Source organism: Mesorhizobium sp. M0058, assembly GCF_040323095.1.
GTDB lineage: Bacteria > Pseudomonadota > Alphaproteobacteria > Rhizobiales > Rhizobiaceae > Mesorhizobium.
This window is the reverse complement of the sequence record NZ_JAMYUQ010000018.1, coordinates 1-55,716: the sequence shown is the minus strand read 5'-3', so window position 1 is coordinate 55,716 and position 55,716 is coordinate 1. Positions and strand designations below refer to the sequence as shown.

The window sequence follows — 55,716 nt, the reverse complement described above, 5'->3', positions numbered from 1 at the left end:
GACCAGAGTTAACGAAATGGTGCAGATTTGATCGAAAGCCAAGGGATCGGCCGCTGCACGATCGGCGATCCCACGGAAATCAGGGAGAGAACAATGAACATTGCCCCGGGCAAGAGCGCCGTCAGCAATATCCCGTTCGACCAGGCGAGGGTCGACCGGCTGATGGAAGAGGCCGGCATCGATGTTCTGCTCGCGACGTCCAAGCACAACACGCAGTATCTGCTCGGCGGCTACAAGTTCATCTTCTTTGCCGCCATGGATGCGATCGGCCATAGCCGTTACCTGCCTGTCGTCGTCTATGAAAAGGGTGGGCCCGATCATGCCGCCTATATCGGCAACCGCATGGAAGGCGCCGAGCACCAGAACAACCCGTTCTGGACGCCGACGCTGCATGCCGCCTGCTGGGGCACGCTCGATGCTGCCAATCTTGCGGTCGAGCACGTGACGAAAATCGGCAAGGTAGGCGCCCGCATCGGCATCGAGCCGGCCTTCCTGCCGTCCGATGCTTATGCGCTGATCCGCAAGGCGCTGCCGGACGCGAAGCTGATCGACGCGACCGATATGCTGGAGCGCATGCGCGCCATCAAGACGGACGCCGAGCTGGAAAAGCTGCGCATCGCCTCCGAGCTGATCACCGATTCCATGTTGGCGACCATCCAGTGGGCGCACGAAGGCAAGACCAAGGCCGAGATGATCGAGCAGCTCAGGCGCGAGGAGACCAATCGCGGCGCGCATTTCGAATATTGCCTGCTGACGCTGGGCTCCAGCCACAACCGTGCGGCGTCACCGCAGGCTTGGGAAAAGGGCGAGGTGCTGTCGATCGATTCCGGCGGCAATTATCACGGCTATATCGGCGATCTCTGCCGCATGGGCATTCTGGGCGAACCGGATGCCGAGCTGGAAGATCTGTTGGCCGAGGTCGAGACGGTGCAGCAGGCGGCGTTCTCGAAGGTGAGGGCAGGCACCATCGGCGGCGATATGATTTCGCACGCGGAGGGCGTGCTGAAGGCGTCGAAGGTCGCGCCCTATACGGATTTCTTCGCCCATGGCATGGGCCTGATCACCCATGAAGCGCCGTTCCTGATGACCAACCACCCGGTCACCTATGAAGGCACCTATTCGGCCAAGCCGCTGGAGACGAACATGGTGCTGTCGGTGGAGACGACCATGCTTCACCCGACGCGGGGGTTCATCAAGCTGGAGGATACGCTGGCGGTGACGGATGCGGGGTATGTGATGTTTGGGGATCGGGCACGGGGGTGGAATAGAGGTGGGATAGCCTAGCTCGGCGCTACCCCCTCACCCGGATTGCCATCCGAATTTCGAAGGGCAATTCGGGGCTATCCGACCTCTCCCCGAGGGGAGAGGAGTTTGCGCCGGCGCTGGCTTCTGCCTCTTCTCCCCCTCGGGGAGAAGGTGGCCGCGAAGCGGCCGGATGAAGGGGGCCTTTCGCGATTACTTCCCCGCCGGAATCAACCTGAAATCCGGCAACTCCCGCAGCACCAGTTCGGGTCCGGCCGGCGAATAGACGACGAAGAGCTGCATCGGCCCATCGCCCGTGTTCAGTGTCGAATGGAAACGGCTTTCCGGCACATAGATGGTGCAGCCGGGGCCGACCTTGGCGACGACCGGATTGCCCTCCTCGTCCTCCACCATCTGCTCGCCATTGCCTGAGATGACGAAGATGATCTCTTCCGCGCCGGGATGGTTGTGGCGCGTGTGGCCCTTGCCTGACGGCAGGTCGACGACGCCGCCGGAAAAGCGCGTCGCGCCATTTACTTCCGGCGCGACTGTCAGCGACAGCTTGCCCCAGTCAAAGCCGAAGGCGCTCACGTCCTTCGGGTATACGAACACCTTGCTCTTGTCGGTCATGATCTCATCCCTTCTTTTTCTTCTGGTCGTGCAGCGTGACGGCCTTGAAATCCGCCGTCTGCCTGGCGATCGCGGCTTCAGCCGGCAGCCGTTCCATCGAACTCGCGCCATAAAAGCCATGCAGGCCCTTGCAGCGGTCGAGGATGTATCTCGCGTCGTCCGGCATGGAGATCGGTCCGCCATGGCAAAGCAGGATGACATCCTTGCGCACCGATCGCGCCGCGTTGGCGATGGCGTCGATCTCGACCACGCAGTCGTCGAGCGACTTGGCCGACGTGGCTCCGATCGAGCCGCCGGTCGTCACCCCCATATGGGCAACGACGATGTCGGCGCCGGCTTTTGTCATGGCGCGCGCCTCGTCGGGGTTGAAGACATAGGGCGTGGTCAGAAGATCGAGCTTGTGCGCCTCGGCGATCATGTCGACCTCCAGCCCGAAGTCCATGCCGGTTTCCTCAAAACTCTGGCGCATGCTGCCATCGAACAGGCCGATGGTCGGGAAATTCTGCACGCCGGAAAAGCCCATCGTCTTCAGCTCGGCAAGCAGCAGCGGCATGATGACGAACGGATCGGTGCCGTTGACACCGGCCAGCACCGGCGTCTTTTTGACCACCGGCAGCACCTCGTAGGCCATTTCCTTGACGATCTCGTTGGCGTTGCCATAGGCGAGCAGGCCGGCAGCCGAGCCGCGCCCGGCCATGCGGTAGCGGCCGGAATTGTAGATGATGATGAGGTCGATGCCGCCGGCTTCCTCGGCCTTCGCCGACAAGCCGGTGCCGGCGCCGCCGCCGACGATGGGCACGCCGTCGGTGATCATCGCCTTGAACTTCTTCAATATGTCCTTGCGCGGTATTGCGGGCATTTGTTGACTCTCACTATCTGGCGATGTCGAGGAAGGCCGCGGTTGCGGCTTTGGCAAATTCCGGATCGTTGATGTGCAACGGCAGGCGTGTGACGCGGCGCGTGGCGCTCGGCCTGATGGTGCGCTCGATGGCATCGAACAGCACGGCGTCGGCTTCGAGGTCGAAGAAGGCGCCGCCCTCGATATCTAGTGCCGAGACGCCTTTTTCGGGGATCAGGAAATGCACAGGGCCCTCGCAGCGAGCGAGCCTGGTGCCGATCCACTCGCCTATGCCGCGGCATTCATTCGCCGTGGTGCGCATAAGCGTGACGTTGGGATTGTGCTCGTAAAACAGCCGGCCCCTAAACTTCTCGGGAATGGTCGGCGGCGCCCAGAAATTGACCATGTCCAGCGCGCCGACCGAGCCTACATAGGGCAGCTTGGTGCGGGCGATGGCGCCGAAGCGGTCCTCCGTCGCCGGCAGCACGCCGCCGAACAGCAGGTCGCAGACTTCCGTCGTGGTGATGTCGATGACGCCGGCGAGCAGGCCCGAGTCCGCGAGCTTCTCCATCGAGCGGCCGCCGGTGCCGGTGGCGTGGAAAACCATGCAGTCATAGTTGGCGCGCAACTGATCCGCGATGGCGGTCACGCAAGGCGTGGTGACGCCGAACATGGTGAGCCCGAGTGCCGGCTTGCCGGTGGCAGTCGGCGCCGGCCTGGCGGCCATGCCGGCGATTGCCTGCGCCGCATTGTGCAGCACGACGCGTGACAGCCGGTTCAGTCCCGCCATATCGGTGACCGATGGCATCATGATGATGTCGGAGACGTCGACATAGGGCGCGGTGTCGCCGGAGGCGAGCGTCGAGACCATGATCTTGGGCAGCCCAAGCGGCAGCGCGCGCATGCCGGCAGTGATGATCGACGTGCCGCCGCCGCCGCCAATGCCGATCACGCCTGATATGTCGTCGCGCGACTGAATGAAATTTGTGAAGGCGGCGCTCATGCCGGCCACTGCCGTGCCGCGATCATCGATGCCGAGCACGCCACTGGCTCCACCCGGATGATGCGCCGCGACCTCGCTGGCCGGGATATCGACCGGCACCGTGGCACCGCGCGTTCCGATGTCGACGCGGGCAACCGAACTGCCGGTGGCGGCAATAGCATCGGCCAGGAAGGCAAGTTCCTCGCCCTTGGTGTCGGCTGTGCCCACCACGTAGATGCGCTTCATCGCGTTTCTCCCGTCACCGGCCGACCGGCGCCGGGCCGCCTGTCGCCCTTTGCCGGCCTTTCGGTGGGCAAAGGTCATTGCAATTTTTTGAGACGCGCGTATCGTATTGACATGGAAGTCTCACGTCAACAAGCCGCTGGGAACGACGACGCCAACGAGGCTGCAGAACGCGGCCCACGGGCCCGCACAAAACGGCTGATGCTGAAGACGGCGACGCGGCTGATGCAGGCGGGCGTCACCCCGTCGGTCAGCGAAGTCGCGGAGGCGGCGCAAGTGTCGCGCGCCACCGCCTATCGCTATTTCCCCAGCCAGGCAGCCCTGGTGCAGGCGGTGGTTGACGAGGGGCTTGGGCCGATCCTGACCTGGCAATCGACGTCCACCGATGCCGGGCGGCGCGTTGCCGAATTGTTCGATACCGCCATGCCGCGCATCGAAGCTTTCGAGGCAACTTTCAAGGCAGCGCTGAAACTGTCGCTCGACCAATGGGCGCAGCGGCAGGCGGGCACGCTGGGCGGCGAGCCGCAATTCACGCGCGGACATCGCGTCCAGCTGCTGAAGGATGCCATCGCACCGCTCAAGGGCCGGCTGCCGCCGCGCGAGTTCAAGCGCCTGGCGCAGGCGCTGTCGATGATGTTCGGCGTCGAAGTGCTGATCGTGCTGAAGGATATATGGGGGCTCGATAGCCGCGGCATGCGGTCGGTCGCGCAATGGGCGGCGGGCGCCCTTGTGCGCGCCGCGGTGGCGGAATCAACGGCTGAAATCGATGCGGCCCCGACGGCGGCATTGGCGAAATAGCGCCAATCTGGTTCGACCAGATTTGGATGCCCACTATTGATGTTAACCGGGATGGCAGTGCCGAAACAAGGCTCTCCTATATCAACGAGTAGGAAAATTCAGGGAAAACAGTCGGATACATGAAAAATCCGGTTATACAAGGTCCGGTGGTGATCCAAGAAAGAGCTTGACGGCTATCCAAAATTGGTAATACCAGATCAGGAAAGAAAAGGCGGATCGAGAATGACAGCCGCAGTCCATTTCGGCAGGACGAGGAGAATCATACGGATGGCGCGTGTTCCGTCCGCACGAGGTGGCGCATCGTGACGCAGACGTCGCCTCGCGCCAGTGACGGCAAGGGGATTGCGCTGCGCCTCGATGGGCTCAGCAAGGCCTATGGATCCGTGCGCGCCATCAACGACCTGAGCTTCGCCGTCGACGAAGGCCGCTTCTTCGTACTCTTCGGGCCGAGCTCCGTTGGCAAGACGACGACGCTGCGCACTATCGCCGGCCTCGTCAAGGCCGACTCCGGCACGCTTGAGATCGGCGGCCGCGACATGGCCCATGCGCCGATCGCCGGCCGAGGCATCTCGATGGTCTTCCAGTCTTTCGCGCTTTACCCCCACCTCACGGTCTATGACAATCTCGCCTACCCGCTGCGCGAGGAGAAAGCCGCGCGCGCCGAGATTGACAAGCGGGTGAAAGAGACCGCCGAGATCCTGAAGCTGACACACCGCCTGAAGGCCAAGCCGGCAACCCTGTCCGGCGGAGAGCAGCAGCGCGTCGCGCTCGGCCGCTCCCTGATCCGCCGGCCAAAGATTCTTCTGCTCGATGAGCCGCTCACCAATCTCGACGCCAAGCTCCGGCACGAGACGCGCGCCGAGCTGAAGCGGCTGCACCGCCAGTTCGGCATGACCGTGATCTATGCCACGCCCGACGAGATCGAGGCTCTCTCGATGGGCGAGACGATCGCCGTCATGCGCGATGGGGGCATCGTCCAGATCGGCACGCCAGACGAGCTTTACGAGCAGCCGATCGATACCTATGTCGCCAGCAAGATCGGCTCGCCGCACATGAATCTGTTCACGGCCTCGGTGCGCGCCGACACCAGATCTTTCGACACGCCGCTCGGGACTCTGGTTCCGGCGACGGCGCCAAAGACTGCCGATGCCAACGAGGCCGCGCTGATCGGCATTCGCCCGAGCGACATTCGGCTCGCCGCCAAGGGCGAAGCCGGGGTTGCCTCGAAGGTGCATCTGGTCGAACCGCTCGGCGACATAACGATCGTCTCGGTCGAGGCCGGCGGCGAGATGTTGCGCATGGTGCTGCCGGAAGCGATCGCCGCCAGCATCAGGACCGGCGATTCGGCATCGATCGCCATCGATAACAGGAAAATCCACGTCTTCCGCGCCGCGAGCGGCCAGGCAATGACCTGACTCGAAAGGCGAGAAGCAATCCGGTTAACCAAGGGAGGAAACGCGAATGACGGCGATGACCAAACTGAAAGGGCTAGCGACAGCCGCAAGCTTCGCTGCCACACTACTGGTGGGAGGCGTGACCTATGCCTCTGCCGAAGAAGTGACGTTGACGATGGCGGTGCCGGATTGGCCCCCGACCCGCATTATGAAGAAGTTCTTCGACGAGCAGTACAAGCCGAAGTCTGGCAATACTGTGAAGCTCGATGTGGACTTCATTCCGTGGCCGGATTTCTACACCCGCGTCAACGCCTCGTTGACCTCGGGCGAAAAGAAGTACAACTTCATCGTGTCGGACTCGCAGTGGCTGGGCGCCTTCGTCGAAGGCGGCTACTTCCGCAAGATCAACGATCTCATCGATGCCGACCCGGAACTCAAGGCGACGATGGAGTCGATGCATCCCGCCGTGCTCAACGCCTACTCGACCTATCCCAACAGCACGCCGAACTACTACGGCTTCCCGCAGTTCCCGGACGTGCTGGTCACCTACGGCCGCAAGGACGTGCTCTGCAACAACGACGAGCAGGCCGCCTACAAGGCGAAGTACAATGAGAAGCTGCCCTGCACCGGCGAAGAAATCGACGCCATGGACTGGAACACGTTCGAGCATGTTGGCGAATTCTTCCAGCGCAAGAAGGGCGACAAGCTCGCCGGCCAGGTGCTGGATGACGATTTCTATGGCATCGCCTATCAGGCAGGCAAAGGCTACGACTTCTCGACGAGCTCGGTCCACACGTTCGTCTGGGAGCATGGCGGCGGCATCTGGGATGAAACCAAGGCCCCGACCGGACATGCCGAAGGCGTCGTAAACTCCCCGAAGTCCATCGAGGGCATGGAGCATTTCCTCAAATTGCTGAAGTTCATGCCGCCGGTGGTCAAGACCGGCACCATGGACATCTTCGTCTCGGACCAGTTGTTCCGTGAAGGCAAGGTGGCCATGAACATCGACTGGATCGGTCTCGCCGAAGCCTCGCTCGATCCCAAGACGTCGAAGGTTGCCGACAAGCTGGTGTTCGGATTGGCGCCAGGCCTGCGCGGTGCCGACGGCAAGGTGAATCGTACGTCACAGATCGGCGGACAGCCTTTCGTTCTCACCACCTGGACGACGCCTGAGCAAATCAAGGAAGCGGTTGGCTTCGTGAAGTGGTGGCTCTCGCCTGATATCCAGCACCAGTTCGCCGCCGGCGGCGGCCAGTCCGCGATCAAGTCGGTCTACAGCGATCCGAAGTATGTGACCTATCGTCCGTGGGACCGCGCCTGGGCGAACTCGCTCGACTGGCAGAAGGACATGTGGCACGTGCCGCAGTTCTTCGAACTGCTCACCCAGCAGCAGGACCAGTACGACCTAGCCATCACTGGCAAGCAGGACGCCAAGACCACCTTGGATAACATCGCCAAGTTCCAGGAGGACCTCCTGAAGAACGATGGTCTTATCCAGTAACCTTCCGACATAGCTGCGGGGAGCGGGCAAAAGCCGCTCCCCGTCATTGCCACTTCAGGCGCTCCATATTTCGGACTCCCATGACCGCTGTTTCAAGCACGCTGCTGACACCACGCCTTACCGCGGTTGTTGCCCACAACTGGAAACTCGCCATCGCTGTCGCTGTCGTCGTGTCGGCCATATCAATGGCGGGCTTGCCTGCGGCTGTCTCCTTCTGGGTGGTGGGCGCCGCGGTGGCGTTGGTCGCGGCCGCATTTACCGTCAACGCGTATCGCCGCCACTACTTCGGCGCCTTGCTGGTCGCTCCGGCAATCGCCGTTCTGTTTGTGATGAATATCTTCCCCCTGCTGTGGTCGCTGGGCCTTTCGTTCTTCGCCTACCAGGCAAACCAGCAGACGATCCGCTTCGTCGGACTTGGGAACTACATCCGGATCCTTACCAACGATCTCGCTGCTCACGCGACTTGGGGCGCGCTGATCAACACCGCCATGTTCGTCGTGTTCACCGTCTCCGCGCAGATGATCGTCGGCTTTCTGCTGGCCATCCTGTTCGCCAAGCAATTTCCGCTGCGCAAGTATTTGTTGATCCTGGTGCTGACACCGATGATGCTTTCGGTTGTCGCCTCTGGCGTGTTCTTCACCTACTACTATGACCCGACATTCGGGATTCTCAGCTACGTCATCAATTCCATCTCCGGCAACCAGTTCATCCTGATGAGCAACAAAGTCGGTGCCGTGGCGGGAATCGTTTTCGCCGACGCATGGATGTGGTCGCCCTTCGTCATGCTCCTTGTGCTGGCGGGCCTCGTCTCGGTGCCGAAATACCTTTACGAGGCCGCTGCCATCGACCGTATTTCCAGCTGGCGGCAATTCTGGATGATCACCTTCCCCTACATCCGCGGCCTTCTGATGTTGGCCCTTCTCTTCCGCACCATCGAGGCATTCAAGCTGGCGGATCTCGTCATCCTCCTCACCAAGGGCGGCAACGACACGCTGACGATCTCCTATCACTTGATCCGCATCGCCAACGAGCAGAACAAGACGAGTGAGGGCGCGTCGATCTCCTATCTGATGCTGTTCATGGTGATCGTTCTCACCAACCTCTACCTGTACCTCGCAAACCGCCGTACGCAGGGAGCCTAACCCGTGACCGAATCGATATTGGGAAAGCTCGGCTTCCGCAGGGCCAGCGGAGTAGACGAGGCCGGCTGGGGGCGGACGCTCGCCGTGGCCGTCGTCGCCTTTATCTATTTTCTGCCGGTGCTGTTCATCATATTCACCGCCTTCAAACCGCAGGGCGACGCGCTTCTGGTGCCTCCGACGCTGTCGCCCACGTCGCTGTTCGGCTTGATTCCGGATCATTTTGTGTTCAAGCCCACGCTCGAAAATTTTGGGTCCGTCTTTTCTCGCTCGATGACGTCGGGCGGTGCCCCGGAAGCGACAGGATTCGACCGTTATTTCTTCAACTCGATCTTCATCGCCTCGGCTTCGGTGCTGCTGGCGCTGGTCATCGGCACCCTGGCGGCCTTCGGCTTCTCGCGCTATCCGCTGAAAGGCAATGACACCTACCTGTTCATCATCCTGACCACGCGCATGCTGCCGGCGATTGTGGTGATCATTCCGGTGATCCTGATGTTCCGCGTAGTGGGCCTGTCGGGCTCGTATCTCGGCATCATCATGCTCTACACCGCCTTCAACTTGGCCTTCACCATCTGGATGATGAAGAGCTTCTTCGATGAATTGTCGCCAGACGTCGAGGATGCCGCCCGCCTCGACGGATCGTCCGGAATGCGGGTGTTCTTCAAGATTTGCCTGCCCCAGGTCATTGCCGGGCTCGCCGCCACGTTCGTGTTCGGCCTGATCCTCACCTGGAACGAGTTCCTCTTCGCCCTCTTGCTCTCGGGGCCTGACACGAGGACGGTCCCGGTCGCCATGAACCAGGCCGTGTCGTCGGGTGGACGCGGCACCGACTGGACTTTGCTTGCCGCCATCGAAACCCTGTTCCTCGTCCCAGTCTTCCTGGTCACCTTCTTCTTGCAAAACCATCTGTTGCGCGGTGTTACCTTCGGCACGGTGAAGCGCTGAGATGTCAACCATCGAACTCCGCAAAGTCACCAAGCGCTTCGGCTCCTTCACCGCGGTCAAGGACGTTGACCTGTCGGTGGCCGCCGGTGAGGTCGTCTGCCTTCTCGGCCCGTCCGGCTGTGGCAAGACGACGACCTTACGCGTCATCGCCGGGCTGGAAAGCGTCACTGACGGCGAGGTCGTCGTCGCCGGCAAGGTGATGAACAAACTGCCGCCCGAAAAGCGCGACATCGCCATGGTGTTCCAGTTCTACGCGCTCTACCCGTCGGCATCGATCGCCGAGAACATCGCCTTCCCGCTCTATCATGACGGCATTTCCGGGGCTGAGCGGACTGCCCGCGTCAACCGCGTCGCCGCGATCCTTCACTTGGAGCACGTTCTCGACCGGCTGCCGAACCAGATATCCGAGGGCGAAAAGCAGCGCGCCGCCATGGCCCGCGCCATCGTCCGCGACCCCAATTGCTTCCTCTTCGACGAGCCCTTGTCGCGTCTCGATGTCGAACTGCGCCAAACCATGCGTGGCCAGATCAAGGAAGTGCTGCAGGGCCTCTCCAAAGCGACCGTGATCGTGACCCATGACCAGCTCGAAGCGCTCACCATGGCCAACCGCATCGCCATCATGAAGGACGGCCTGATCGAGCAAGTCGGCTCACCGCACGAGGTATTTGCCAAGCCCGCCAATGCTTTCGTGGCGAGCTTCATCGGCACGCCGCAGATGAATCTTCTCGAGGCCGACCTCAAGGCCTTCGCCGATGGCACGGCGGACATGACCGTTGCCGGCATTAGTCTGGCGATCCGCACGGACGCGGCGGTCGCGCGCCTGCAGCCCGGCAAGGTGACGATCGGTGTCCGCCCCCGTGCTTTCACCGTGACCGATACGGGGGACCGTGGCACCATCTCCGCCAGAGCCGAGCTCATCGAGCCCATGGGCGCCGAAACCCTTATTCATGCCCGCACGGCGGCAGGCGCCGACATCCGCGTCGTGGTGACGAGAAGCCAGTGGGTCAAGGTCGGCGAGGCGCTGAATCTACGCCCCGATCCCAGGCAAACCCATGTCTTCGATGGCGCCGGAAAGGCGGTGCGGTCATGAGCGACAGTTCTTCCGGCATGAGCCGCGCCGGCGCGTTCCGCCTCGAGCTCTTCATCATTGGCCTCGGCGTCTTGGCGCTGGTGCTGATCTTTCAACCCTTTTCCATCGGCCTGTACGCGGTCGGCAGCGGTCTCGTGGTGCTTGCCGGGCTCATCAACAACCTGCTGCCGTTGGCCCAGCCGGGCGTCAAGGTGCGCAGTGTGGTGACCGTAGCGCTGGTCGTGGCGCTGGTCTTCTGCATTGCGCTGCTGGTATCGATCACGGCGGCGCATCTCTACGGCGTCTTCTTCCTCAATCCACCGGACCCCAACACTCTCGCCGGCAAGGCGCAGCTCGCCACGCCGCCTTTCTACAAGCAGGCTTTCGTGTGGGAAATCGCCGCCGCGGCGGTGATTCTCGCGCTGATCGTCACCGCTCTCAACAAGACAGCGCGATGATCAGCAGCTGACGCTATCCGGCAGGTCGCGCTCGCGCCCGTCCGCGACGGTCGGTGTGCGTCGCCCTCTCAACTCTCACGCTGTCATCCTCCGGCTTGACCGGAGGACCCGACGCCGAGATCAAGGATCGTGTCGACCGCGCCGCCAAAACACTCAGGATCGAACATCTGCTCGACCGCAAGACCGATCGTCTGTCCGGCGGCGAGATGCAGCGCGTTTCGATCGGCCGCGCCATCGTGCGCAAGCCGCGCGTGTTCCTGATGGACGAACCGCTGTCGGCGCTCGACGCCAAACTGCGCGAGGCGCTGCGCACGGAACTGAAGAACCTGCAGATCCAGCTTGGCGCCACCTTCCTGTTCGTCACCCACGACCAGATCAAGGCGATGTCGATGGGCGACAAGGTGGGCGTGCTCAACCATGGCCGCATCATCCAGACCGGCACGCCGCACGAGATCTATAACAATCCGCGCGATACCTATGTGGCCAGCTTCGTCGGCTCGCCGCCGATGAACCTGATCGATGGCAAGCTGGTCAACGGCCGCGCGGTGATGGCGCCGCTAAATTTCGAACTGCCTTTCTCTGGGGGTGCCAAGGCGGGCGGTGCGACCGACGGTCGCCCGCTCGTCTTCGGTATTCGACCTGAGGATGTGTATCTTGAAAGCGGTGCGCCGGTCGAGGCACGCGTCCACGATGTCGAGAACCATGGCGTGGAAAAGATCCTGACTCTGCGGGTCGGCGACACGACGCTGCGCGCCACGGTGCCGGCCAGAACCGATGTCCAGATCGAGCAGCCGGTGCGCTTTGCCTGGAATCATGACAAGGTGGTGCTGTTCGACAAGGGCAGCGGCGTGAGCTTGCTGCACGCCAGCTAGTTGCGGTCGAACGACGGCGCCGCCTGACTATTTCTGGAAGTAGGTCTCGTAAGGCGTATCGTTGATCAGCAGGATCACGCACTCCGTCTCTGAGAGGCAGGCGTCGTCGTGCATCTCGTTGGCCTTCTGGGTCCAGTAGGATCCCGGCGGCAATTCGACCTTCGTCGCTTCGCCGCCGTCCATTTGCCAATGCGCCCACAGTCCCTTGATGACCACCGCGCGATAGTCGGCGGTGTGCGCATGAACCGGCGCGCGCCAGTTGCCGGGAACTTTCAGCAAGGTGCCCGCCGGGCCTTTGGCCCGGTCACCCCACAACGGGCCAAGGCGATGCGGCTGGTCTGGCACTTCGGCGACATAGGGGATCTTGTCGGCCGGGAGATAGCTGTCCTCGAGGGCAAAGGCGCGAGCGGGAAAGACGCAAGAAACGGCGAGCGCCAGAAACGCGCTGTCTTCGGCGGCCTGGTGGTCGACAATGCCGGTGTGGCCAGCGCCTTCGCCTATTGTGGCGCTGCGACCTTGCTGGCGGCGATCGTTGTGTTCGCGCGCGGCCCTAAGCGCGTCGAATAGCCGATAGCCATCCTTGGCTGAAGCAGCGGGCCCGAGAACTATCAAGGTTTTCGGGGCGTTGCTTTTGTGGTGAGAGGCCACCGTAGGGTCAGACCGCGCGGCCGTCGAAGTCGAAGACCGGCAGGCCGGTGGGATCGAAATCGGCGACGCAGTTGAGGTTGATGTAGGCGCTGCGTTCGCTGCCCTGACTGACATCCTCGGCAAAGGGATGGATGCCGCAGGTGCGGCAGAAGCGATGCGCCATTGCATGATTGCCGAATGTGTAGGTGCCGAGATCGTCGCCCCACGCCAGCACCGTCAGGCTGTCATGCGGGATGGCGGCCAACAGCGCGCCCTTGCGCGAGCAGATCGAACAATTGCACCGCACGGCGCCGGTCAGCTGCGCCTTGAATTCGAACGCAACCTTGCCGCAGTGGCAGCTGCCTTTGTACAGCATCAGTCCCTTCCTATCGCTGGCAGGTGCAAAGGCACGCTGTCCGGGCTATTCCTTCCGCTGACCTAGCGGCCCATATGCCTTAAAGACGCTCCACCTTGACGGAATCCGACATCGACATGCAATCAATCCGCGATCGTCTCGAGATCATCCTGTCACGTCTTGCCAGTTGCGCGGCAGGCGAGAAGGTGTTCACCAAACTCTATGCCGAGGCGGCGCGCGCAGCGGCCGAGGCCACCGATGCGCGCAAGAAGGCCGGCGTATCGCTCGGGCCGCTCGACGGCACCATCGTGTCGATCAAGGATCTGTTCGATGTCGCCGGCGAGCCGACCACGGCCGGGTCGCTGATGCTGAGGGACACCGCGCCCCGTCGGCACGACGCTGCGGTCGTCAGCCGTCTGCGCCAGGCCGGCGCCGTCATCATCGGCAAGACCAACATGACCGAATTCGCCTTCACCGCTATCGGCGACAACATGCACTACGGCACACCGGGCAATGCCGCCGACACCAGCCGCATTCCAGGCGGTTCGTCGTCGGGCGCCGCCGTGTCCGTTGGCGAGGGGACGAGCGACATTTCCATCGGCTCCGACACCGGCGGTTCGGTGCGCATCCCGGCATCGCTGAACGGCGTCGTCGGTTTCAAGCCGACGGCGCGGCGCGTGCCGCTGACTGGTGCCTATCCCCTTTCCGCGACGCTGGATTCGATCGGGCCGCTGGCGCTGAGTGTTGCTGCGTGTGCCCTGGCTGACGCCGCGATGACGGGCGAGCAGATGCCGCAACTGCACCTGCCGTTAGCGCTTGCCGGGCTTCGTGTCGGCATTCCGCGCGGCCTGCTTTTCGAAGACACGGAAACGGAGATTGCCGCCGCGTTCGATCGCAGCCTTGCCGGGATCGAGCAGGCAGGCGCGTGGCTCACGGACATTTCGATCGACGACCTCATTGCCGATCTGCGCCTGGCCACCAAACGCGGCTCGATCGCGGCCATGGAAGGTTCTGAAATCCATGCCGACTGGCTGGCGACGGGCGCATCGGTGCCGGTCGATCCCCATGTCAGCGGGCCGCTGTCGCGGGCGGCGGCCATACCGACGCCGGTTTATATCAGGGCAATGCGTCGTCGCGCTGCACTGTGCATAGCCATGGACGAGCGGTTGGGTTCGGTCGATGTGCTAGCTCTGCCGACCACGCCGGTGACAGCGCCGACTATCGTTTCGATGGCCGAGGATACGGCTCTGCGTGAACGCACCGAAGGTCTGCTGCTGCGCAATACCCAGGTCGCCAACCAGTTCGACCTCTGCGCGATCTCGCTGCCGATGCCCGGCATGACGCTGCCGGCCGGACTGATGCTGGTGGCGCGCAATGGCCACGACCACCATCTGCTGCGCATCGCGGCTGAAGTCGAGCGGCTGCTCCGATAGGCAGCGAGCCGTAGGTCGGCAGTCAACGTGCCGCGCAGCGCTTGCGCTCGCTTTTCTTGGAGGAGCGTTCGATTTTGGTAACGACCAGCATCGGCGGATCGTTCGGCTGGCCGCGATGCTGGATCGATCCTCGGACGACGAGTTTTCCAGCATAAAGCTTGTCGGAGAGGTCAGGTGCCGATCTGTCCAGCGGCGGCAATTCCGTAGTGTTGAGCTCCACGCCTTTAACGACATTGCCGGTGGTCAGATCCAGCGCATTGCCTGACGGGCAGGGCGCCATCATGCAGACGATCCCATTGCTGCAATAGACATAATCGCTGCTTTGTGCCGCCGCGAGCGAAGGTAAGGCCACGATCGACGACACTGCGAGAACCAGAGATGCGAAGCGAAAACCGGACATGGTTCACGCGTCCGCCGGGAACCGTCTGCGGTAATGCTCGACCACATCGGGATTGCGCAGATTGACAGGCAGCCGGTTGGCCAGCACCAGCAAGGTCTCGCCGGCCGCGCCCACGCCCATGCGCATCATCGATTGCTCGGTAATCCCCGCCATATGCGGGGTGACGATAACATTGTCGAAACCGAAATAGGGATGGTTTGCCGGCAGCGGCTGCGTGGCAAAGACGTCGAGTGCGGCGCCGCCGATCCGGTCTTGGCGCAAGGCCTCGATCAGCGCCTCGTCGTCGATCACCGGTCCGCGCGAAATGTTGATCAAAAGCGCGTCCGGCTTCATGCGGGCAATGCGTTCGCGGCTGATCAGGCCGCGCGTTTCCGGCGTCAGCGGGCAGCAGAGCACGATGATGTCGCTCTGTTCGATCAGCGCATCGATCGACAGGAAGCCGATCCTGTCGGGTGCCGGCTGCATGCTGCGGGTCGTCGCCACGACGTCGAGGCCGAAGCCGTGCGCGGCGATATGGGCGACCGCCTGACCGATGGCGCCGAAGCCGATGATGCCGATGGTCTTGCCGGCAAGCTCGCTGGCATGGCTGGCGTGGTCGCGGCCGGCATTCCAGCCCTTGGCGCGCAAGTCGCGGTCTACCGAACGGAAGCGCCGAAGCAGGGCAAGGGCCGCGAACATCACATATTCGGCGACCGAACGCGCATTGACCGCCGGCACGTTGGCGACCAGCACGCCGGCCGCGGCCGCGGCCTCCATCGGCACCATGTCGAGCCCGGCACCGTGGCGGACCGCTGCTCTGAGTTTCGTGGCGTTTTCGAACAGCGACGGCGGCAGCGGTGCGCGAACGATGATGACGTCGGCATGCTTCGCCTCGGCCGTCAGCGTTGCCGCATCGAGCGCTGAGGCGACGACGAGTTCGCCGGCGCCCGCCAGCATGGCGGAGGCACGCGGGTGCAGCGTGTGCGTCGACAGGATTCTGGGCATGGGGCTCTCGCTAGTCGCAATTCTCAAAGGAAAGCGCCGCGCGCTTTTCCCAGAAAAACCGTTTCACACCTTTCCTGGAATTGCACTAGACCTTCTCAAGTGCCAGGCTTTGCGCTTGCGCCTCCCGGCCCTCGATGATCCCCTTCCAGTAGCTTTCCGCGCCTTGCAGGTGGGCGCTCATCAGCGCCTGGGCGAGATTGCCGTCGCGACGCAGCAGCGCCTCGTAGATCTGGATATGCTCGGCATGCGAGCGCACTGAGCGCTCGGGATCGTTGAAGTAGATCGGCAGCCGCTGCTCGCCCATCAGGTAATAGACACTGCAGATATTGTGGAAGACGCCGTTCTTGGTCGCCCGCACGATTTCGAGGTGGAATTCGCGGTCTTCCTTGGCGAGGCCTTCGCCGGCGGCGATGCACTCCTCCGAGGCTTTCAGGATCTCCCGCAGGCGTTCGAAATTCTCTTCGGTGGCACGCGAACAGGCAAGTTCGGCGGCCTTGATCTCGTGGATCTTGCGCAGTTCGACGGTCTCGTAGATCTGCACCGGATCGAGCGGCAGGCCCGCGCGGGCAAAAAGAGCCAAGGCTTCTACACTGGCCTGCCTGGTGTCGACATAAATGCCGGATTTGGCGCGGCGCTCGACGATGCGCATGGCCTCCAGAATGGCCAGCGCCTCGCGGATCTGGCCGCGGCTGACGACGAAATGCTCCGCCAGTTCGCGCTCCGAAGGCGTGCGGCCGGTCTCCTTGTCCGAATGGGCGAAGAGATAGGCGGCGAGCTCGGCGAGAAGGTTCTTTTCTTTCATCGTCAACCGCGTTGCGCGTGCGCCTCCAGGAACCGCTCCGAAATGGTGAATCCCAGACCCGGCTTTTCAGGGATCGCTATCATACCGTCCCTTGCTTCGACAGTCTCTTCGATAAGATCGTGGATCATCGGGTTGGCGCCGAGCGAATATTCGACGGTAAAACTGGCAGGCGAGGCCGCACAAACATGCAGGCCGGCGAAGAAGCATGGGGCGCCGGCCCACAGATGCGGGGCAAAGCGCAGATTGAAGGCACTGGCGATGGTGCCGATCTTCATCGCCTCGCTGATACCGCCGCAAAAGGCCGGATCCGGCTGGAAGATATCGGCGGATTTCAGCACCGCGAGATCGCGGAAGGCGTAGCGCGTCGCTTCGCTTTCGCCGGTGGCGATCGGGATCGAACCCGAGGCGCGCACCTCGGCCATACCAGCCTTGTCGTCGGCGATAACAGGCTCCTCGAACCAGGCGAGGTCGAGATCGCTGGCCAGGCTGATGAAGCGCTTGGCCTCGGCCACCGTATAGGTGCCGTGCGCGTCGACCATCAACTCGACGTCAGGACCGAGCGCCTGCCGTGCGGCGCGGACGCGGGCGGCGGAAATGTGCGGGGCGCCGTCCATGGCGCCGACGCGCATCTTCAGCGCCTTGAAGCCGCCTTTGGCGATGTAGGATTTGAGCTGCTCGCCGATAGCGTCGGCGGCAGCCCAGCCGCCGGAGGCGTAGGCCGGCATGCGGTCGAGCTTGCGGCCGCCGATGAGCCGCCACACCGGCTGTCCCAACGACTTGCCCAGAATATCCCAGAGCGCGATATCGACGGCGCTGATTGCCGCAATGCTCATGCCGCGCCGCGCCAGCTGCGGCATGGCATGGCCAGCGCGCGCGGCACTGTCATGGCGCACGCCGTTGTAGAGCATCTCCCAGATCATGCCGATGTCGGCGGGGTCGCGGCCGATCAGCTGCGGCCCGACCTCGTGATTCAGCATGTAGACCAGCGCACCATAGCTGCCGGCGCTGCCGGCGGCGTTCTTGCCCTCGCCCCAGCCGATCAGCCCGTCGTCAGTCTCAATGCGCAGGATGGCGGCGTCGAACGTCGTCACCTGGCCAAAGTCGCTGCGATGCTGCTTCGCGGCCTCAATCGGCACGCGGACCCACCACGCCTGGACCGTTTTGATGCGCATCCCGATCGGCTACTTGATCAGCGGCAGCAGCGTTTCGGCCGTGATGCGCATCTGGTCGGTGTAGAATTTCTCCGTCAGCACGCTGGAGCCGTGATCCTGGATGAACTTCAGCTGTTCGGGAGAAATGTCGACCGGATTGCGCTCGACCATGTCGGGATAGGGCGCGGCGGGTGTGCGGTCGACTGGCGCGACAAATTCGTTCGTCAGCGCGCCGTCATAGCCGACTTCCTTCAGCGTCTGCACGATCCGTGGCCAATCAATCTGGCCAAGGCCGGCGGCAAAGCGGTTGTTGTCGGCGACGTGGAAGTCGAACAGCCGTTTGCCGACCTGACGGATCGCGTCATGGACGTTAAATTCTTCCATATGGATGTGATAGGCGTCGAGGCAGACGCCGCATTCGGGGCTGACCGCATCGGCCAGGGCCAACGCCTGCGCGCCGCGGTTGAACAGATAGGTCTCGAAGCGGTTGAGCGGCTCGACCGCGATCTTGACGCCGACCTTCTTGGCATGGGTGAAGCATTCGCGGGTGGCGTCGACCACCCACTTCCATTCCTCTTCCTCGGTGCCGTCCGGTACCACTTTGCCGACGGTCGCGGGCACCAGCGTTATGATCTCGCCATCAAGTTCGCTGACCATGGTCAGCACGTCCTTGACGTACTGCACCGAGCGTTCGCGCTGGCCCTGGTCCCTGGCGGCAAGGTTGCGTTCGCCCAGCATCAGCGTCACCGACCCCCAGCAGCGGATGCCGTATTCTTTCAGCAGCGCGCGGGTCTCCTTGGTCTTGTATTGCTCGGGCTCGCCGGAAATCTCGATCGACTCGTAGCCGAATTTCTTGATGCGCTTCAGCGTCACCTCCAACGGTTCCGCGCGCATCCAGTTGTGCGTCGAAAGATGCATGGTCTATCCTTCCCAGAATTCGTCTGTGCCAGTTCGCCTGCGATGCGCCCCACAAGGCGCGTCGCGTGTTTCCTCCCCAAGGCGCTCCAGCGTTTTTGCGCAACTGGTTCGACCAATTGGGCCCTAATGGAGGTCTACAGCAATTTTTGTCGCGCGGCAAGAACCGCCGCCATGCGATATCGGCATCTGTGTACCGTATTGATTATGCTGGTATATATCGCCAAAAATGGAATGCCCTGGCAGCTTTGCGCGTGAGTCAAATGGCTTGACCGATTTTCGGTATTTGGTAATACCAGAATGCCGATACGAGAATGCACATCGCAAGAGACCAAAGAGGCTGGCCCTGCTTTCATCAGGCGCTATGCTTGGTCCTTGGAAAAATGAATTGGGAGGATGCCGATGCCGTCGACAATGAAGGGTCCGGGGCTGTTTCTGGCGCAGTTCGCGGGGGATACCGCGCCGTTCAATTCGCTGGCCTCGATCACCAAATGGGCGGCCGGTCTCGGTTACAAGGGCGTGCAGATCCCGACCTGGGATGCACGCCTGTTCGACCTCAAGAAGGCGGCATCTTCCAAGACCTATTGCGACGAGGTGAAAGGCATCTGCGCGGATGCCGGCGTCGAGATCACCGAACTGTCGACGCATCTTCAAGGGCAGCTGGTGGCGGTGCACCCGGCCTATGATGCCCAGTTCGACGGCTTTGCACCGCCTGCGGTGCACAACAACCCCAAGGCCAGGCAGAAATGGGCGGTCGAACAGATGGAGTTCGGCGCCAAGGCCTCGAAGAATCTTGGCCTGAAAGCCTCGGTGACGTTTTCCGGCGCTCTGGCCTTCCCGTATCTCTATCCCTGGCCACAGCGGCCGGCCGGGCTGATCGAGGAGGCCTTTGCCGAACTCGGCAAGCGCTGGAAGCCGATCCTCGACGTCTATGACGAGAACGGCGTCGATGTCGGCTATGAGATCCATCCTGGCGAGGACATCTTCGACGGCGCCACGTTCGAAATGTTCCTCGATGCGGTTGGCGGCCACAAGCGCTGCAACATCAACTACGACCCATCGCATTTCCTTTTGCAGCAGCTCGACTATCTCGAATTCATCGACATCTATCACGAGCGGATCAAGGCCTTCCATGCCAAGGATGCCGAGTTCAATCCGACGGGGCGGCAAGGCGTCTATTCCGGCTATCAGAGCTGGACCAATCGCGCCGGCCGCTTCCGCTCGCTTGGCGACGGGCAGGTCGATTTCGGCGGCATCTTCTCCAAGCTTACCCAGTATGGCTACGATTCCTGGGCGGTGCTGGAGTGGGAGTGTTGCCTCAAGCATCCGGAGGACGGCGCGGCCGAAGGCGCGCCCTTCATCCAGCACCACATTATCCGGGTGACGGAAAAGGCCTTTGATGATTTCGCCGGCGGCACCACCGACAAGAAGATGCTGCGCGCCATGATGGGTATTTGAGACAAGCAGGAGAAAGACATGGTCGGCGCATCGAATTCGGAAGCGGGGGGCGGCCCGATCCGCTATGGTATGGTCGGCGGCGGCCAAGGCGCCTTCATCGGCGCGGTGCATCGGATCGCGGCGCGCATGGACAATGACTTCGTGCTGGTGGCCGGCGCCCTGTCGGCCAATCCCGAGCGCGCCAAGGCTTCCGCCGCCGAACTCGGTCTCGACCCGGCGCGCAGCTACGCCTCCTATGCCGAGATGGCCAAGGCCGAGGCCAAGCGCCCGGACGGCATCGAGGCGGTGGCGATCGTCACCCCCAACAATGTGCACGTGCCGGCGGCCAAGGTCTTCCTCGAGGCGGGCATCCACGTCATCTGCGACAAGCCGCTGGCGACGACTTTGGCCGAGGCCAAGAAGCTCGCGGCCGTGGTTGAAAAGACCGGCAAGGTGTTCGTGCTGACGCACAATTACACTGCCTATCCGATGATCCGGCAGGCGCGCGAGATGGTGGCCAAGGGGCAGCTTGGCGACATCCGCATCGTTCAGTCCGAGTACCCGCAGGACTGGCTGACCGAAGATCTTGCCGCCACCGGCCAGAAGCAGGCGGCGTGGCGCTCCGACCCCAAGCAGGCGGGCGCGGGCGGCGCGCTCGGCGACATCGGCACGCACGCCTACAATCTGGCGCGCTTCGTCTCGGGTCTGGAGCTCGATTCCCTGTCGGCCGATCTCGACGCTTTCGTGCCGGGGCGGCTGCTCGACGACAATGTCAATGTCATGCTGCGCTTCAAGCCGGTCGGCAAGGTGCATCCGGCCAAGGGCATGATCTGGGCGAGCCAGGTGGCGCCGGGCCACGAGAACGGGCTGAAGCTGCGCATCTATGGCTCTAAAGGCGGGCTGGAATGGGTGCAGGCCGATCCGAACTATCTCTGGTACACGCCGTTCGGCCAGCCCAAGCAGTTGCTCACCCGCAACGGCGCCGGCGCGCTGCCAGTTGCGGGACGCGTCAGCCGCGTTCCGTCTGGCCATCCGGAAGGCTATCTCGAAGGCTTCGCCAACATCTACCAGGAGGCGGCGCGGGCGATCCGCGCGGCACGCAAGAAGGGCGGCAAGCCGGGCAAGGACGTGGTGTTCCCGACCATCCAGGACGGCGTCGAAGGTATGGCGTTCATCGAGGCCTGCGTTAAGTCATCGAAGAAGAACGGGGCGTGGACGAAACTTTAGGGAGCGCCGGCGCCAAGTCTCTTCTCCCTTCGGGGAGAAGGTGGCCGCGAAGCGGCCGAATGAGGGCGCATGGTGCGAGATGCGAAAGAAACCAGCGCGCGCCGTCAAACGGGGAGGGGCTGTCGATGAAAATCGGCATGTGCATGTTTTTGTGGACGACTTCCGTGTCTAAGAAACACGAGCCGTTGCTGCGCGACATCAAGGCGACCGGCTTCGACGGCGTCGAGATACCGATCTTCTCAGGCACGCCAGAGGACTACAAGAACCTTGGCGATCTGCTCGACCGCATCGGGTTGGAGCGCACGGCTGTTACGGCGATGGGCGACCCGGCGATGAATCTGATTTCGCCGGATGCCGCGACCCGCAAGGCCGGCATCGGCTACATGAAATGGGCGATCGATTGCGCCCAGGCGCTCGGCGCGAGTACGCTGAGCGGGCCGCTGCATTCGACGCTCGGCGCCTTCTCCGGCAGCGGGCCGACCGCTGCCGAGAAGAAGCGCTCGATCGCCTCGCAGCGCGCCATTGGCGATCATGCCGGCAAGCGGAACGTTACCATCGGGTTGGAGGCGCTCAACCGTTTCGAGTGCTATCTGCTGAACACGATGGCCGATCTGTCCGAGCACGTCGATGCCATCGACCGGCCGCACATCAAGGCGATGTACGACACCTTCCACGCCAATATCGAGGAAGCCGACCCGATCGGCGCCTACATGAAGCACCGGCGGAATGTCGTGCACATCCACATTTCGGAGAACGATCGCGGCGTGCCGGGGCGCGGGAACATTCCGTGGAAAGAGACTTTCGCGGCCATCCGCAAGAGCGGCTATGACGACTGGCTGACGATCGAGGCGTTTGGCAGATCGCTGAAGGATCTGGCGGCGGCGACCAAGGTGTGGCGGGATTTTTCCGAGACGCCGGAAGCGGTTTATCGCGAGGGATACAGGCATATCAGGGATGGGTGGAAGCGGGCGGCTTAGCCGCGCCGCCCAAGGAGTGCTGCGTTCCTTCACACCCCCCACTGTCCGGCAGGACAGAGGGGGGTGCTGTCCCTCGCACGTCACCCCTCCTCGGCCTGCATCCTGTTGTAATCATGGATGGTCCGGCTGAGCCGGCGCCTCAGGAAATTCGAGATGTTGTCGAACACAAACACGACGAGCAGGATCAGCAGCACCATGTAGAAGACGTTGGCCCAGTTGGAATTGGTGCGCATGGCTTCCCAGAGTTTCAGGCCGATGCCGCCAGCGCCGACGGCGCCGATGATGGTGGCGCCTCTTGTGTTGGATTCCCACTGGTAGAGCGTCTGGCTGATGAAGACCGGGATCACTTCCGGCATGACCCCATAGCGCTGCACCAGCAGGCCGTTGGCGCCGGTCGACTTGATGCCCTCGCGCGGTTTGTCGTCGATGTTTTCCAGGCTTTCCGAATAGATTTTGCCGAGCGTGCCTATTTCGGTGAAGAAGATCGCGGCGCTGCCGGCGAGCGGTCCCGGGCCGAAGGCGCGGGTGAAGAACAGCGCCCAGATCAGCATGTCGACCGATCGCATGAAATCGAAGAAGCGCTTGAGCACCTGGCCGAACAATCCGCTCGGCGTGATGTTGCGGGCGGCGAAGAAGGCGAGCGGGAAGGCGACGAGGCCGCCGAGCAACGTGCCGAGAAAGGCCATGACGATGGTCTGCAGCAGTTTCGTCCAGACGTCGCCATGCTGCCACTGCGCATTGTTCCAGATGTTGTCGCCGGCGAGCGCGAGGTTCGAGGTGCCAGGCTTAAGTTCCGGTCCGGACCAGATCAGCGAGATCACTTCACTGGCCGATTTGCCGAAGAAGGGCGAGCGCGTGTCGAAGACGAAATTTGCCCAGCCGAGGAAGCGCTTGCGGACCTTGACGCGATCGACGGTGACGCGCACTTCGCCGACAAAGCCCATCCTGGCGACGATCTCGTCGTCATGCGCGGTGATCCAGCCAGGCACCGGACCTGTAATTACCGGCTTACCGCTGGTCAGCGCCACCGGCACCATCTCGCCATTGGCGACGATCGTCGCTTTGGTCTTGTCGAAGGTGACGGACCTGGCCGCGCCATCGATCAGGACGGTGAAGGTGCCATCCGCGTTCTTGACAACCCAGTCGGGATCTGGGTTCTCGCCGAGTGCTGAAAACCGCGGGTATTTCGGCGTGATTTCAGGCTGGTCGAGGCGGAATTCAGGCTGCAGATCGTAGCTGATCCATTGCGTCAGGAAGAGCGGCAGGCGCTCCCAATGCGAGTCGCGCATCACCTGCGGCAGGTTGAAAAACCACAAGGCGTAAACGAGGTAGAGCAGGATGCCGCCGAACAGGAACAGCGGCGCGAATCGCTTGTAGGCCGGCCGCCGAAAGATTTGCGGATAGCGTTCCTCGATCGACTGGACCTGATCAGTGGTCAAAGCGGTCATTTAAGCGCTCATCAGAAAAGCTTGCTCGCCGACCAGCTTGCGGCGCAGCCAGGCGGAGAACTGGTCGACGATGAAGATCGTCGTGAACAACAGCAGCACCAACGCCACCGTCTTGGCGCCGAAACCGCGCGATATCGAGAGCTTCAGTTCCTCGCCGATACCGCCGCCGCCGACGGCGCCGATAATGGTCGAGGCCCGCACGTTGATCTCGACGCGCAGCAATGTGTAGGACATGAAATTGGGCAGCACCTGCGGCAGGTCGGCGAAGCGCACGCGCTCGAACCAGTTGCCGCCGACCGCTTTCAGGCCCTCTTCGGCGCGCATGTCGATGTTCTCGTTGATTTCATAGAACAGCTTGCCGAGCGCGCCGATCGAATGCAGGCCGATGGCGATGATGGCTGCGATCGGCCCGGTCGAGACAATGGCGGCGAACAGGCCGGCAATGACGATTTCGGGAAAGGCGCGCAGCAATTCCATGAAGCGCTTGACGACGAGCCGCAGCGCCGGATGCGGCGTCAGGTTGCGCGCGGCGATGAACGAAAACGGCACGGCGAAGATGAAACCGATGAAAGTCGAGACCAGCGCCACGTTGAGTGTGGTCAGCATCAGCTCGAAATATTCGGGGATGTAGAAGCCGCCCCAGACATAGACGCGGCCGAGCGGGAAGTTGAACTCCTGGGTGCCGGTGTCATGCGGCGAGGCGATGTCGAACAGCGCCCGCCAGACGTCGTTCCAGTCCTTCGGGATCAGCCAGCTGAGGAAGTCGAATATATGCGGCAGCCGGTCCCAGAAGTGACCGGCATTGGCCTCGTCGGCGAACCACATGCTCGACAGCGTCGCCGCCAGCAGCAGGCCGACGCCGAGGATGGTATAAAGCCGCCGCAACGATATCTGGCGCTGCCAGGCGTTGGCTACCTGCAGGGTCGCGTTGGAGCGGGCTGTTGCTGAGATGGTCATGATCGGGACATGCAAAAAGGGCGGCGTTTTTCACGTCGCCCTTTCTGATTTTGCCGTCAGCCGCCGATGGCTGCCTTACGGGCTTCGACGATGACGTTGTAGAAGTCAGGCTTGACCGGGACGTAACCGGTGAAGTCGCCGCCTTCGACGCCTTCGAAACAGGCCTTGTCCTTCTTCGGCAGGTCGGTGAAGAAGGCGGCAAGCTTGGCGGTCATGTCGTCGCCGAGCGCGGTGCGCACGACCAGCGGGCCGTTCGGGATCAGGCCCGAGCGCCAGACTTCGACGAAGTCGTTGGGGTCGACGGCGCCCTTGGCGGTGACCTTGTGGAAGGTGCCGGAGGTGTAGCCGTTCTTGAAGTCGCCGATGCCGGAGGAATCGTCAACCGCAACGTCGACCTTGCCGTCGCGAACGGCGAGGATGTTGTTTTCATGGCCGCCATTGAACTGGGTCGAGGCGAAGTAGGCGTCGTTCGAGGCGCCGGTGTCCTTCGGGATCTGGGTCAGCGGGATCAGGTAGCCCGAGGTCGAGTCCGGATCGGCGTAGCCGAGCTTCTTGCCCTTGGCCGACTTGATGTCGGTAATGCCCGAAGACTTCAGCGCCAGGCCGATGGAATAATAGCCGGTGGCGCCGTCGGTCTGCTGGGTGGTGAGGATCGGGGTGACCGCCTTCGGGTCCTTGATGTAGACGCTGGCGTAGCCGGAAGCGCCGAGTTCGGCGAAGTCGAGCGTGCCGCCGAGCAGGCCCTGGATGACGCCGTCATAGTCGGCGGCGGGGAACAGCGAGACCTTTTCGAAGCCGAATTCGGTCTTCAGGTGATCGGCCAGGCACTGATAGTTGCGCAGGCGGTCGGTTTCGTTCTCTCCGCCGAGGATGCCGACGCGGAATTCCTTGAGGTCGGCCGCATGCGCGGCGCTGGTTGCCATGGCGAGCGCCGAAACGGCGCCGAATACCATCTTCCTGAACATTTGATGTCTCTCCTGTAAGTTCCGGCCCCGCGCCGGCAGCGTTCTTGATTTTTGCAAGTGCCCTTGACGCGGGCGGTCGATCCAGTGCGGCTCAGTTTTGGTCCATGATCTTTTCCGAAAACCGGTATCCACTTTTCGGGATCATGGATCAGTACCCGGGGAATGCGGGCTCGAGCGGGCTGGCGGATGCGGCGATCTTTTGCTTGTAGGCGATGCTGGTCGAGGTGATGGCCTCGGAGATATCGACGCCGTTGCCGTCGGCGCCATAGACCAGGCGCACGGCCTCGCGGTTGAGCGCTTCCGGCGGACCGTCGAAGACGATCTTGCCGGCAGCCATGCCGATGATGCGGTTGCAATAGGTGCGGGCGGTGTCCAGCGTGTGCAGATTGGTGACGACGGTGATGCCTTCGCGCAGGTTGATGTCCTGCAGCGAGTCCATCACCACCTTGGCGTTGAGCGGGTCGAGCGAAGCGATCGGCTCATCGGCGAGCAGCACCTTGGGCTGCTGCATCATGGCGCGAGCAATGGCGACGCGCTGCTGCTGGCCGCCAGACAGCGTGCCGGCTGGCTGCAGTGCGGTGCGGGCGATGTCGAGGCGCTCGAGTGCTGCAATCGCCTCAGCGCATTCGGCGCGGGTAAACATGCCGAGCAGGTTGGAAAAGGTCGAGCGATGATTGAGACGGCCGAGCAGCACATTGGTCAGCACATCGAGGCGCGGCACCAGGTTGAACTGCTGGAAGATCATGGCGCAGTCGCGCTGCCAGCGTCGCAGCGGCGAGCCACGCAGCCGCGAGACCTCGGCACCGTCAAAAAAAATCGATCCCTGGCTGGGGTCGATGAGACGGTTGATCATGCGAAGGAGGGTGGATTTGCCGGCGCCGGAACGACCGATGATGCCGACCATCTGGCCCTGCGGGATCGACAGGTCGATGGCGCTGACGGCGGTGTTCTTGCCAAATCGGCGCGAGACGCCGCGGATTTCGAGCGTGGCAGGGGTCGATAACATCGAAGAGTTCCAGACCTGAATTGATCGTCTGGTTCTCGCCTAGCGCAGCGACATGAACCTGCCATGTCATCACGATGTCAGTTTTGTTACGCTCCACAGCCGTGCGGCAAGTGGGGGTGATCGCACCCGATCAGGCGCCGTATTTCTCGAGGAACGCGTCTGCCTCGAGTACGCGAAAATCGTCGAGCGCGGCGCGCAGCCTGGCGTGGTCCCAGTCCCACCAGGCGAGCGCCTGGTAGCGTTCGGCCGTGCGGCGATCGAAACGCTCGCGGATCGGCTTGGCTGGCACCCCGCCAACGATGGTGTAGGGCGCGACATCCTTCGACACCACAGCGCCGGCGCCTACGGCAGCACCATCGCCGACGGTGACGCCGGGCAGGATGGTCGAGCCGTGGCCGAGCCAGGTGTCGTGGCCGATGGAGACGCGTTTGGCGCGGCGCTGGGCGAAGAATTCTGTTTCGTGCTCGGCGTCGTCCCAATAGTCGGAGGCGCGATAGGTGAAGTGATGCAGCGTCGGCCGCCAGGTCGGGTGGTTTGTGGCGTTGATGCGCACGGCGGCGGCTATGTTGGAGAACTTGCCGATGGTCGCGCACCAGACGACGCAGTCCTGCATGATGTAGGAATAGTCGCCGAGGATGCTTTCGGACACGCGGCTGCGGTCGGCGATCTCTGTCCAGCGCCCCAATGTCGAGTTCTCGACCTGCGCCGTGGCGTGGACCAACGGCGCTTCCGATAGTTTCCTGCTCATGCAGCGATTTTTCCGGCGGCGAAAGAGGTCACGTCGATGATGCGATCGGCGACGGCGTCACGCACATCCGGGTCATGGAAGATGCCGAGCAAGGCGACACCGCCGGCCTTCTTGGCGGCGATCAACGCAACCACAACGTCGCGGTTTTTCGAATCGAGCGAAGCTGTCGGCTCGTCGAGCAGCAAGACCGGATGCTCGGTGATGAAGCCGCGCGCGATATTGACGCGCTGCTGCTCACCTCCCGAGAAAGTCGCCGGCGGCAGCGCCCAGAGCTTTTCCGGCAAATTGAGCTGCCCCAGCAAGGTGCGTGCTTTTTTCCGCGCGCTCTCGCGGTCCTCGCCGCGTTCGACCAGCGGCTCGGCGACCACGTCGAGCGCGGAGACGCGCGGCACGGTGCGCAGGAACTGGCTGACATAGCCGATCGTCTGGCGGCGCACGGAAAGCACCGTGCGCGGGCTGGCGATGGCGAGATCGATCAGGCCGCCCTCATGCTGAACGATGATCTGGCCTTCATCGACGGCATAATTGCCATAGAGCATTTTCAGGATCGAGCTTTTGCCGGCGCCGGAAGGCCCGCCGAGCACGGCGCATTCACCGGCCCGGATCGAGAATGAGACGCCGGCGACAACCGGCAATCTGATGCCGTCGCGCAGATGCATGGTGAAGCTTTTGGCGACGCCGGAAACAACGAGGGGCGTCGGCATCAGAAGGTTCTCCAATCGTTGTTCGTCCGCGGGCCAACACCCCCCTCTGCCTTGCCAGGCATCTCCCCCTCAAGGGGGGAGATTGGCTGTCGCGTTCGACTTCGCCATTCTTCTGCATCGTAGAAGGGGCGGGACATAAAAGCTGCTGATCTCCCCCCTTGAGGGGGAGATGGCCGGCAGGCCAGAGGGGGGTGCCTTGGCGCCATCTTCACACCTGTAGAATCGAGGAAACAAGCAATTGCGTGTAAGGCGCGCGGGGATCGTTGAGCACGCGATCCGTCAGGCCGCTTTCGACGACACGGCCGTCTTTCATCACCATAATACGCTGCGACAGAAGCCGGGCGACGGCGAGATCGTGGGTGACGACGATGGCCGCCAGGCCGAGATCGGTGACCAACCCGCGCAGCAAATCGAGCAGGCGCGCCTGCACCGAGACGTCGAGGCCGCCGGTCGGCTCGTCCATGAACACCAGCCTCGGTCCGTTGACGAGGTTGCGGGCGATTTGCAGGCGCTGGCGCATGCCGCCGGAAAAGGCGCGCGGCTCGTCGTCGATGCGGTCCTCGTCGATCTCGACGCGCGACAGCCAGTCGACGGCAGTGGCGCGGATCTTGCCGTAATGGCGGTCACCGACCGCCATTAGCCGCTCGCCGACATTGGCGCCGGCAGACACCGTCATGCGCAAGCCGTCGGCGGGGTTCTGATGAACAAAGCCCCAGTCGGTGCGCATCAGGAAGCGGCACTCGGCCTCGCTCATACGGTAGAGTTCGCGGAACTGGCCGTCGCGCATGCGGTAGCTGGCGGTGCCAGAAGATGGTAGCAGCCGCGTCGACAGGCAGTTGAGCAGCGTCGTCTTGCCGGAGCCGGATTCGCCGACGACGGCCAGAACCTCACCCGGCCACAGGTCGAAGGTGACATTCTCGCAGCCGACGCGCGAGCCGTAGAATTTGGACAGTTCGGAGACGCGCAGCAGTGGGTCGCCGGTCATTCTGCTGGCCTCATCTTTCCTGCGGTAACATGGCTTTCAGCCGCAAGGTGGCCGCGATGTCCTTCGGCGCGCCGCTTCTCGCAATGGTCGGTGTCGGAGCAGACGAACATGTGGTCGCCATGGTCGTCGAGGATGACCTCGTCGAGATAGACATTTTCCGCCGCGCACAGCGCACAGGGCAGGTCGAAGGTCTGGACCTCGAAGGGATGATCCTCGAAGTCGAGGCTGACGACATCGGTGAAGGGCGGCACGGCATAGATGCGCTTTTCGCGCCCGGCTCCGAACAGCTGCAGGGCCGGCGAACGGTGCATTTTGGGGTTGTCGAATTTCGGCGTCGGCGAGGGGTCCATGACATAGCGGCCCTCGACCTTGACCGGATAGGCATAGGTGGTGGCGATGCGGCCGTGTTTGGCAATGTCCTCGTAGAGCTTCACATGCATCAGGCCGTATTCCTCGAGCGCGTGCATTTTGCGCGTTTCGGTTTCGCGCGGCTCGAGGAAGCGCAACGGCTCGGGTATCGGCACTTGGTAGACTAGAACTTGGCCGGCGCTCAGCGGGTGTTCCGGGACGCGGTGGCGGGTCTGGATGATGGTGGCGCTGGCGGTATCGGTCGTCACCGCGACGTTGGCTACCTTCTTGAAGAAGGCGCGGATCGAGACGGCATTGGTGGTGTCGTCGGCGCCCTGGTCGATGACTTTCAGCACATCGTCCGGCCCGATAATCGAGGCGGTGACCTGCACGCCGCCAGTGCCCCAGCCATAGGGCATCGGCATTTCGCGCGAAGCGAAGGGAACCTGATAGCCAGGGATGGCGATGCCCTTGAGGATCGCCCGGCGGATCATCCTTTTGGTCTGCTCGTCGAGATAGGCGAAGTTGTAGGTGGCGATGTCGGTCATGGCGATCAAATCCACTCCCTGCTATTGCATTGACGCCCAGAAAACGGAAATAAAGGCGAAGTCGAATGACTCAGACCGGTTGGATCCAGATTGCAATTCTGCTTCTGGCGTTTGTCTGCGTGGTCGGTTTTGTACCTCGGCGCTTGTTTCTGCCTGCTTCCAGAGATGGCGCGCATGTCACAGGCGGAAACGGCAGCTACGTCGGCGGGCATAGCAGCCATTCCCATGACGGCGGCAACGGGGATGGCGGCAACGGGGGTGGCGGCAATGGCGGGGGCGATTAGGCTCATTCGGCCGCCTCCCGCGTCTCTTCCACCTTTGCAGGGTTCTCTCGAGCTTCGTATTCGGCGCGCATGCGGCGCACCAAATCGAGCTCGGCCTGGAAGTCGACATAGTGCGGCAGCTTCAAATGCTCCACGAAGCCGGTCGCCTGAACATTGTCGGAGTGCGAGATGACGAACTCCTCGTCCTGCGCGGCGGCGACGACATCTTCGCCGAGTTCCGTTGCGCGCAGCGCGCGGTCGCACAGCGCCATGGCCATCGCCTTGCGCTCGCTTTGGCCGAAGACCAGTCCGTAGCCGCGGGTGAATTGCGGCGGCGCCTTGGCCGAGCCCTTGAACTGGTTGACCATCTGGCATTCGGTGACGCGGACCTTGCCGAGCAGCACGGCGAAGGGCAGTTCCGGCACGTCGAGTTCCAGCTCGACCTCGCCGATACGCACCTCGCCGACAAAGGGGTGGTTGCGGGCATAGCCGCGCTGGGTGGAATAGCCGAGCGCCAGCAGAAACCCTTCATCGCCGCGTGACAGCGCCTGCAGGCGGATGTCGCGCGCCATCGGAAACTCAAGCGGCTCGCGGGTGATGTCGCCGGGGACATGGTCCTGCGGCATGTCGCCATCCGGCTCGATCAAGCCTTCGCGGGCGAGGATGGCCGAGACGCGCGGCATGGCCTGCGTTTCCGTCTCGCGCTGCAGCGGTTCGGCGACATCGGCGCCGGTGGCGAGTTCCGGGTCGAGCAGGCGGTGGGTGTAGTCGAAGGTAGGCCCAAGCAGCTGGCCGCCGGGCAAATCCTTGTAGGTCGCCGACACGCGCCGCTCGACCAGCATGGCGCCGGTGTCGATGGCGTTGGTGTAGCCGAAGCGCGGCAGTGTGGTGCGGTACGCGCGCACCAGGAAGATCGCCTCGATCATGTCGCCGCGCGCCTGGACTATGGCGAGTGCAGCCAGTTCCCGGTCGTAGAGCGAGCCTTCGCTCATCACCCGGTCGACGCCGAGCGCCAGCTGTTCGACGATCTGGTCGAGGCGCAGTGCCGGCACCGAACGGTCGCCGCGACGGCGGTCGGCAAGCAGGCTGTGGGCATTGGCGATTGCGGCTTCGCCGCCTTTTACCGCGACATACATTTATGCCTCCATCGTCTTGATGCGCGTCGTGCGCGGCAGGCAGGCGATGCCGTCGGGCGCCGCCAGAATGATGTCGACGCCGCGCGGAAAGCGTTGACTGTTCTGCTTCCACTGTTCGACGAAATGACGGGGCATCTGTGCCGGCGCGATGGTCGCGCTGGTTTCGATCCCGGGACCTTCGAGCAATAGCGGCGCGCCGGAGGTGAGATCGCTGACCTGCAGGATCAGTGTCGTCGAACGGTCGGGATAATCCTGCGTGCCTTGCGAAAAACCGTCGAGGGCGGCCATCTCGGCCGGCGTGCCGACCAATGCGAAATGCGCATCGGCCGGCGTGTTGGCGAGTGGCACGCCGGCGTGGAAGCCGAGCCAGGATTTGATCGCTGCCGATGCCTGCAAAGCAGGATCGAGCCAGAGCGGTGTGTCGTTGTCGCAGAGCGAAAGTGCAATGGCGCCGGCGGTTGCGGACAGCGGCGAAGGGGGGCGGGCGAAGGCAGGCAGAGGCCGCTCGCTGCCCGGCCGCGCCATGGCATCCATGACCGCGCGGAAGACCGCCTGGGCGTTGAACACCGGATCGGCGAAGCCGCCGTCGATCCATTGGGCTGCGATGTCCATCAGTCTTCTCCGCGCACCATGGTGAAGAAATCCACTTTCGTTGCCGCCGTCTCGGAGCGGCGCTTTTCGCGCGCCTCGCTTTGGGCGGCGCGCAGCGGTGCGACCAGCGCACTCTCGACCGTCTGCCGATGGGCGGGATCCTGCCAAAGTGCATCGGCGATTGCCGCAAGCTTCGCCTTCTGCCTGTCGCGGCCGAGCATGTAGCTGTGGCCGACCTGTCCGGAAGAGAGCCGGACGGTGGCGCGGGTGACGGTCACTTCACCGACATTGAAGGGCGCGCCGCCGCCGCCGATGCGGCCACGCACGGTGACCAGACCGGTTTCCGGGCCGCGCAAAAGCTCTGCTTCCGAGATCAGGCCGGCCTCATTCCACAGCCGGGCGATGTTATCGCCACTGGCCTGCGCCAACGTCGTCATGACGGCTTTGCGCTCGGCCTGGTCGCGGGCTTCCTGTCCTCGCATGGATAACTCCCTGAAATGTACATAATTTGTCTAGTGATATAGACAATTATACAAATTGTACCTATTATCTAACTTGTGTCCATGACGGGTGGATGACATGGGCGGGAGCGTGGACGAAATGGTGGCTCAAAAGGGCGCGAGCAGCATCGAACGCCGTAGCGGTGTCGCGCTGTGGCGGCAGATTGCGGACCTGATCCTGCATTCGATCGCCGCCGGCGATTTTGCCGAGAATGCCGCGCTGCCGCCGGAAATGGCCTTGGCCGAACGCTACGGCGTCAATCGCCACACGGTGCGCAGCGCCATATCGGCCCTGGTGCAGGACGGCGTGCTGCGGGCCGAGCAGGGACGCGGCACCTTCGTCTTTTCGCGCAAACGGCTGTCCTATCCGATCGGCGCGCGCACTCGGTTTTCGACCGGTCTGCAAGGGCAAACATCGGAACGGCACATCGTGCTGCTAGCTTCTACAGTTGAGTCGGCCAGTCAGCGCGTCGCCGAGGGGCTTGGTCTGGCAAGAGGGGCTGAGGTGATCCGCCTGGAGACGCGCGGCGAAGCCGATGGACGGCCGGTGTCGCGCGCCGCCGCCTGGTACGAGGCGAAGCGTTTCGCCGGCATCAATGCTGCGATGGCCGAAACCGGTTCGGTTACCGCCTCGCTCAAGCGTTTCGGCATTGACGATTATCTCAGGCAATCGACGGTGCTGTCGGCCCGCCATGCCGATGCCGCCGATCTCGCCGACCTCGATCTGCAGCCCGGCGCAATCGTGCTGGTGGCGGTCGCCGTCAACGTCACACCGGACGGCCAGCCGATCCAGTTTGCCGAAACACGGTTTCCGGCGGAGCGGGTCGAGCTGAAACTGTCGGCGCTGTAGCGGGGTCGCGCCTATTTTTCAGCGGCCTGGCGTTTTGAGGACGGAGTGGGAGTCAACCTGCGCGGGTCGTCGTCATTCGGGCCGGGACCACCTGCGATGTTATGCCCCAACCTCGATCACAGCCTTGATCAACCCCGATTTCTCATGCGCCCAGCGGGCGAGATCATCCGGCGTGCCGGCCAGCGTGGTGCGGTGGGTGACGAGTTTTGCCAGAGGCACGGCGCCGTTGCGTATCGAGGCGGCGACGTGATCGAAATCGACTTTCAGCGCGTTGCGGCTGCCGATCAATGTCATTTCGCGCTTGTGGAATTCCGGGTCGGAAAAGACGATGTCGTCCTTGACGACACTGACCAGCACGAGCGTGCCACCATGCGCGACATGTGCGAAGGCCGACTGCACCGAGGCGGTGTTGCCGGTGGCGTCGAAGACGATGTCGAACCCTTCGCCGCCGGTTGCCTCGCGCACCAGTTCGGCTGCCGCTTTTTGTGAGCCGTCGAGCGTGGCGAAGCCAAGTTCGCCTTTTGCAAAATCCAGCCGCTCCGTGCTCATGTCGAGCAGGCTGACATCGAGCCCGGCGATGCGCGCAAACAGCGCTGCGCCAAGGCCGATCGGCCCGGCGCCGATGACCAGCGTGCGGGCGCCTGGTTCGGCGCGAGCGCGCCGCACGGCATGCGCGCCGATGGCGAGGAATTCCACCGCCGCCGCATCGGCCAGCGACAAGCCGTTTGCCGGATAAAGATTCTGCGCCGGCACCAGGATCTTCTCGGCCATGGCGCCGTCGCGATGGACGCCAAGCACTTCGATCCTGACGCAGCAATTCGGCTTGCCGTGCCGGCAGGCGATGCATTTTCCGCAAGCGAGATAGGGATTGATGATGACGGGCTCGCCCATGGCAAGGTCGACATCTTCGCCGGTCTCGACGACGGTGCCCGACACTTCATGGCCCATGATGCGGGGATAGGCAAGGAACGGGTGCTTGCCTTCGAAGATGTGGTAGTCGGTGCCGCAGATGCCGACATGGCTGACGGCGACCAGCGCCCAGCCGGCAGGCGGCGCTCCTGGCGCCGGCCGGTCTTCCAGGACAAGCTCGCCGGGCGAGCGGCAGACAACAGCTTTCATTCGGCAATTCCAGTGTTTCTCAAAAAAGGCGCCGGTCCGTTGTTAAGCAGGCCGGCGCAGAAGGTCAGGGAGAATTACTTGCCGCGACGGCGCAGCCCGTCGAAATAGACGATGATTATGATCAGCGCGCCGGTGATGATGCGCTGCCAGAACGAGTTGACGTTGAGCAGATTGGCGCCGTTGTTGATGGTGGCCAGGATGAAGGCGCCGAGCAGCGGGCCATGCACCGAGCCGACGGCGCCGAACAGCGAAGTGCCGCCGATCACCGATGAGGCGATCGCCTGCAACTCCCAACCTTCCGCCTGGGTCGGGTTGCCGATGCCGATGCGCGCCGCCAGCAGCACGCCGACGAAGGCCGCGCACAGGCCCGACAGCGTGTAGGCCATATAGATGGTGCGCTGGACATTGACGCCCGAGAGGCGCGAGGCCTCGGCATTGGATCCCACAGAGAAGAGATAGCGGCCCCAGCGGCTGTGGTGCAGGAAGATGTAGGCCGGGATACCGACCAGGATCACCATCCAGAACAGATTGGGGATGCCGACAAAGGAACTGCGCGAGAACGCGGTGAAGCTGTCGCTGTTGATGTTGATCGAATTGCCGTTGGTCATCAACAGGCCGATGCCGCGCAACGAGGTCAGCGTCGCCAGCGTGATTATGAATGGCGGCAGGCCCATCTTGACGATGCCGAAGCCGTGGAACAGGCCGATGGCAACGCCGACCAGCAGCGTCACCAGAATGGCGACCCAGATCGGGAAGCCAGCATTGATCATCATGGCGACAATGACGGTGGCGAAGCCGACCACGGCGCCGACCGAGAGGTCGATGCCGCCGGTGATGATGACGAAGGTCTGGCCGACCGCCATGATGGCGATCATCGAGCCCTGCCGCAAAAGATTGGCGATGTTGTTGGAGGAGGCGAAGCTCGGCGTCGCCACCGACAGCACGATCCAGAGCAGAACCAGCAACGCCAGAAGCGTCAGCCCGAACAGGACGTTGTAGTTCCGTTTCGGTTTTTCGATCGCGACGGTTTCGATGCTCATGGTTCCTCCCGTTTCTTGTTTTGTCAGCCGATCGCCTGCGTCAGCACGTCTTCGTGGCTAGCGGCGCGAAAACCGTGGCTCGCCACCAGTTTGCCGCGCCGGAACACGTGCAGCGTATCGGCGAGCTCGTAAACCTCGGGCAGATAGGACGAGATCAGGATGATGCCGGCGCCCTTGGACAACAGTTCCCCGAACAGGCGGTAGATCTCGGCCTTGGTGCCGACATCTACGCCGACCGTAGGCTCGTCGAAGATGAACAGCTTGGCGCCGTGCGCCAGCCATTTGCCGATGACGATCTTCTGCTGGTTGCCGCCGGACAGGCTGGAGGCCAGTGCGCCGCGTGTCGGCGTCTTGATGCGGAGGCCGGCGATCTGGCGATCGGCTTCAGCCTTTTCCTTCGTGTTCGAAATCAGCAGGTTGTTGGAGATGCGCTTGTAGATCGGCAGGTTGAGGTTGAGGCCGACCGGCAGGTTCAGGCACAGGCCCTGGTCGCGGCGGCTTTCCGGCGCCAGCGCCATGCCGAGCTTGATCGCGTCGTGCTCGGAATTGATGTGGACCGGCTTGCCTTGCCAAAGGACCTGTCCGGCCGACTTCTTGTGGCGGCCATAGAGCGTGGTGACGAACTCGCTCCGCCCGGCGCCGATCAGGCCATAGAGCCCGACGATCTCGCCGGCGCGCACCGTCATCGAGACGTCTTCGAAACCCTTGCCCGACAGGTTTTTCGCTTCAACGATCACGGCACCGGGGGTGAAATGCTCCTTATGGTAGACTTGGCCGATCGAGCGGTTGATCATCATCTTGACCAGCTCGGCGTCATTGGTCTCGGCAATGTTGCGGGTGCCGACCAGCGTGCCGTCGCGCAGCACCGAGACGCGATCGGCGAGTTCGAACACCTCTTCCATGCGATGGCTGATGTAGATGATGGTGACGCCTTCGCCCTTGAGCCTGCGGATCAGCGTGAACAGCTGGTCGGCTTCCTTGCGGGTGAGATAGGCGGTCGGCTCGTCGAAGATCAGGAATTTGGTGCCGCGCACGGTGGCGCGGGCGGCGGCGATCAGCTGCTGCTGGCCGATGGTGAGGTCACCCAGCATGACATGCGCCGGCAGGTCGAAGCCGAGACCGTCGATGATCTTCTGCGCTTCCTTGACCATGGCGCGCTGCTGCAGGATGCCGAAGCGCGAATTCTCCTCGCCGAGGAACATGTTGGCGGCGACGGTGAGATGGCGACAGAGCACGACCTCCTGATGCACGGCGTTGATGCCCAGCGCCATTGCCTCGTGCGGGGTTGCCAGCGCTGCCGGCTTGCCCTCCCAGATGACATCGCCGGAGGTGCGCGGCATGACGCCGGTCAGAAGCTTGATCAAGGTGGATTTGCCGGCGCCGTTCTCGCCGACGATGGCGTGGATCTCACCTGCCTTGAAGGCAAGGTGAACGGGCTTCAGCGCATGCGTGCCGGGATAGCGCTTTTCCAGCCCGTGCAGTTCGAGGATCGTCCTGCCGGGCGCTAGCGTTGGGGCCGGGTGCAGTTCCTGCGCCATGGGCGTCATGACAATCCTCCCAGATTGGCCTTACGATTGGCACGTCGCGATGCAGTCAAGCCGCATCGTCGAGGTGATTCAAGCCGGTGGATATTCAAGCTTGTATCCGGTGTTTCCGGGGCGCGAGGCCCCGGAAAGGATTTTTGCCTGACGGGCTCAGAGCTTCGGGTTGAGCAGGGCGTCGATCTTGGGGTCTTTCATGTTTGCCTTGGTCACCAGGTTGGCGCCGGTGTCGACATTGGCCTCGACCTTCTCGCCCTTCGAGGCGGCGAGCGCGGTCTTGATGCCGTCATAGCCCATCCGGTACGGATCCTGGACGACGAGCGCGGAAATGACGCCGTCATTGAGGAACTTGATCAGCTTCTCGTCGCTGTCGAAGCCGACCAGCGCCAGCTTACCGCCAAGGTTGTTCTCGGCGACAGCCTGACCGACGCCCTGCGCCATGATCAGGTTGGACGCGAAGATGCCCTTGAGGTTCGGGTTGGCGGTGATCAGGTCGGTGGCGATGTTGAGACCGGTCGTTGCCTGGCCGTCGGCATATTTGTCGGCGACGAGCTTGAGCCCCGGATATTTCGCGGCCAGCTGCTCGGTGAAGCCCTGCTTGCGCTGCTCCAGCGAACCGGCGCCCGGTGCGTTGGTGATCAGGGCGACGTCGCCCTCGATCTTGCCGCCATTGGCTTCGCCGATGGCTGCTGCAAGACCGTCAGCGGCGACGCGACCGCCCTGCACATTGTCGGTGGTCAGGAACGAGGTGAACGCCTTGGAGTCGGCGCCGGAGTCGATGCCGATGACCTTGACCTTGCTGGCCGCTTCATCGATCGGCTTGCCAAGCGCCTTGAATTCGGTCGGCGCGATGACGATCGCGGCCGGGTTGCCCGCGACGGCATTCTCGAGGATCGAGACCTGGCCGTTGACGTCGGTTTCAGCCTGGGCGCCGAGTTCGGGTACGTTGACGCCGAGATCCTTGCCGGCCTTGCGGGCGCCGGCCAGGACGATCTGCCAGTAGAAGGACGTGGTGTCCTTGACGATGATCGGAATGGTCACGTCCGCCGCCGAAACCGGCGCCGTGTGCAGCGTGCCGGCAAGCATCGAGGCGGCAGCTAGTGCCATCAGTGAGCGGCGGTTGAGAATGCTGGTCACGAATTTCATTAGGAATCCTCCCTAGATCGCCCGGTGAAGGTTACGGAAGCTCCATTTGGATAGGCGCGGCCCAAACAGAACTTTATCAATAAAAAACAGTTGCCGCTTTTTGATAGTGCATCGGTCCGGCCGACGCAAGCGGTGTTTCATATCGGCCTGCGCATGGCTCGGCGGGGAAACCTCCCTGCCGATCCTCAGTGCCACGTCCAGACGCTCCCGATCCTCCTTGATCATCATGGAATATTAATTCCACCGTCGAGTCAATATGGAATATTTATTCCTTCTTGAGAACCGTGATCGTGGCGTTTCGTCAGCCGAGCTCCTGCACGATGGTGTAGGGAGCGTAGCGGGCGAATTCCGCTTGCGGCACCTGGACGTCGAACAGGTCGAGGTTGCGCGTCAGGTTGGCGGGCTTGGCCGTTCCGGTCAGCACGCTGGCCACGACAGGCTCCTGCAGCGGAAACTGCAATGCAGCCGCCGCCAGCGGATATCCGCCCTCATCAGCGATTTTCTCCATCGCCCCGACACGATCGAGTATGTCCTGCGTCGCCGGCAGATAATCGAAATGCGCGCCATGCACCGGTCCGGTTGCCAGGATGCCGGAGTTGAAGACGCCGCCGATGATCAGCGAAGTCTGTCGCTCACGACACAGCGGCAGCAACTCGGCTTCAGCCGAGCGGTCGAGCAGCGAATAGCGGCTGGCCAGCAGGATGCAGTCGAGCGGCGCTTCGCGCAGCACGTCGAGGCAGATCTGCACCTCGTTGACGCCGAGCCCACAGGCGGAAATCACGCCGGACGTTTTAAGCTCTTCCAGCGCCTTCAAGCCGCCGTCCATCAGCTGGCGAAAGTGCAGCTTCGTCCTCTCGACGCCATGTGTGTAGGTGCCGATGTCGTGCACAAACAGGATGTCTATCCGGTTCAGCCCGAGCCGGGCATAGGAGAACTCGACCGAGCGCATGATGCCGTCGTACGAGTAGTCGTAGTCGAGCGCGAAAGGCAGCGGGTCGACATAGGAATGATCGGGAACCTGGTCTTCCGGCACCGGGCGGAACAGGCGGCCGACCTTGGTCGACAGCACATAGGAATCCCTCGGCTTGTAGCGCAGGAAATCGCCGGTCCGCCGCTCCGACAGGCCGAAGCCATAGAAGGGCGCGGTGTCGAAATAGCGCAGGCCGGCATCCCAGGCTGTCTGCAGCGTCTCCATCGCCGCTTCGCGCGGACAGGCCCGGTAGAGCCCGCCGATCGCCGCTCCGCCGAAGCTTATCTCAGTGACCTCGAGCGCAGTCGTGCCGATGCGGCGTTTGTCCATCCAAAGCCTCCCCTTGTGGGCAGTCGTTGCAGCCCGCTTTTTTCGTCGGTGGTTAGAGCGTCGCGCCGAGGTGCCACGGCACGAACTCGTTGTCGCCGTAGCCGAACGCCTCGCTCTTGGTCTTGCGGCCCGATGCCGTCTCGACGATGAGTTCGAAGAGTTCCCGGCCCATGCCGGCGATGGTCTTCTCACCCGAAGCGATGACACCGCAATTGACGTCCATGTCCTCTTCCATCTGGTGGTACATGGTCGAGTTGGTGGCGACCTTGATCGACGGCGTCGGCCGGCAGCCGAAGCAGGAGCCGCGGCCGGTGGTGAAGACGATGATGTTGGCGCCGCCCGCCACCTGACCGGTCGCCGAGACCGGGTCGTAACCGGGCGTGTCCATGAACACCAGGCCACTGCCGGTGACCTTTTCGGCATAACCGAAGACGCCGTTGAGCGGAGTCTGGCCGCCCTTGGCGACGGCGCCCAGCGACTTTTCCAGAATGGTGGTCAGGCCGCCGCGTTTGTTGCCGGGCGAGGGGTTGTTGTCGATCGAAGCGCCGTGCTTGGCAACGTGGTCTTCCCACCATTTGACGAAACCGTCGAGTTTCTTGGCGATCTCCGGCGTTGCCGCGCGATAGGCGAGCAGATGTTCGGCGCCATAGATCTCCGTCGTCTCCGACAGGATGCCGATGCCGCCGACGCCGGCCAGGATGTCGACCGCCGCTCCCAGCGCGGGATTGGCGGTGATGCCCGACATGCCGTCGGAACCGCCGCATTGCAGGCCGACGACGATCTCCGAGACCGGGATCGGCTCGCGCTGATACTGGCCGACTTCCTCGGCGATTTCGGCGAGCACGCCCATCGCCTTTGCGACCGATTTGCGCGAACCGCCGGCGTCCTGGATGTTGAAATGGCGTTTTCCCGCCGCCGCACCCTTCTGGCCGTAAAGGGTGAGCTGGTTGACCTCGCAGCCGAGGCCGACCATCAACGCGCCGCCGAAATTCGGATGGCGGGTGTAACCGGCGAGCGTGCGGTGTAGCACCATCATGCCGTCGCCGGTGCCGCTCATGCCGCAGCCCTGGCCATGGACGATCGGGACGAAGCCGTCGATCCCCGGATATTTCGGCAACAGCACGCGGTTGGCCTCGTCGGCAATGGCGTGGCAGACGGTGGCCGAGCAATTGACGCTGGCGATGATGCCGATGAAGTTGCGCGTGCCGGCACGGCCATCGGCGCGACGATAGCCCATGAATGTCCGGGCGCGGTCAGCTTCGGTGGCATGCTCCGCTTCGCTCGGCGGCACGACCGGCAGACGGCCGGACTCGAAGACCAGATTGTGCGAATGGACGTGGTCGCCGGGCGCGATGTCCTGGGTGGCGCGGCCGATGGCCTGGGCATACTTGACCACCGCCTCGCCGGCGGCGATAGGCTTGGTCGCCACCTTGTGGCCGGGCTCGATCAAGGCCGTGGCGACGGCGCCGCCGGGCAGAGGGGTGCCGATCTCGATGCGGCCATTGGCGACCGCGACATTGTCGGCGGGGGACAGAAGAATGCTGTTCGAAGCGTTCACGGGCAGTTTCCTGGGTCTGTTCCTGGGGATGCGCGGATTGACACGCGTCTGTTTACATATAATGTCTTTTATCGTGAAAAAACATTTGTGCGTCAATTGTTTTTTCAGGAGGAGACCATGCGTCCGATGGACGCTTGGCTTGTGGGGAGCGGCGTCTGACACGCAGAGCGTTTTGCTTAGCCGGGTGAGCGCCAGGACATATGATATCGCGCTTCAAGCCAGCCACAGCAAGCGCCGGCGCGCAACGGGGCAGGGATGTCGAAGAGCAACAACGTCTACAAGGACGCTTACAATAGGGGTCTGCGGCTGCTCGATGAGACGCAGAGCCTGCCGTCAGAGCCGGAGCTGGGCACTTTGCTTGGCGTCAGCCGTACCACCGTGCGCACCATTCTGGCGCGCATGGAAGAGACCGGGCTGATCGCGTGGAACAAACGCAGCAAGACAGTGCTCAGGACGCCGAAGCCGGATGATTTCTTCCCCGAGGAGGAGACAGACACACTGGCCCAGATCATCGAGCGGTCGTTTATGCGCAGGTTGCTGGCCGGCGGTGCAGAGGCCGGCATGCAGATCAACGAGCTCGAACTGGCGCGCGAGATCGGCGTCGGCACCACCAGCGTGCGCGAGTTCCTGATCCGCTTCTCCCGCTTCGGCCTGATCGAGAAGCGGCGCAACAGCCACTGGGTGCTGAAAGGATTTACCCGTGCCTTTGCGCTCGAACTCACTGAAATCCGCGAAATGTTCGAGATACGCTCGGCGGCGGCCTTTGCCGCCTTGCCTGGGGATAGTCCGGTCTGGGCGGATCTCGACCGGCTGGAAGACGAGCACCGGCTTCTGGCCAGCGAAATCGCCATCCGCTTCAACGAATTCTCGGAGCTAGACGAGCGCTTCCACCGGCTGATCCACCGGGCGTCGCACAACCGCTTCATCGTCGATTTCTACGACGTCATCGCCATGATCTTTCACTACCACTACCAGTGGAACAAGGCGCAGGAGCGCGAGCGCAACGAAGTCGCGGTTGGCGAGCATCTCGCCTACATCGCGGCGCTGAAATCGCGCGATCTCGGCAAGGTCGACGCCGCCTGCCGCAAGCATCTGAAGTCGGCACGCCACACGCTGTTGACGTCGATCCCGGAAATCGGCGGCCGCCCGGCTTCCTGAGCGCGACGTCCGAAGGGACGTTATGCGCACAAGATCTCTGCCTCATGCGTTATCCCAAACCGCTGCGCACTTTTGTGCGACATGGATCGAACGCGCCGCGTTGCCGCAGCGATGATTTGGCGATTTTCCGCCGACATGCCGCGTGCTAGATATCCACGCGTTGCTGCGTGAAGAGGCAGGTCTTTGGATTTCCGGCGTAAGAGATGGAGCATGACGGCCGCCTTTGTCGCGGCCTGTGTGCTGCTGCTCCAGTCGACGCTCGGCGTGCTTGCTTTCGGCATTGCGCCGGATGCCTCGCAACTCGACGTTTTCGGCAACGTCATCTGCAGCCATGATGGGGCGGTCCAGCTTCCCGGCGGCGATCCGCACCAGCAGCACATGCCGGCATGCTGCATGCTCGGCTGCAGCATGGCCTCCGTCGCCTATGCGCCGCCAGCAGGCGTCGGCGTGGCGCCGGTGAGCCTGTCTTTTGAAACAGTCGCGTTTCTTCCGCCGGCAGTCAGGCATCCCGACGCTACGCGTGAGCGCTCTCCGGCCAATCCGCGCGCCCCGCCGCTTGCGGGCTGAAAAACCGCCGCTCGCTTGGCGTAACCCGCGCGGGCGATAATCATCCAATGATAAACTCGTTCGCAGCCGGACAAAGGCGCGACCTCATATTCATGGAGCCTACCCATGTCCCGTTTTCGTCATGCCGGCGCGTTGCGCCGCAGCACCCCTATCTTCACCACTATCGAGCAGCGTCTCGGCAGCGCCCTCTTTGCCTTTGCACTGTTGTTCGTCGGCGCCCATTCCGTCCTTGCGCATGAGTTCAAGGCCGGTGACATCGAGATCGAGCATCCCTGGTCCCGCGCCACTCCGGCCGGCGCCAAGGTTGCCGGCGGCTATTTCACCATCGTCAACAAGGGCAGCGCGCCAGACCGGCTGCTATCGATTTCCTCCGACATTTCGGGCAAGGCCGAACTGCATGAAATGGGGGTGAAGGATGGCGTCATGACCATGCGCCCGGTCAGTGGTGGCCTGGATATCCCGGCGGGCGGCAAGGTCACGCTGGGTCCCGGCGCCTACCACGTGATGTTCATGGATCTGAAGCAGCCCCCTAAAGAAGGCCAGATGTTTGCCGCTACGCTGACTTTCGAGAGGGCCGGAACCGTGACCGTCGAGTTTGCCGTGCAAGCCATAGGCAGCGCGCCACCCCTGGAAGACAACGACTGACCAATTATTGCCAATCAATTTTTTCGAGAGGGACCCATCATGAACAAGCATCATTTGCCGGCCGCTGCATTCCTCGTCCTGGGGACAAGTGCCGCCTTCGCCCATATCACGCTCGAAACACAGGAGGTTGCGGTCGGTTCGACCTACAAGGCCGTGCTGCGCGTGCCGCATGGCTGCGAAGGCAAGGCGACGATTGCCGTGCGCGTGCAGATCCCGGAAGGGGTGATCGGGGTGAAGCCGATGCCCAAGCCCGGCTGGACGCTGCAGGTCAAGAAAGGCAAGTACGAGAAATCCTACCAGCTCTATGGCGAGGCGGTGACCTCGGGGGTCAAGGAAGTCGACTGGAGCGGCGGCAGCCTGCCGGATGAATTTTATGACGAGTTCGTCTTCCGCGGCACGTTGGCCGCCGATCTGCCGGCCGGGCAAAAACTCTATTTTCCGGTGGTGCAGGAATGCGATGGCGCCACCACGCGTTGGATAGAGATTCCGGCGGCTGGTCAGGATGAGGATGCGCTGGAAGATCCGGCGCCCGGCCTCAACCTGCTGCCGAAGAAATGATGCATTGGCGGCGCGCTGCTTCGAAGCGGCGCGCCGCTGTTTTGGTGGATGGCATGAACGTGGCCTGTTTTCAGCGGATAGAACGGACAGCCGGCAGGTGCTTCGGCCTGCTGGCCGCGATCCTGCTGCTTGCCGTCCTTGCCACGCCAAACCAGGCCTTTGCCCATGCGGCGCTGATCAAGGCCGAGCCTGCCGACGGCGCGGTTCTGGAGCGAGCGCCGACGCAATTTTCGCTGACCTTCAGCGAGCCTGTGTCGCCGCTGGTGCTGACCTTGGTGCGGCCCGACGGTACGCCTGTCGCTTTGACCTCGTTTCGGTTGAGCGACCAAACGGTTGAGATCGACAATCCACAAAAGCTCGGGCCGGGCACCCATGTCTTGAGCTGGCGGGTGATTTCCGCCGATGGCCATCCGGTCGGCGGCTCGGTGCTGTTTTCCGTTGGCGCGCCAAGTGCGGCGCCGGCGGTGGGGGAAGCTGTCGATATAGATTTGCGGTCAGCGATCTGGACCGGCAAGGTTCTTCTCTACATCGGGCTTTTCCTCGGCATTGGCGGCGCCTTCGCGCTGACATGGCTGGCGCAAGGCCAGCGCTCAGGCCAGCGCTTCGTCATTGCCGCCATCCTGTGCGGGCTGGTCGCAGCACCCCTGTCGCTCGGGTTCCAGGGGCTGGACGCGCTGGGCGCGCCACTCGCCCGGCTGGCGCAACCGGTGGTCTGGCGGACGGCGCTTGGCACCAGCTTCGGCTGGACGGTGCTGATTTCGCTGGCGGCGCTCGGGCTTGGCCTGCTGTCGTTGGTCGGATCGCGTGCTGGCGCCAGGCCGTTGGCGCTCGCCGGGCTGGCCGGTGTGGGTGCAGCCCTTGCCGCCAGCGGCCATGCCAGTGCAGCCGAACCGCAATGGCTGACGCGGCCTATGGTGTTCCTGCATGGCGCCGGCATCGCTTTCTGGGCTGGAGCATTGCTGCCGCTCGGCCTGGCGTTGAGCAGCCAATCGGTGGAAGCCGGGGCGTTCCTGCGGCGGTTTTCGCGCGCGATCATGCCCGTGGTGGTAGTGCTTGCCGCCGCCGGTGTGGTGCTCGCCATCATCCAGGTGCAGACACCGGCGGCACTGGTCAACACCGCCTATGGCCGGCTGCTGCTGATCAAGCTGGCGCTGCTGGTGTTTCTGTTCACGCTGGCGGCGGTCAATCGATGGCGGCTCACCGCCTTGGCCGAGGCCGGAGCGACGGAAGTGCGGCGACGGCTTAGCCGCTCGATCTCAGTCGAAATGCTGATCGTGCTCCTGATCTTCGGCGTTGCCGCCGGCTGGCGCTTCACGCCGCCGCCACGGGCCCTGGCAATCGCCGCGGCACAACCGACGTCGACCCATATCCACACTATGAAGGCGATGGCCGACATCGACATCACGCCCGGCCATACCGGGGAGGTCACCGCCTCCATCGTCATCATGGATGGCGATTTCGGCCCGCTCGACGCCAAGGAAGTGACGCTGGTGCTGTCCAAGCCCGATTCGGGGATCGAGCCGATCAAGCGTCCGGCGACCAAGCCAGGCGACGGCACCTGGCGGGTCGATAATCTCGTCATTCCGATTCCAGGCCGCTGGACGGCGCGGCTCGATATTCTGGTTTCGGATTTCGAAGTGATAAAGATCGAAGCGCCGATCGATATCCGCGCCGAGTGATATTCAGCCCGCCCGCGAAGGACGCTCAGCCGAGTTCCTGGGCTAACCCGATGAGATGCCCTTCCGGCCCGCGGATGTAGCAGAGCCGATACACGTCCTCGTAACGGACGACTTCACCGACCAGCTGCGCGCCACGCTTGCGGAGCCTTTCAAGCGTGTCGTCGATGTCGTCCACGGTAAACATGACGCGCAGGTAGCCCAAGGCATTGACCGGGGCGTTGCGGTGATCGGCAACGACAGGCGGCGTGAGGAAGCGGGAGAGCTCGAGCCGGCTATGACCGTCCGGTGTGCGCATCATGGCAATCTCGACGTGCTGATCGCCGAGCCCGGTGACACGTCCGGCCCACTCGCCTTCGATCGTCGCCCGCCCTTCCAGTTCGAGGCCGAGCTCGCGAAAGAAAGCAACCGTCTCGTCGAGGTCCTCGACGACGATTCCGACATTGTCCATCCGTTTGACTGCCATATGTCCAACCTATCGCCATATGTTCGATCGGCAAGGCGTCGCCTAGTCACCAACTGACCCTTCCTGACTCGGTCTGACACAACGCAGACGCAACACAATTCGGCGAGGCGGTTGACGTGGCGCGAAAGGCCCGTCAATCATCTCGCCGAAAAGTGGGCATCCCGAAAAACGCGGCCTCAACAAAATCCGAAAGCAGGGAAGAAACGATGGAAAAAGCCGAAATAGGCCTGATCGGCCTTGGCACAATGGGCTCCAACCTCGCGCTCAACATTGCCGAGCACGGGCACCGCATCGCCGTCTTCAACCGCACCAAGGCGCGCACCGATGCCTTCCTCGAAGGCGCCGGTTTGCTCAGGGACATGGTGGTGCCCTGCTACAGCCTGGAGGAACTGGCAGCTGCGATCAAGCCGCCACGCCCGGTCATCATCATGGTGCTGGCCGGCAAGCCGGTCGACGAACAGATCGAAGCGCTGCGCGGCGTGTTGTCTGACCACGATATCGTCATCGATGCCGGCAACGCCAATTTCCGCGATACGATGCGGCGCTTTTCGGAACTGTCGGGCTCAGGTCTCACCTTCATCGGCATGGGCGTATCCGGCGGCGAGGAAGGCGCGCGCCATGGACCGTCGATCATGGTCGGCGGCACCGAAGACTCCTGGAAGCGCGTCGAACGCGTGCTGACCGCGATCTCGGCCAAGTTCAAGGATGAACCGTGCGCTGCCTGGCTTGGCACAGACGGCGCCGGGCATTTCGTGAAAACCATCCACAACGGCATCGAATATGCCGACATGCAGATGATCGCCGAGATCTACGGCATCCTGCGTGACGGTCTCGGCATGGGGCCGAAGGAGATCGGCAAGGTCTTCGAGGACTGGAACAAGGGCCGGCTCGATTCGTATCTGATCGAGATCACCGCCAAGGTGCTGGCCGCCGACGATGCAAAGACCGGCAAGCCGGTGGTCGACATCATCCTCGACCGTGCCGGCCAGAAGGGCACCGGCAAATGGTCTGTCATCGAGGCGCAGCAGCTCGGCATTCCGGCGACGGCCATCGAGGCGGCGGTGGCGGCCCGCGTGCTGTCCTCGATCAAGGATGAGCGGCAGGCGGCCGAAAAAGCCTATGGCAATATCGGCGTCACCAAGATCTCCGGCGACAAGGCGGCACTTCTGAAAGACCTGGAGCTGGCGCTGCTCGCCGGCAAGATCGCCGCCTATGCACAAGGTTTCGCGGTGATGAGCGCCGCCTCGAAGGAGTTCAACTGGAACTTGCCGATGCCGACCATCGCCAAGATCTGGCGTGCCGGCTGTATCATCCGCTCGCAGATGCTCGACACCATGGCGGAAGCCTTCGGCTCGGGCGGCGCGTCCACCAACCTTTTGATGGCGCCGGCTTTCACCACCATGATGCAGGAGGCGCATCCGTCGCTCCGGCGCATCGTCGCAAGAGCGTCGGAGGCCGGTTCGCCCGTGCCGGCGCTGGCGTCGGCGCTTGCCTATTTCGACAGCTACCGCCAGGGCCGCGGCACCTCGAACCTGATCCAGGCGCAGCGCGATTTCTTCGGCGCGCATGGTTTCGAGCGCATCGGCGAGCAGGGGGCTTTCCATGGCCCATGGGGCAGCGGCGCTGCCGGCTAGGGTCAGGTGAGGCGGCCTCTCAGGTCGTGCCAGTCAGCCCTGATACGCGACGACGTCGCCTGGCTTGACCACAGTCTGCAAAGAGCCAGGTGCCGCGCCGCCTATCCAGCCCAGCACGGCGCGGGCAAGCTCGGTGCCGGCGAGGCGGAAGTCTTCGTTGACGATCAGCAACTCCCGGCGGAACAGATGCAGCAGTTCCGACGATTGCTTGGACACGACATCGACGTCGCGGCCGAGTTTCAGGCCGGCATCCTCGATGCCGGCGACGATGGCCAGCGTTGCTGCGGCGGCGCTGCTGACGAAACCGTCCGGCCTGACGTCGCGGCGCATCAACTGCGCGGTCCGCGTCCTGATCTGATCGATCGACTGGTCGATCGAAACAGCGTTGAACGGCACTTCGCTGGCGTCGACCTCGCTCAGTGCGTCGGCAAAGCCATTGACCGTGTGGTCGTAATAGGTGAGCCCGACCGGCGGCGCTACCAGCGCCAGCCGGCGCCGGCCGACGCCGGCCAGATGGCGCACCGCTTCGGCGGCGAAGGCGTAATTGTCGAAGTCGTGATAGGGGTGGACAAGCCCCATGTCGGTGCGGCCATGCGTGGCAAAGGGTATGCCACGCTCCAGCATGTAGCGGGCGCGCGGATCGTTGGGCTGCGTGCGTGAGATGATGACGCCATCGGCCGAGCCGGACTCTACCAGATACTTTACCGGGTCCAGCGGATCCTGCGAGCGCGAGTAGGGCGTGACGATCAGGTGATAGGGTGTGTCGGCAATGACCTCCGAGACGCCGTAGATGATGTCCGAGACAAAGCTCATGATCTCGCGCTCGGTATTGAGCACGAGGCTGATAACATTGGTCTTGCCAGTCCGCAGGCGCACGCCGGCGCGGTTCGGCCGGTAGCCGATCTGCCTCGCGACGAGTTGAACCCGCCGCCTGGTCTCGGCGCCGATCTCGGGTGCATCCTTGAGCGCGCGCGAGACGGTGGTGACGCCGAGCCCGGTCATGAAGGCAAGCGTTTTCAGCGTCGGCCGCTCATGCGCCGACGCCTCGTCGTCCTTCTCCGTCTGGTCCCTGTCCATTCGTCCCGCCCCGTCAGGCGCATAGCAGCCGCCGGACCAGCCGACAATCGCTTCGATGACGATGTGGCACGGTTCTTCGCCGTCAGACCTCAATATACTGAAACGTTACAGATTTCCAACATCGCAGCGCGTGGGTCTCTCAAGCCATGGTTTTGGCAGGGTTTTGGCGGCCAGAAACGTTGCGCGAGAATCAGGTTCGAGACGGTTTTCTTGCGTTGCAGCATGATTTTGCAGCGCAGCACCCGGTTTTGCGCGGAGTTTGCCGGTTTGCTCGCAACGAATTTGTTCGCGCCTCGAAAAAACATTCGAGCGCGTTTATCTCAGGGGTTGCACGCACCGCATAATTGCCGTATCGAAAATCTGTAACGTTTCAGATTCTGGGAGGAACCGAAATGCGCTATAGACTTTTGACCGCTGCCCTTGCCGCGACGGCCGCGCTTCAGCTTGCCGGCCCGGCGGCCGCCACCGACCTGGAAGTCACCCATTGGTGGACGTCGGGCGGCGAGGCGGCGGCGGTTGCGGAATTCGCCAAGGCCTTCGACGCGACCGGCAATCACTGGGTCGACGGCGCCATTGCCGGATCCGGCGGCACGGCACGGCCGATCATGATCAGCCGCATCACCGGCGGCGATCCGATGGGCGCCACCCAGTTCAATCACGGCCGGCAGGCCGAAGAACTGGTGCAGGCCGGCCTGATGCGCGACCTCACCGATGTCGCCACCAAGGGCAAGTGGACGGAAATCGTGCGGCCGAAGAGCCTGCTCGACAGCTGCACCATCGACGGCAAGATCTATTGCGTGCCGGTCAATATCCACTCCTGGCAGTGGTTGTGGCTGTCGAACGAAGCCTTCGAGAAGGCCGGCGTGCCGCTGCCGAAGGACTGGAATGAATTCGTGGCGACAGCGCCCGCCCTGGAAAAGGCGGGCATCATCCCGCTCGCTGTCGGCGGACAGGCCTGGCAATCTTCCGGCGCCTTCGACGTGCTGCTGGCGGCGGTCGGCGGCACCGACGCGTTCCTTAAGGTCTACAAGGACAAGGATGCCAAGTTCGCCGCCGGGCCCGAGATCGCCAAGGTCTTCAAGGCCGCCGACGATGCCCGCAAGATGGCGAAGAACACCAATGTGCAGGACTGGAACCAGGCAACCAATCTCGTCATCACCGGCAAGGCCGGTGGCCAGATCATGGGTGACTGGGCGCAAGGCGAGTTCCAGGTTGCCGGCAAGGTCGCCGGCAAGGACTATGCCTGCTTGCCGGGCCTCGGTCTGAACGAAGTGATCGCCACCGGCGGCGACGCCTTCTATTTCCCGCTGCTCAAGGATGCCGACAAGTCCAAGGCGCAGGAGGTGTTGGCAGAGACGCTGCTCGACCCTAAGACTCAGGTCGCCTTCAATCTCAAGAAGGGCTCGCTGCCGGTGCGTGGCGACGTCGATCTCAATGCGGCGAACGACTGCATGAAGAAGGGTCTGGCCATCCTCGCCAAGGGCGCCGTCATCCCGTGGACGGACCAACTGCTTTCGCAGGATACCCAGAAGCAGAAGGAAGATCTCTTCGCCGAATTCTTCGCCAAGCCGGACCTGACCATCGAAGACGCGCAGAAGCGCTTCGCCGACCTCATCGCTTCGGCAGACTGACGTTGGAGGCAATACACCTCGCTCCCGGCCTTGCGAAAGCAGGGCCGGGATCGCACCGCCCTTACCCAGCCGGCTGACGAGATGAGCAAGAGCGAACGCCCCAACCCGCTGTTCCGCAACATCAATGCGAAGGTCGCCTCGATCCCGATGATCCTCACCGCGTCGGTGGTTTTCGTCGGCGGCACCGTCTGGACGGTGTTCTATTCCTTTACCAATTCGAAGCTGCTGCCACGGCTGAATTTCGCCGGGCTCGACCAGTATTACCGGCTGTGGGCGACGCCGCGCTGGCTGATCTCGATCGAGAACCTTTTGATCTACGGCGCGATCTCGCTGGTGTTCTCACTGGTCATCGGCTTCCTGCTTGCAGCGCTTCTCGACCAGAAGATCCGTTTCGAGGACACGTTCCGCACCATCTTCCTCTATCCGTTCGCGCTTTCCTTCATCGTCACCGGCCTGGTCTGGCAGTGGCTGCTCAATCCGGATTTCGGCATCCAGCATGTGGTGCGGGACCTCGGCTGGACGAGCTTCAACTTCGACCCGCTCTACAATTCCAGCATCGTCATCTACGGCATTTCGATTGCGGCGCTGTGGCAAGGCACCGGGCTCATCATGTGCCTGATGCTGGCCGGCCTGCGCGGCATCGACGAGGACATCTGGAAGGCAGCGCGGGTAGACGGGATCCCGATGTGGAAGACCTATCTGTTCATCGTCATCCCGATGATGCGGCCGGTTTTCATCACCACGCTGGTCATCATCGCGTCGGGCATCGTCAAGGTCTACGACCTCGTTGTCGCCCAGACCAGCGGCGGCCCCGGAATCGCCTCCGAAGTGCCGGCCAAATATGTCTATGACTACATGTTCTTCGCACAGAATCTTGGCCAGGGCTTTGCCGCCTCGACCATGATGCTGCTCTCGGTGGTGATCGTCGTCGTGCCGTGGGCCTACCTTGAATTTGGAGGCAGGAAGCGTGGCTGACCCGGCCGTCCCTTTGCCCGCCAGCGCGGGTGCCGCCGAGCGCGAAGCCTCCGGGCCGCGCGGGCCGAAGCCGCGGCATGTCTTCTCGCGCCGCAATATCTTCCTCTATGGCACGCTGATCGTGGTGGCGGTCTACTATCTGCTGCCGCTCTACGTGATGGTGGTCACCTCGCTTAAGGGCATGCCCGAGATACGGATGGGCAATATCTTCTCGCCGCCGCTCGAAATCACGTTCGAACCGTGGGTGAAGGCGTGGGCGACCGCCTGCACCGGCCTCAATTGCGACGGGCTTTCGCGCGGCTTCTGGAATTCGGTGCGCATCACTGTGCCGTCAGTGCTGCTGTCGATCGCGATCGCCTCGGTGAACGGCTATGCGCTGGCCAACTGGCGCTTCAAGGGCGCCGACACATTCTTCGTCATCCTGATCGTCGGCGCCTTCATCCCTTATCAGGTGATGATCTATCCGATCGTCATCATCCTGCGCGAGATCGGCCTCTACGGCAGCCTCAGCGGCCTGGTGATCGTCCATTCCATCTTCGGCATGCCGATCCTCACGCTTTTGTTCCGCAACTATTTTGCCTCGATGCCGGAAGAGCTGTTCAGGGCGGCACGGGTCGACGGCGCCGGCTTCTGGGGCATCTTCCTGCGGATCATGGCGCCGATGTCGCTGCCGATCTTCGTAGTCGCCATCATCCTGCAGGTGACCGGCATCTGGAACGACTTCCTGTTCGGCGTCGTCTACACCCGCCCCGACACCTATCCGATGACGGTGCAGCTCAACAACATCGTCAATTCGGTGCAAGGCGTGAAGGAGTACAACGTCAACATGGCCGCCACCATCCTGACCGGGCTCGTGCCGCTCATCGTCTACTTCATTTCCGGCAAGCTTTTCGTGCGCGGCATCGCCGCCGGTGCGGTGAAAGGGTGATGGCGATGATGGCAGCCAACGGCACCAGCGTTTCGATCCAGGACCTGTCCCTGAATTTCGGCTCTGTATCGGTGCTGCAGACCCTCAATCTCGAGGTCGCCGAGGGCGAGTTCATCGTGCTGCTCGGTCCTTCGGGCTGCGGCAAGTCGACCTTGCTCAACTGCATCGCCGGGCTGCTCGATATTTCCGAAGGCCGCATCTTCATCAAGGGCAAGAACGTCACCTGGGAAGAGCCCAAGGATCGCGGCATCGGCATGGTGTTCCAGTCCTATGCGCTCTATCCGCAAATGACGGTGGAGAAGAACCTGTCGTTCGGCCTGCGCGTTGCCGGCGTGCCTAGGGACGAGATCGCCAAGCGCATCGCCCGCGCCGCCGAGATCCTGCAGATCGAGCCGCTTTTGCAGCGCAAGCCCGCGGCCTTGTCCGGCGGCCAACGCCAGCGCGTGGCGATCGGGCGGGCGCTGGTGCGCGACGTCGATGTCTTCCTGTTCGACGAGCCACTATCCAATCTCGACGCCAAGCTGCGCTCGGAACTGCGCGTCGAAATCAAGCTTCTGCATCGCAAGCTGCAGAACACCATGATCTACGTCACCCACGACCAGATCGAGGCGATGACGCTGGCCGACCGTATCGCGGTCATGCGCGGCGGCGTCATCCAGCAGCTCGACGCGCCGCAGACGATCTACAACCGGCCGGTCAACCGTTTTGTCGCGGGCTTCCTCGGCTCGCCGGCGATGAATTTCCTCGAAGGGGAGCTGGAAGCCGGTGCTGCTCCGGCGTTCAGGACCGACGGTGTTTCGGTGCCGCTCGACCGCTATACCTTTGACGGCACGGAGCGCCCGGCCGGCGCTTGCGTGCTGGGCATCCGGCCTGAACACATCGCTTTCGGTGACGCTGCAAAGTCGATGCCGTTTTCCGCCGGCGGTTCGGTCGAGATCGTTGAGCCGATGGGTTCCGACACGCTGGTGTGGACCAAGCTTGCCGGCCGCAACTTCTCCTTCCGCGTCGAAGCGGAACGGACGCTGCGCAGCGGCGATCCGATCCAGTTCGGTTTCGATCCGGCGCGCGCCTCGCTGTTCGACGCTGCGACCGGCAATCGCCTGTGACCCTCTAGAATCATCCGCAAACCATCCTCCCAAGAACGACCGAAAACGATCCCCCGAAAACATCCCAAAGCCTTAACCACCCAAGAAACGGACAGAGACGATGAACTGGTCATTCCAACTCTACAGCGCCCGCAATTTCCAGCCGTGGGACGGCATCCTGAAAATGCTCGGCAAGCTCGGCTACAAGGAAGTCGAAGGTTTCGGCGGCGTCTATGACGACCCCACGGCGTTCCGCGCCGAACTCGACAAGAACGGGCTTTCGATGCCGACCGGACATTTCTCGATCGATGCGCTGGAGAATGATTTCGACGGCGTACGCAAAACAGCCGACGCACTCGGCATCACGCTCGTCATCTGTCCCTATCTGCTGGCCGAGCAGCGGCCGGCCGACGCTGCCGGCTGGCGCGGCTTTGGCGAGCGTCTGGCCAAGGTCGGCGAGACCGCAAAAAAAGCCGGCTACGGCTTTGCCTGGCACAACCATGATTTCGAGTTCAAGACACTCGCCGACGGCTCGGTGCCGCAGGATCACATCCTGTCGACTGCGCCCGACATCGGCTGGGAGATGGACGTCGCCTGGGTAGTCCGCGGCGGCGTTGATCCGCTTCCGTGGATCGAAAAGCACGGCAAGCGCATCAGCGCCGTCCATGTCAAGGACATGGCCAAGTCAGGCGAAGGCCTTGACGAGGACGGCTGGGCGGATGTCGGCCACGGCACCATCGACTGGGCCGGCCTGATCAAGACACTTCGGGCGAAGAGCGCGGCCAAATATTACGTCATGGAACAGGACAACCCCAACGATATCGAGCGCTTCGCCAGCCGCTCGCTCGCATCCGCCAAGGCTTACTAGGAACAATCATCATGGCAAAGAAACTGGGTATCGGCGTCATCGGCTGCGGCAACATCTCGAAAGCGTATTTCTCGCTGGCGCCGCTGTTTCGCGGCATTGAGATGCGCGCCTGCGCCGACATCAACATGGACGCGGCCAAGGCACGGGCGAAGGAGTTCAAGCTGCGCGCCGAGACCGTCGAAGAACTGCTCAAGGATGACGAGATCGACATCATCGTCAACCTCACCATCCCGGCGGTGCACTACGGGGTGTCGAAGCAGATCCTCGATGCCGGCAAGCACGTCTATTCGGAAAAGCCGTTCGTGCTGTCGGTCAAGGAAGGGCTCGACCTCAAGAGCCGGGCCGAGAAGAAAGGGCTGCGCATCGGTTCGGCTCCGGACACTTTCCTCGGCGGCGCGCACCAGCTGGTGCGCAACCTCATCGACACCGGCGCGCTCGGCAAGATCACCAGCGGCACCTGTCATGTGATGGGCCACGGCATGGAGCACTGGCACCCCAATCCCGATTTCTTCTTCCAGCCGGGCGCCGGGCCGGTGCTCGACATCGGGCCTTACTATATCACCAACCTGATCCAGCTGATCGGGCCGGTGAAGCAGGTGGCGGCCTTCGCGACGACGCCTGCCAAGGAACGCACGATCTCGTCGAAACCGCGCGCGGGCGAAAAAATCCCGGTCAACACGCCGACGACGATCCACGGCCTGCTGGAGTTCGAGAACGGCGCCGTGGTCACGCTCAACACCAGCTGGGACGTCTGGGCGCATGGTCATGCGCCGATGGAACTCTATGGCGAAACGGGCACGGTGTTTGTGCCGGATCCGAATTTCTTCGGTGGCGACGTGCGCATAACCGAGGCGGCAAAACCGGTGAAGAAACTGCCGAAATGGCAGCATCCGTTCGGCGTGCCCAACGAAATGCACGGCCAGGGCATGATGGCCAACTACCGCACCGCAGGCCTTGCCGACATGGCGCTGGCGATCGCCGAGGGCCGGCCGCATCGTTGCTCGATGGAGCTCGCGCTGCATGCCGTCGATGTCATGACCGGCCTGTTGCGGTCGGGCGAGACCGGCAAGTTCGTCGCCATGCAGACCAGCTGCGAGCGGCCGGCTGCACTCGGCGTCAAGGACGCAAAAGGACTGTTGGCGAAGCAGAAATGAGGTAGAAGGGTGTGGGGGGGGGGGCCCGCGCCCCCCACACAAAAAAAAAAACAGTACACAAAAAGATCTAAATAAAAAAACCGCCCCCCGCCCACCAGAACGGTGTCGGGTGTGTGGGTGGG

The 55,716-nt window shown here is 63.0% G+C and carries 57 protein-coding genes; 27 read left to right on the top strand and 30 right to left on the bottom strand.

Features of this window, described 5'->3' with window-relative positions; all coding sequences use genetic code 11:
* Positions 1-93: 93 nt before the first annotated feature.
* The gene (locus tag NKJ75_RS27030; protein WP_023835042.1) at positions 94-1,284 is read left to right on the top strand and encodes a M24 family metallopeptidase; all 1,191 of its coding nucleotides are present in this window, start codon (positions 94-96) and stop codon (positions 1,282-1,284) included.
* 171 nt (positions 1,285-1,455) lie between these two features.
* Here the strand turns inward: NKJ75_RS27030 and NKJ75_RS27025 are convergent, their stop codons facing one another.
* The 3 genes from NKJ75_RS27025 to NKJ75_RS27015 are packed head-to-tail and all read right to left on the bottom strand — an operon-like array spanning position 1,456 to position 3,938.
* Positions 1,456-1,872 (bottom strand): cupin domain-containing protein, encoded by a 417-nt coding sequence (locus tag NKJ75_RS27025; protein ID WP_023698983.1) that lies wholly within the window; start codon positions 1,870-1,872, stop codon positions 1,456-1,458.
* Positions 1,873-1,876: 4 nt separating this feature from the next.
* Positions 1,877-2,731 (bottom strand): phosphoenolpyruvate hydrolase family protein, encoded by an 855-nt coding sequence (locus NKJ75_RS27020; RefSeq protein WP_023726424.1) that lies wholly within the window; start codon positions 2,729-2,731, stop codon positions 1,877-1,879.
* Between the two features lie 13 nt (positions 2,732-2,744).
* A complete protein-coding gene (locus NKJ75_RS27015) occupies positions 2,745-3,938 on the bottom strand; it encodes a Tm-1-like ATP-binding domain-containing protein (RefSeq protein WP_023726425.1) in 1,194 nt (397 codons plus the stop codon).
* 111 nt (positions 3,939-4,049) lie between these two features.
* Here NKJ75_RS27015 and NKJ75_RS27010 point away from each other — a divergent pair, with 111 nt between their 5' ends.
* The 8 genes from NKJ75_RS27010 to NKJ75_RS26975 all read left to right on the top strand — a co-directional run bounded on the left by NKJ75_RS27010 (position 4,050) and on the right by NKJ75_RS26975 (position 12,111).
* A complete protein-coding gene (locus NKJ75_RS27010; RefSeq protein WP_023704248.1) occupies positions 4,050-4,733 on the top strand; it encodes a TetR/AcrR family transcriptional regulator in 684 nt (227 codons plus the stop codon).
* 302 nt (positions 4,734-5,035) lie between these two features.
* Positions 5,036-6,148 (top strand): ABC transporter ATP-binding protein, encoded by a 1,113-nt coding sequence (locus tag NKJ75_RS27005; RefSeq protein WP_027048959.1) that lies wholly within the window; start codon positions 5,036-5,038, stop codon positions 6,146-6,148.
* A 46-nt stretch (positions 6,149-6,194) separates the two neighbouring features.
* Positions 6,195-7,628 carry an ABC transporter substrate-binding protein gene (locus NKJ75_RS27000; protein ID WP_023728574.1) on the top strand — a complete coding sequence of 478 codons (1,434 nt, stop codon included), beginning with the start codon at positions 6,195-6,197 and terminating at the stop codon, positions 7,626-7,628.
* A gap of 80 nt (positions 7,629-7,708) precedes the next feature.
* Positions 7,709-8,770: a carbohydrate ABC transporter permease gene (locus NKJ75_RS26995; RefSeq protein ID WP_023835039.1), complete on the top strand. Its 1,062-nt coding sequence runs from the start codon at positions 7,709-7,711 to the stop codon at positions 8,768-8,770.
* Between the two features lie 3 nt (positions 8,771-8,773).
* A complete protein-coding gene (locus NKJ75_RS26990; RefSeq protein WP_023728572.1) occupies positions 8,774-9,712 on the top strand; it encodes a carbohydrate ABC transporter permease in 939 nt (312 codons plus the stop codon).
* Position 9,713: 1 nt separating this feature from the next.
* Entirely contained in the window at positions 9,714-10,802 is a 1,089-nt protein-coding gene (locus NKJ75_RS26985) for an ABC transporter ATP-binding protein (RefSeq protein ID WP_023733630.1), read from the top strand.
* Entirely contained in the window at positions 10,799-11,239 is a 441-nt protein-coding gene (locus NKJ75_RS26980; RefSeq protein ID WP_023728570.1) for a hypothetical protein, read from the top strand. The genes NKJ75_RS26985 and NKJ75_RS26980 overlap by 4 nt, the downstream gene beginning before the upstream one ends.
* Positions 11,240-11,319: 80 nt before the next feature.
* Complete coding sequence (locus tag NKJ75_RS26975; protein WP_352500402.1) at positions 11,320-12,111, top strand: ABC transporter ATP-binding protein; 792 nt, start codon at positions 11,320-11,322, stop codon at positions 12,109-12,111.
* Between the two features lie 27 nt (positions 12,112-12,138).
* Here NKJ75_RS26975 and NKJ75_RS26970 read toward each other — a convergent pair whose 3' ends face one another.
* Positions 12,139-12,549 carry a DUF4437 domain-containing protein gene (locus NKJ75_RS26970; protein WP_027048960.1) on the bottom strand — a complete coding sequence of 137 codons (411 nt, stop codon included), beginning with the start codon at positions 12,547-12,549 and terminating at the stop codon, positions 12,139-12,141.
* Positions 12,550-12,766: 217 nt separating this feature from the next.
* Positions 12,767-13,114, bottom strand: coding sequence for a GFA family protein (locus NKJ75_RS26965; protein WP_023669842.1), 348 nt, complete (start codon positions 13,112-13,114; stop codon positions 12,767-12,769).
* A gap of 116 nt (positions 13,115-13,230) precedes the next feature.
* On the opposite strand from NKJ75_RS26965, the gene NKJ75_RS26960 reads away from it, so the two are divergent.
* Positions 13,231-14,526: an amidase gene (locus NKJ75_RS26960; protein WP_352500401.1), complete on the top strand. Its 1,296-nt coding sequence runs from the start codon at positions 13,231-13,233 to the stop codon at positions 14,524-14,526.
* A 22-nt stretch (positions 14,527-14,548) separates the two neighbouring features.
* On the opposite strand, the gene NKJ75_RS26955 is transcribed toward NKJ75_RS26960, so the two are convergent.
* The 5 genes from NKJ75_RS26955 to NKJ75_RS26935 form a co-directional block, all read right to left on the bottom strand.
* Positions 14,549-14,926: a hypothetical protein gene (locus NKJ75_RS26955; RefSeq protein ID WP_023692018.1), complete on the bottom strand. Its 378-nt coding sequence runs from the start codon at positions 14,924-14,926 to the stop codon at positions 14,549-14,551.
* A 3-nt stretch (positions 14,927-14,929) separates the two neighbouring features.
* Entirely contained in the window at positions 14,930-15,910 is a 981-nt protein-coding gene (locus NKJ75_RS26950; protein ID WP_023686626.1) for an NAD(P)-dependent oxidoreductase, read from the bottom strand.
* Between the two features lie 85 nt (positions 15,911-15,995).
* Entirely contained in the window at positions 15,996-16,712 is a 717-nt protein-coding gene (locus NKJ75_RS26945) for a FadR/GntR family transcriptional regulator (RefSeq protein WP_023686625.1), read from the bottom strand.
* Positions 16,713-16,714: 2 nt separating this feature from the next.
* The gene (locus NKJ75_RS26940) at positions 16,715-17,884 is read right to left on the bottom strand and encodes a mandelate racemase/muconate lactonizing enzyme family protein (RefSeq protein ID WP_023683009.1); all 1,170 of its coding nucleotides are present in this window, start codon (positions 17,882-17,884) and stop codon (positions 16,715-16,717) included.
* A gap of 9 nt (positions 17,885-17,893) precedes the next feature.
* Entirely contained in the window at positions 17,894-18,781 is an 888-nt protein-coding gene (locus NKJ75_RS26935; protein ID WP_023692016.1) for a sugar phosphate isomerase/epimerase family protein, read from the bottom strand.
* A 399-nt stretch (positions 18,782-19,180) separates the two neighbouring features.
* On the opposite strand from NKJ75_RS26935, the gene NKJ75_RS26930 reads away from it, so the two are divergent.
* The 3 genes from NKJ75_RS26930 to NKJ75_RS26920 all read left to right on the top strand — a co-directional run bounded on the left by NKJ75_RS26930 (position 19,181) and on the right by NKJ75_RS26920 (position 22,419).
* Complete coding sequence (locus NKJ75_RS26930) at positions 19,181-20,236, top strand: sugar phosphate isomerase/epimerase family protein (RefSeq protein WP_023744061.1); 1,056 nt, start codon at positions 19,181-19,183, stop codon at positions 20,234-20,236.
* Positions 20,237-20,254: 18 nt separating this feature from the next.
* Positions 20,255-21,442 carry a Gfo/Idh/MocA family protein gene (locus NKJ75_RS26925; protein WP_023744062.1) on the top strand — a complete coding sequence of 396 codons (1,188 nt, stop codon included), beginning with the start codon at positions 20,255-20,257 and terminating at the stop codon, positions 21,440-21,442.
* Between the two features lie 125 nt (positions 21,443-21,567).
* Positions 21,568-22,419, top strand: a complete 852-nt coding sequence (locus NKJ75_RS26920) for a sugar phosphate isomerase/epimerase family protein (RefSeq protein ID WP_023683013.1) — start codon at positions 21,568-21,570, stop codon at positions 22,417-22,419.
* Positions 22,420-22,499: 80 nt separating this feature from the next.
* Here the strand turns inward: NKJ75_RS26920 and phnE (NKJ75_RS26915) are convergent, their stop codons facing one another.
* From phnE (NKJ75_RS26915) to NKJ75_RS26880, 8 genes are all read right to left on the bottom strand, one after another.
* Positions 22,500-23,867: a phosphonate ABC transporter, permease protein PhnE gene (gene phnE, locus NKJ75_RS26915; protein ID WP_023669832.1), complete on the bottom strand. Its 1,368-nt coding sequence runs from the start codon at positions 23,865-23,867 to the stop codon at positions 22,500-22,502.
* A complete protein-coding gene (phnE, locus tag NKJ75_RS26910) occupies positions 23,868-24,824 on the bottom strand; it encodes a phosphonate ABC transporter, permease protein PhnE (protein WP_352500398.1) in 957 nt (318 codons plus the stop codon).
* Between the two features lie 56 nt (positions 24,825-24,880).
* On the bottom strand, positions 24,881-25,789 hold the full coding sequence (gene phnD / locus NKJ75_RS26905) for a phosphonate ABC transporter substrate-binding protein (RefSeq protein WP_023669830.1): 909 nt from the start codon (positions 25,787-25,789) through the stop codon (positions 24,881-24,883).
* A gap of 148 nt (positions 25,790-25,937) precedes the next feature.
* Entirely contained in the window at positions 25,938-26,795 is an 858-nt protein-coding gene (gene phnC / locus NKJ75_RS26900; protein WP_023669829.1) for a phosphonate ABC transporter ATP-binding protein, read from the bottom strand.
* A 130-nt stretch (positions 26,796-26,925) separates the two neighbouring features.
* Entirely contained in the window at positions 26,926-27,543 is a 618-nt protein-coding gene (locus tag NKJ75_RS26895) for a DapH/DapD/GlmU-related protein (RefSeq protein WP_023669828.1), read from the bottom strand.
* Complete coding sequence (gene phnL, locus NKJ75_RS26890; RefSeq protein WP_023669827.1) at positions 27,540-28,247, bottom strand: phosphonate C-P lyase system protein PhnL; 708 nt, start codon at positions 28,245-28,247, stop codon at positions 27,540-27,542. Before phnL ends, NKJ75_RS26895 begins: the two co-directional genes overlap by 4 nt.
* 208 nt (positions 28,248-28,455) lie before the next feature.
* Entirely contained in the window at positions 28,456-29,232 is a 777-nt protein-coding gene (gene phnK / locus NKJ75_RS26885) for a phosphonate C-P lyase system protein PhnK (RefSeq protein ID WP_023744064.1), read from the bottom strand.
* Positions 29,229-30,128, bottom strand: coding sequence for an alpha-D-ribose 1-methylphosphonate 5-phosphate C-P-lyase PhnJ (locus NKJ75_RS26880; protein ID WP_023726432.1), 900 nt, complete (start codon positions 30,126-30,128; stop codon positions 29,229-29,231). Before NKJ75_RS26880 ends, phnK begins: the two co-directional genes overlap by 4 nt.
* A 65-nt stretch (positions 30,129-30,193) precedes the next feature.
* Between NKJ75_RS26880 and NKJ75_RS26875 the strand changes: the two genes are divergently transcribed.
* Positions 30,194-30,412, top strand: a complete 219-nt coding sequence (locus NKJ75_RS26875; protein ID WP_023699000.1) for a hypothetical protein — start codon at positions 30,194-30,196, stop codon at positions 30,410-30,412.
* Positions 30,413-30,414: 2 nt separating this feature from the next.
* Here the strand turns inward: NKJ75_RS26875 and NKJ75_RS26870 are convergent, their stop codons facing one another.
* The 3 genes from NKJ75_RS26870 to phnG are packed head-to-tail and all read right to left on the bottom strand — an operon-like array spanning position 30,415 to position 32,600.
* Complete coding sequence (locus NKJ75_RS26870; RefSeq protein ID WP_023744065.1) at positions 30,415-31,527, bottom strand: carbon-phosphorus lyase complex subunit; 1,113 nt, start codon at positions 31,525-31,527, stop codon at positions 30,415-30,417.
* Complete coding sequence (gene phnH / locus NKJ75_RS26865; protein WP_023744066.1) at positions 31,528-32,139, bottom strand: phosphonate C-P lyase system protein PhnH; 612 nt, start codon at positions 32,137-32,139, stop codon at positions 31,528-31,530.
* Entirely contained in the window at positions 32,139-32,600 is a 462-nt protein-coding gene (gene phnG, locus NKJ75_RS26860) for a phosphonate C-P lyase system protein PhnG (protein ID WP_023744067.1), read from the bottom strand. Before phnG ends, phnH begins: the two co-directional genes overlap by 1 nt.
* Positions 32,601-32,697: 97 nt before the next feature.
* Here phnG and phnF point away from each other — a divergent pair, with 97 nt between their 5' ends.
* Complete coding sequence (gene phnF / locus NKJ75_RS26855; protein ID WP_245261350.1) at positions 32,698-33,468, top strand: phosphonate metabolism transcriptional regulator PhnF; 771 nt, start codon at positions 32,698-32,700, stop codon at positions 33,466-33,468.
* 99 nt (positions 33,469-33,567) lie between these two features.
* On the opposite strand, the gene NKJ75_RS26850 is transcribed toward phnF, so the two are convergent.
* From NKJ75_RS26850 to NKJ75_RS26820, 7 genes are all read right to left on the bottom strand, one after another.
* Positions 33,568-34,587: a zinc-binding alcohol dehydrogenase family protein gene (locus NKJ75_RS26850; protein ID WP_023835035.1), complete on the bottom strand. Its 1,020-nt coding sequence runs from the start codon at positions 34,585-34,587 to the stop codon at positions 33,568-33,570.
* Between the two features lie 74 nt (positions 34,588-34,661).
* A complete protein-coding gene (locus tag NKJ75_RS26845) occupies positions 34,662-35,627 on the bottom strand; it encodes an ABC transporter permease (protein WP_023683015.1) in 966 nt (321 codons plus the stop codon).
* Positions 35,628-35,650: 23 nt separating this feature from the next.
* Positions 35,651-37,174 carry a sugar ABC transporter ATP-binding protein gene (locus tag NKJ75_RS26840; protein WP_023744070.1) on the bottom strand — a complete coding sequence of 508 codons (1,524 nt, stop codon included), beginning with the start codon at positions 37,172-37,174 and terminating at the stop codon, positions 35,651-35,653.
* A 147-nt stretch (positions 37,175-37,321) separates the two neighbouring features.
* Positions 37,322-38,314: an ABC transporter substrate-binding protein gene (locus NKJ75_RS26835; protein WP_023744071.1), complete on the bottom strand. Its 993-nt coding sequence runs from the start codon at positions 38,312-38,314 to the stop codon at positions 37,322-37,324.
* 12 nt (positions 38,315-38,326) lie between these two features.
* Complete coding sequence (locus tag NKJ75_RS26830) at positions 38,327-38,542, bottom strand: hypothetical protein (RefSeq protein WP_023669815.1); 216 nt, start codon at positions 38,540-38,542, stop codon at positions 38,327-38,329.
* Positions 38,543-38,615: 73 nt separating this feature from the next.
* The gene (locus tag NKJ75_RS26825) at positions 38,616-39,614 is read right to left on the bottom strand and encodes an aldo/keto reductase (RefSeq protein ID WP_023744072.1); all 999 of its coding nucleotides are present in this window, start codon (positions 39,612-39,614) and stop codon (positions 38,616-38,618) included.
* 52 nt (positions 39,615-39,666) lie between these two features.
* Complete coding sequence (locus NKJ75_RS26820; protein ID WP_352500397.1) at positions 39,667-41,172, bottom strand: UxaA family hydrolase; 1,506 nt, start codon at positions 41,170-41,172, stop codon at positions 39,667-39,669.
* 255 nt (positions 41,173-41,427) lie between these two features.
* On the opposite strand from NKJ75_RS26820, the gene NKJ75_RS26815 reads away from it, so the two are divergent.
* The 5 genes from NKJ75_RS26815 to NKJ75_RS26795 all read left to right on the top strand — a co-directional run bounded on the left by NKJ75_RS26815 (position 41,428) and on the right by NKJ75_RS26795 (position 45,779).
* A complete protein-coding gene (locus NKJ75_RS26815) occupies positions 41,428-42,330 on the top strand; it encodes a GntR family transcriptional regulator (protein ID WP_023700141.1) in 903 nt (300 codons plus the stop codon).
* A gap of 210 nt (positions 42,331-42,540) precedes the next feature.
* Positions 42,541-42,897 carry a DUF2946 family protein gene (locus NKJ75_RS26810; RefSeq protein WP_352500396.1) on the top strand — a complete coding sequence of 119 codons (357 nt, stop codon included), beginning with the start codon at positions 42,541-42,543 and terminating at the stop codon, positions 42,895-42,897.
* Between the two features lie 105 nt (positions 42,898-43,002).
* The gene (locus NKJ75_RS26805; protein ID WP_352500395.1) at positions 43,003-43,542 is read left to right on the top strand and encodes a copper chaperone PCu(A)C; all 540 of its coding nucleotides are present in this window, start codon (positions 43,003-43,005) and stop codon (positions 43,540-43,542) included.
* Positions 43,543-43,581: 39 nt separating this feature from the next.
* Positions 43,582-44,100 (top strand): YcnI family copper-binding membrane protein, encoded by a 519-nt coding sequence (locus NKJ75_RS26800; protein WP_023700138.1) that lies wholly within the window; start codon positions 43,582-43,584, stop codon positions 44,098-44,100.
* A gap of 53 nt (positions 44,101-44,153) precedes the next feature.
* On the top strand, positions 44,154-45,779 hold the full coding sequence (locus NKJ75_RS26795) for a copper resistance CopC/CopD family protein (RefSeq protein WP_352500394.1): 1,626 nt from the start codon (positions 44,154-44,156) through the stop codon (positions 45,777-45,779).
* A 25-nt stretch (positions 45,780-45,804) separates the two neighbouring features.
* Here NKJ75_RS26795 and NKJ75_RS26790 read toward each other — a convergent pair whose 3' ends face one another.
* Positions 45,805-46,242 carry a VOC family protein gene (locus tag NKJ75_RS26790; protein WP_023733615.1) on the bottom strand — a complete coding sequence of 146 codons (438 nt, stop codon included), beginning with the start codon at positions 46,240-46,242 and terminating at the stop codon, positions 45,805-45,807.
* 206 nt (positions 46,243-46,448) lie between these two features.
* Here NKJ75_RS26790 and gnd point away from each other — a divergent pair, with 206 nt between their 5' ends.
* A complete protein-coding gene (gene gnd / locus NKJ75_RS26785; RefSeq protein ID WP_023835025.1) occupies positions 46,449-47,876 on the top strand; it encodes an NADP-dependent phosphogluconate dehydrogenase in 1,428 nt (475 codons plus the stop codon).
* A gap of 33 nt (positions 47,877-47,909) precedes the next feature.
* Here gnd and NKJ75_RS26780 read toward each other — a convergent pair whose 3' ends face one another.
* A complete protein-coding gene (locus tag NKJ75_RS26780; protein WP_023692000.1) occupies positions 47,910-48,953 on the bottom strand; it encodes a LacI family transcriptional regulator in 1,044 nt (347 codons plus the stop codon).
* Positions 48,954-49,345: 392 nt separating this feature from the next.
* Between NKJ75_RS26780 and NKJ75_RS26775 the strand changes: the two genes are divergently transcribed.
* The 6 genes from NKJ75_RS26775 (at position 49,346) to NKJ75_RS26750 (ending at position 55,594) form a co-directional block, all read left to right on the top strand.
* Positions 49,346-50,584 (top strand): ABC transporter substrate-binding protein, encoded by a 1,239-nt coding sequence (locus NKJ75_RS26775; protein ID WP_023835023.1) that lies wholly within the window; start codon positions 49,346-49,348, stop codon positions 50,582-50,584.
* An 81-nt stretch (positions 50,585-50,665) separates the two neighbouring features.
* Positions 50,666-51,559 (top strand): carbohydrate ABC transporter permease, encoded by an 894-nt coding sequence (locus NKJ75_RS26770; RefSeq protein WP_023683029.1) that lies wholly within the window; start codon positions 50,666-50,668, stop codon positions 51,557-51,559.
* Positions 51,552-52,487 (top strand): carbohydrate ABC transporter permease, encoded by a 936-nt coding sequence (locus NKJ75_RS26765; protein WP_023669802.1) that lies wholly within the window; start codon positions 51,552-51,554, stop codon positions 52,485-52,487. The genes NKJ75_RS26770 and NKJ75_RS26765 overlap by 8 nt, the downstream gene beginning before the upstream one ends.
* 5 nt (positions 52,488-52,492) lie before the next feature.
* The gene (locus tag NKJ75_RS26760; protein WP_081726210.1) at positions 52,493-53,593 is read left to right on the top strand and encodes an ABC transporter ATP-binding protein; all 1,101 of its coding nucleotides are present in this window, start codon (positions 52,493-52,495) and stop codon (positions 53,591-53,593) included.
* Between the two features lie 100 nt (positions 53,594-53,693).
* Positions 53,694-54,440 carry a sugar phosphate isomerase/epimerase family protein gene (locus NKJ75_RS26755; RefSeq protein ID WP_023835021.1) on the top strand — a complete coding sequence of 249 codons (747 nt, stop codon included), beginning with the start codon at positions 53,694-53,696 and terminating at the stop codon, positions 54,438-54,440.
* 11 nt (positions 54,441-54,451) lie between these two features.
* Positions 54,452-55,594, top strand: a complete 1,143-nt coding sequence (locus NKJ75_RS26750; protein ID WP_023700131.1) for a Gfo/Idh/MocA family protein — start codon at positions 54,452-54,454, stop codon at positions 55,592-55,594.
* Positions 55,595-55,716: the final 122 nt, after the last annotated feature.

Bases quoted from the DNA above. Each gene is read 5' to 3' on its own strand.
- NKJ75_RS26825 (WP_023744072.1), bottom strand. From the start codon at position 39,614: ATGGACAAACGCCGCATCGGCACGACTGCGCTCGAGGTCACTGAGATA.
- NKJ75_RS26850 (WP_023835035.1), bottom strand. From the start codon at position 34,587: ATGAAAGCTGTTGTCTGCCGCTCGCCCGGCGAGCTTGTCCTGGAAGAC.
- NKJ75_RS26920 (WP_023683013.1), top strand. From the start codon at position 21,568: ATGAAAATCGGCATGTGCATGTTTTTGTGGACGACTTCCGTGTCTAAG.
- phnK (WP_023744064.1), bottom strand. From the start codon at position 29,232: ATGACCGGCGACCCACTGCTGCGCGTCTCCGAACTGTCCAAATTCTAC.
- NKJ75_RS26960 (WP_352500401.1), top strand. From the start codon at position 13,231: ATGCAATCAATCCGCGATCGTCTCGAGATCATCCTGTCACGTCTTGCC.
- NKJ75_RS26955 (WP_023692018.1), bottom strand. From the start codon at position 14,926: ATGTCCGGTTTTCGCTTCGCATCTCTGGTTCTCGCAGTGTCGTCGATC.
- NKJ75_RS26965 (WP_023669842.1), bottom strand. From the start codon at position 13,114: ATGCTGTACAAAGGCAGCTGCCACTGCGGCAAGGTTGCGTTCGAATTC.
- NKJ75_RS27025 (WP_023698983.1), bottom strand. From the start codon at position 1,872: ATGACCGACAAGAGCAAGGTGTTCGTATACCCGAAGGACGTGAGCGCC.
- gnd (WP_023835025.1), top strand. From the start codon at position 46,449: ATGGAAAAAGCCGAAATAGGCCTGATCGGCCTTGGCACAATGGGCTCC.
- NKJ75_RS26795 (WP_352500394.1), top strand. From the start codon at position 44,154: ATGAACGTGGCCTGTTTTCAGCGGATAGAACGGACAGCCGGCAGGTGC.
- NKJ75_RS26925 (WP_023744062.1), top strand. From the start codon at position 20,255: ATGGTCGGCGCATCGAATTCGGAAGCGGGGGGCGGCCCGATCCGCTAT.
- NKJ75_RS26945 (WP_023686625.1), bottom strand. From the start codon at position 16,712: ATGAAAGAAAAGAACCTTCTCGCCGAGCTCGCCGCCTATCTCTTCGCC.
- phnG (WP_023744067.1), bottom strand. From the start codon at position 32,600: ATGCGAGGACAGGAAGCCCGCGACCAGGCCGAGCGCAAAGCCGTCATG.
- phnE (WP_352500398.1), bottom strand. From the start codon at position 24,824: ATGACCATCTCAGCAACAGCCCGCTCCAACGCGACCCTGCAGGTAGCC.
- NKJ75_RS26880 (WP_023726432.1), bottom strand. From the start codon at position 30,128: ATGACCGACATCGCCACCTACAACTTCGCCTATCTCGACGAGCAGACC.
- NKJ75_RS26995 (WP_023835039.1), top strand. From the start codon at position 7,709: ATGACCGCTGTTTCAAGCACGCTGCTGACACCACGCCTTACCGCGGTT.
- NKJ75_RS27030 (WP_023835042.1), top strand. From the start codon at position 94: ATGAACATTGCCCCGGGCAAGAGCGCCGTCAGCAATATCCCGTTCGAC.
- NKJ75_RS26830 (WP_023669815.1), bottom strand. From the start codon at position 38,542: ATGATGATCAAGGAGGATCGGGAGCGTCTGGACGTGGCACTGAGGATC.
- NKJ75_RS26870 (WP_023744065.1), bottom strand. From the start codon at position 31,527: ATGTATGTCGCGGTAAAAGGCGGCGAAGCCGCAATCGCCAATGCCCAC.
- NKJ75_RS26950 (WP_023686626.1), bottom strand. From the start codon at position 15,910: ATGCCCAGAATCCTGTCGACGCACACGCTGCACCCGCGTGCCTCCGCC.
- NKJ75_RS26935 (WP_023692016.1), bottom strand. From the start codon at position 18,781: ATGCATCTTTCGACGCACAACTGGATGCGCGCGGAACCGTTGGAGGTG.
- NKJ75_RS26840 (WP_023744070.1), bottom strand. From the start codon at position 37,174: ATGACGCCCATGGCGCAGGAACTGCACCCGGCCCCAACGCTAGCGCCC.
- NKJ75_RS26985 (WP_023733630.1), top strand. From the start codon at position 9,714: ATGTCAACCATCGAACTCCGCAAAGTCACCAAGCGCTTCGGCTCCTTC.
- NKJ75_RS27020 (WP_023726424.1), bottom strand. From the start codon at position 2,731: ATGCCCGCAATACCGCGCAAGGACATATTGAAGAAGTTCAAGGCGATG.
- NKJ75_RS26770 (WP_023683029.1), top strand. From the start codon at position 50,666: ATGAGCAAGAGCGAACGCCCCAACCCGCTGTTCCGCAACATCAATGCG.
- NKJ75_RS27000 (WP_023728574.1), top strand. From the start codon at position 6,195: ATGACGGCGATGACCAAACTGAAAGGGCTAGCGACAGCCGCAAGCTTC.
- NKJ75_RS26815 (WP_023700141.1), top strand. From the start codon at position 41,428: ATGTCGAAGAGCAACAACGTCTACAAGGACGCTTACAATAGGGGTCTG.
- NKJ75_RS26760 (WP_081726210.1), top strand. From the start codon at position 52,493: ATGATGGCAGCCAACGGCACCAGCGTTTCGATCCAGGACCTGTCCCTG.
- phnH (WP_023744066.1), bottom strand. From the start codon at position 32,139: ATGGACATCGCAGCCCAATGGATCGACGGCGGCTTCGCCGATCCGGTG.
- NKJ75_RS26755 (WP_023835021.1), top strand. From the start codon at position 53,694: ATGAACTGGTCATTCCAACTCTACAGCGCCCGCAATTTCCAGCCGTGG.
- phnL (WP_023669827.1), bottom strand. From the start codon at position 28,247: ATGCCGACGCCCCTCGTTGTTTCCGGCGTCGCCAAAAGCTTCACCATG.
- NKJ75_RS26845 (WP_023683015.1), bottom strand. From the start codon at position 35,627: ATGAGCATCGAAACCGTCGCGATCGAAAAACCGAAACGGAACTACAAC.
- NKJ75_RS27015 (WP_023726425.1), bottom strand. From the start codon at position 3,938: ATGAAGCGCATCTACGTGGTGGGCACAGCCGACACCAAGGGCGAGGAA.
- phnC (WP_023669829.1), bottom strand. From the start codon at position 26,795: ATGTTATCGACCCCTGCCACGCTCGAAATCCGCGGCGTCTCGCGCCGA.
- phnD (WP_023669830.1), bottom strand. From the start codon at position 25,789: ATGTTCAGGAAGATGGTATTCGGCGCCGTTTCGGCGCTCGCCATGGCA.
- NKJ75_RS26810 (WP_352500396.1), top strand. From the start codon at position 42,541: ATGACGGCCGCCTTTGTCGCGGCCTGTGTGCTGCTGCTCCAGTCGACG.
- NKJ75_RS26930 (WP_023744061.1), top strand. From the start codon at position 19,181: ATGCCGTCGACAATGAAGGGTCCGGGGCTGTTTCTGGCGCAGTTCGCG.
- NKJ75_RS26750 (WP_023700131.1), top strand. From the start codon at position 54,452: ATGGCAAAGAAACTGGGTATCGGCGTCATCGGCTGCGGCAACATCTCG.
- NKJ75_RS26940 (WP_023683009.1), bottom strand. From the start codon at position 17,884: ATGCGCATCAAAACGGTCCAGGCGTGGTGGGTCCGCGTGCCGATTGAG.
- NKJ75_RS26800 (WP_023700138.1), top strand. From the start codon at position 43,582: ATGAACAAGCATCATTTGCCGGCCGCTGCATTCCTCGTCCTGGGGACA.
- NKJ75_RS26775 (WP_023835023.1), top strand. From the start codon at position 49,346: ATGCGCTATAGACTTTTGACCGCTGCCCTTGCCGCGACGGCCGCGCTT.
- NKJ75_RS27010 (WP_023704248.1), top strand. From the start codon at position 4,050: ATGGAAGTCTCACGTCAACAAGCCGCTGGGAACGACGACGCCAACGAG.
- phnE (WP_023669832.1), bottom strand. From the start codon at position 23,867: ATGACCGCTTTGACCACTGATCAGGTCCAGTCGATCGAGGAACGCTAT.
- NKJ75_RS26790 (WP_023733615.1), bottom strand. From the start codon at position 46,242: ATGGCAGTCAAACGGATGGACAATGTCGGAATCGTCGTCGAGGACCTC.
- NKJ75_RS26895 (WP_023669828.1), bottom strand. From the start codon at position 27,543: ATGAGCAGGAAACTATCGGAAGCGCCGTTGGTCCACGCCACGGCGCAG.
- phnF (WP_245261350.1), top strand. From the start codon at position 32,698: ATGGGCGGGAGCGTGGACGAAATGGTGGCTCAAAAGGGCGCGAGCAGC.
- NKJ75_RS26805 (WP_352500395.1), top strand. From the start codon at position 43,003: ATGTCCCGTTTTCGTCATGCCGGCGCGTTGCGCCGCAGCACCCCTATC.
- NKJ75_RS26980 (WP_023728570.1), top strand. From the start codon at position 10,799: ATGAGCGACAGTTCTTCCGGCATGAGCCGCGCCGGCGCGTTCCGCCTC.
- NKJ75_RS26875 (WP_023699000.1), top strand. From the start codon at position 30,194: ATGACTCAGACCGGTTGGATCCAGATTGCAATTCTGCTTCTGGCGTTT.
- NKJ75_RS26835 (WP_023744071.1), bottom strand. From the start codon at position 38,314: ATGAAATTCGTGACCAGCATTCTCAACCGCCGCTCACTGATGGCACTA.
- NKJ75_RS26780 (WP_023692000.1), bottom strand. From the start codon at position 48,953: ATGGACAGGGACCAGACGGAGAAGGACGACGAGGCGTCGGCGCATGAG.